The 57,083-nt window shown below is 62.4% G+C and carries 52 protein-coding genes and 1 tRNA gene (1 of these 53 running past the window's edge); 24 read left to right on the forward strand and 29 right to left on the reverse strand.

Going from position 1 to position 57,083, the window contains the following annotated elements; genetic code table 11:
- Nucleotides 1-32 precede the first annotated feature (32 nt).
- On the forward strand, nt 33-1,586 hold the full coding sequence (locus tag SSA02_RS11920; protein ID WP_147094317.1) for a Hint domain-containing protein: 1,554 nt from the start codon (nt 33-35) through the stop codon (nt 1,584-1,586).
- A 258-nt stretch (nt 1,587-1,844) separates the two neighbouring features.
- Here SSA02_RS11920 and htpG read toward each other — a convergent pair whose 3' ends face one another.
- From htpG to SSA02_RS11950, 6 genes are all read right to left on the reverse strand, one after another.
- Nucleotides 1,845-3,713: a molecular chaperone HtpG gene (gene htpG, locus SSA02_RS11925; RefSeq protein WP_147094318.1), complete on the reverse strand. Its 1,869-nt coding sequence runs from the start codon at nt 3,711-3,713 to the stop codon at nt 1,845-1,847.
- A gap of 93 nt (nt 3,714-3,806) precedes the next feature.
- A complete protein-coding gene (locus SSA02_RS11930) occupies nt 3,807-4,205 on the reverse strand; it encodes an NUDIX hydrolase (protein ID WP_147094319.1) in 399 nt (132 codons plus the stop codon).
- Nucleotides 4,206-4,225: 20 nt separating this feature from the next.
- Complete coding sequence (locus SSA02_RS11935; RefSeq protein ID WP_222591084.1) at nt 4,226-4,903, reverse strand: HAD family hydrolase; 678 nt, start codon at nt 4,901-4,903, stop codon at nt 4,226-4,228.
- An 82-nt stretch (nt 4,904-4,985) separates the two neighbouring features.
- The gene (locus tag SSA02_RS11940; protein WP_147094320.1) at nt 4,986-6,101 is read right to left on the reverse strand and encodes a glycerophosphodiester phosphodiesterase family protein; all 1,116 of its coding nucleotides are present in this window, start codon (nt 6,099-6,101) and stop codon (nt 4,986-4,988) included.
- A gap of 100 nt (nt 6,102-6,201) precedes the next feature.
- On the reverse strand, nt 6,202-8,607 hold the full coding sequence (locus SSA02_RS11945) for a TonB-dependent receptor (RefSeq protein ID WP_147094321.1): 2,406 nt from the start codon (nt 8,605-8,607) through the stop codon (nt 6,202-6,204).
- A 176-nt stretch (nt 8,608-8,783) separates the two neighbouring features.
- Nucleotides 8,784-9,599, reverse strand: a complete 816-nt coding sequence (locus tag SSA02_RS11950; RefSeq protein ID WP_147094322.1) for an OmpW/AlkL family protein — start codon at nt 9,597-9,599, stop codon at nt 8,784-8,786.
- Nucleotides 9,600-9,773: 174 nt separating this feature from the next.
- On the opposite strand from SSA02_RS11950, the gene SSA02_RS11955 reads away from it, so the two are divergent.
- Both SSA02_RS11955 and murA read left to right on the forward strand, forming a co-directional pair.
- On the forward strand, nt 9,774-10,520 hold the full coding sequence (locus tag SSA02_RS11955; RefSeq protein ID WP_147094323.1) for a Crp/Fnr family transcriptional regulator: 747 nt from the start codon (nt 9,774-9,776) through the stop codon (nt 10,518-10,520).
- A 126-nt stretch (nt 10,521-10,646) separates the two neighbouring features.
- Nucleotides 10,647-11,915: a UDP-N-acetylglucosamine 1-carboxyvinyltransferase gene (murA, locus tag SSA02_RS11960; RefSeq protein ID WP_147094324.1), complete on the forward strand. Its 1,269-nt coding sequence runs from the start codon at nt 10,647-10,649 to the stop codon at nt 11,913-11,915.
- A 75-nt stretch (nt 11,916-11,990) separates the two neighbouring features.
- On the opposite strand, the gene SSA02_RS11965 is transcribed toward murA, so the two are convergent.
- The 10 genes from SSA02_RS11965 to SSA02_RS12790 all read right to left on the reverse strand — a co-directional run bounded on the left by SSA02_RS11965 (nt 11,991) and on the right by SSA02_RS12790 (nt 22,201).
- The gene (locus tag SSA02_RS11965) at nt 11,991-13,514 is read right to left on the reverse strand and encodes a GMC family oxidoreductase (protein ID WP_246103898.1); all 1,524 of its coding nucleotides are present in this window, start codon (nt 13,512-13,514) and stop codon (nt 11,991-11,993) included.
- Complete coding sequence (locus SSA02_RS11970) at nt 13,511-14,149, reverse strand: gluconate 2-dehydrogenase subunit 3 family protein (protein WP_147094325.1); 639 nt, start codon at nt 14,147-14,149, stop codon at nt 13,511-13,513. The genes SSA02_RS11965 and SSA02_RS11970 overlap by 4 nt, the downstream gene beginning before the upstream one ends.
- Before the next feature lie 287 nt (nt 14,150-14,436).
- Complete coding sequence (dcd, locus tag SSA02_RS11975; protein ID WP_147094326.1) at nt 14,437-14,988, reverse strand: dCTP deaminase; 552 nt, start codon at nt 14,986-14,988, stop codon at nt 14,437-14,439.
- A gap of 120 nt (nt 14,989-15,108) precedes the next feature.
- Nucleotides 15,109-15,402 carry a putative quinol monooxygenase gene (locus tag SSA02_RS11980; RefSeq protein WP_147094327.1) on the reverse strand — a complete coding sequence of 98 codons (294 nt, stop codon included), beginning with the start codon at nt 15,400-15,402 and terminating at the stop codon, nt 15,109-15,111.
- Between the two features lie 34 nt (nt 15,403-15,436).
- The gene (locus SSA02_RS11985) at nt 15,437-15,631 is read right to left on the reverse strand and encodes a hypothetical protein (protein ID WP_147094328.1); all 195 of its coding nucleotides are present in this window, start codon (nt 15,629-15,631) and stop codon (nt 15,437-15,439) included.
- A complete protein-coding gene (locus SSA02_RS11990; protein WP_147094329.1) occupies nt 15,628-16,809 on the reverse strand; it encodes a glycosyltransferase family 4 protein in 1,182 nt (393 codons plus the stop codon). Before SSA02_RS11990 ends, SSA02_RS11985 begins: the two co-directional genes overlap by 4 nt.
- Before the next feature lie 343 nt (nt 16,810-17,152).
- Nucleotides 17,153-19,348: a pyrroloquinoline quinone-dependent dehydrogenase gene (locus SSA02_RS11995; protein ID WP_147094330.1), complete on the reverse strand. Its 2,196-nt coding sequence runs from the start codon at nt 19,346-19,348 to the stop codon at nt 17,153-17,155.
- The gene (locus SSA02_RS12000) at nt 19,348-19,731 is read right to left on the reverse strand and encodes a glycerol dehydrogenase (RefSeq protein ID WP_147094331.1); all 384 of its coding nucleotides are present in this window, start codon (nt 19,729-19,731) and stop codon (nt 19,348-19,350) included. Before SSA02_RS12000 ends, SSA02_RS11995 begins: the two co-directional genes overlap by 1 nt.
- Before the next feature lie 317 nt (nt 19,732-20,048).
- Entirely contained in the window at nt 20,049-21,185 is a 1,137-nt protein-coding gene (locus tag SSA02_RS12005; protein ID WP_246103899.1) for a hypothetical protein, read from the reverse strand.
- Between the two features lie 83 nt (nt 21,186-21,268).
- Nucleotides 21,269-22,201 carry a Rossmann-fold NAD(P)-binding domain-containing protein gene (locus tag SSA02_RS12790; protein ID WP_186807788.1) on the reverse strand — a complete coding sequence of 311 codons (933 nt, stop codon included), beginning with the start codon at nt 22,199-22,201 and terminating at the stop codon, nt 21,269-21,271.
- 105 nt (nt 22,202-22,306) lie between these two features.
- Here SSA02_RS12790 and SSA02_RS12795 point away from each other — a divergent pair, with 105 nt between their 5' ends.
- The gene (locus tag SSA02_RS12795) at nt 22,307-23,179 is read left to right on the forward strand and encodes a tetratricopeptide repeat protein (protein ID WP_186807789.1); all 873 of its coding nucleotides are present in this window, start codon (nt 22,307-22,309) and stop codon (nt 23,177-23,179) included.
- A 57-nt stretch (nt 23,180-23,236) separates the two neighbouring features.
- Here SSA02_RS12795 and SSA02_RS12020 read toward each other — a convergent pair whose 3' ends face one another.
- On the reverse strand, nt 23,237-24,196 hold the full coding sequence (locus SSA02_RS12020) for a ribokinase (RefSeq protein ID WP_147094334.1): 960 nt from the start codon (nt 24,194-24,196) through the stop codon (nt 23,237-23,239).
- A 69-nt stretch (nt 24,197-24,265) separates the two neighbouring features.
- Here SSA02_RS12020 and SSA02_RS12025 point away from each other — a divergent pair, with 69 nt between their 5' ends.
- The 4 genes from SSA02_RS12025 to SSA02_RS12040 all read left to right on the forward strand — a co-directional run bounded on the left by SSA02_RS12025 (nt 24,266) and on the right by SSA02_RS12040 (nt 30,936).
- Complete coding sequence (locus tag SSA02_RS12025; RefSeq protein WP_147094335.1) at nt 24,266-25,177, forward strand: glycosyltransferase family 9 protein; 912 nt, start codon at nt 24,266-24,268, stop codon at nt 25,175-25,177.
- Between the two features lie 39 nt (nt 25,178-25,216).
- Nucleotides 25,217-27,151 carry a threonine--tRNA ligase gene (gene thrS / locus SSA02_RS12030; RefSeq protein ID WP_147094390.1) on the forward strand — a complete coding sequence of 645 codons (1,935 nt, stop codon included), beginning with the start codon at nt 25,217-25,219 and terminating at the stop codon, nt 27,149-27,151.
- 192 nt (nt 27,152-27,343) lie between these two features.
- The gene (gene infC, locus SSA02_RS12035) at nt 27,344-27,865 is read left to right on the forward strand and encodes a translation initiation factor IF-3 (protein WP_147094336.1); all 522 of its coding nucleotides are present in this window, start codon (nt 27,344-27,346) and stop codon (nt 27,863-27,865) included.
- Nucleotides 27,866-28,539: 674 nt separating this feature from the next.
- On the forward strand, nt 28,540-30,936 hold the full coding sequence (locus tag SSA02_RS12040; protein ID WP_147094337.1) for a beta strand repeat-containing protein: 2,397 nt from the start codon (nt 28,540-28,542) through the stop codon (nt 30,934-30,936).
- A 559-nt stretch (nt 30,937-31,495) separates the two neighbouring features.
- On the opposite strand, the gene SSA02_RS12045 is transcribed toward SSA02_RS12040, so the two are convergent.
- The 7 genes from SSA02_RS12045 to SSA02_RS12075 all read right to left on the reverse strand — a co-directional run bounded on the left by SSA02_RS12045 (nt 31,496) and on the right by SSA02_RS12075 (nt 35,559).
- Nucleotides 31,496-32,113 (reverse strand): HEPN domain-containing protein, encoded by a 618-nt coding sequence (locus SSA02_RS12045; protein ID WP_147094338.1) that lies wholly within the window; start codon nt 32,111-32,113, stop codon nt 31,496-31,498.
- On the reverse strand, nt 32,088-33,155 hold the full coding sequence (locus SSA02_RS12050) for a ParA family protein (RefSeq protein WP_147094339.1): 1,068 nt from the start codon (nt 33,153-33,155) through the stop codon (nt 32,088-32,090). The genes SSA02_RS12045 and SSA02_RS12050 overlap by 26 nt, the downstream gene beginning before the upstream one ends.
- A 142-nt stretch (nt 33,156-33,297) precedes the next feature.
- Entirely contained in the window at nt 33,298-33,612 is a 315-nt protein-coding gene (locus tag SSA02_RS12055; protein WP_222591085.1) for a recombinase family protein, read from the reverse strand.
- A gap of 83 nt (nt 33,613-33,695) precedes the next feature.
- A tRNA-Ser gene (locus SSA02_RS12060) sits at nt 33,696-33,786 on the reverse strand.
- An 18-nt stretch (nt 33,787-33,804) separates the two neighbouring features.
- The gene (locus tag SSA02_RS12065; RefSeq protein ID WP_147094340.1) at nt 33,805-34,449 is read right to left on the reverse strand and encodes a phosphoribosylanthranilate isomerase; all 645 of its coding nucleotides are present in this window, start codon (nt 34,447-34,449) and stop codon (nt 33,805-33,807) included.
- Nucleotides 34,446-35,150, reverse strand: coding sequence for an orotidine-5'-phosphate decarboxylase (gene pyrF / locus SSA02_RS12070; RefSeq protein WP_147094341.1), 705 nt, complete (start codon nt 35,148-35,150; stop codon nt 34,446-34,448). The genes SSA02_RS12065 and pyrF overlap by 4 nt, the downstream gene beginning before the upstream one ends.
- Nucleotides 35,151-35,214: 64 nt before the next feature.
- Entirely contained in the window at nt 35,215-35,559 is a 345-nt protein-coding gene (locus tag SSA02_RS12075) for a lipopolysaccharide assembly protein LapA domain-containing protein (protein WP_147094342.1), read from the reverse strand.
- A gap of 177 nt (nt 35,560-35,736) precedes the next feature.
- On the opposite strand from SSA02_RS12075, the gene SSA02_RS12080 reads away from it, so the two are divergent.
- From SSA02_RS12080 to SSA02_RS12105, 6 genes are all read left to right on the forward strand, one after another.
- Complete coding sequence (locus SSA02_RS12080) at nt 35,737-36,027, forward strand: hypothetical protein (RefSeq protein WP_147094343.1); 291 nt, start codon at nt 35,737-35,739, stop codon at nt 36,025-36,027.
- Between the two features lie 85 nt (nt 36,028-36,112).
- Nucleotides 36,113-36,670 (forward strand): protein-export chaperone SecB, encoded by a 558-nt coding sequence (locus tag SSA02_RS12085; protein WP_147094344.1) that lies wholly within the window; start codon nt 36,113-36,115, stop codon nt 36,668-36,670.
- A gap of 18 nt (nt 36,671-36,688) precedes the next feature.
- Complete coding sequence (locus tag SSA02_RS12090) at nt 36,689-39,784, forward strand: glycosyltransferase family 2 protein (RefSeq protein ID WP_147094345.1); 3,096 nt, start codon at nt 36,689-36,691, stop codon at nt 39,782-39,784.
- A complete protein-coding gene (locus SSA02_RS12095) occupies nt 39,777-41,171 on the forward strand; it encodes a M20/M25/M40 family metallo-hydrolase (protein ID WP_147094346.1) in 1,395 nt (464 codons plus the stop codon). Before SSA02_RS12090 ends, SSA02_RS12095 begins: the two co-directional genes overlap by 8 nt.
- 34 nt (nt 41,172-41,205) lie before the next feature.
- Nucleotides 41,206-42,174 carry a 4-hydroxythreonine-4-phosphate dehydrogenase PdxA gene (gene pdxA, locus SSA02_RS12100; protein WP_246103905.1) on the forward strand — a complete coding sequence of 323 codons (969 nt, stop codon included), beginning with the start codon at nt 41,206-41,208 and terminating at the stop codon, nt 42,172-42,174.
- Nucleotides 42,171-42,902 (forward strand): pyridoxine 5'-phosphate synthase, encoded by a 732-nt coding sequence (locus SSA02_RS12105; RefSeq protein ID WP_147094348.1) that lies wholly within the window; start codon nt 42,171-42,173, stop codon nt 42,900-42,902. Before pdxA ends, SSA02_RS12105 begins: the two co-directional genes overlap by 4 nt.
- Here SSA02_RS12105 and SSA02_RS12110 read toward each other — a convergent pair.
- Nucleotides 42,883-43,440, reverse strand: coding sequence for a hypothetical protein (locus SSA02_RS12110; RefSeq protein WP_147094391.1), 558 nt, complete (start codon nt 43,438-43,440; stop codon nt 42,883-42,885). The two genes, SSA02_RS12105 and SSA02_RS12110, sit on opposite strands and share 20 nt — an antisense overlap.
- A 140-nt stretch (nt 43,441-43,580) precedes the next feature.
- Nucleotides 43,581-44,090, reverse strand: coding sequence for a hypothetical protein (locus SSA02_RS12115; RefSeq protein WP_147094349.1), 510 nt, complete (start codon nt 44,088-44,090; stop codon nt 43,581-43,583).
- A 245-nt stretch (nt 44,091-44,335) separates the two neighbouring features.
- Between SSA02_RS12115 and SSA02_RS12120 the strand changes: the two genes are divergently transcribed.
- Entirely contained in the window at nt 44,336-44,560 is a 225-nt protein-coding gene (locus SSA02_RS12120) for a DUF3126 family protein (protein ID WP_147094350.1), read from the forward strand.
- A 205-nt stretch (nt 44,561-44,765) separates the two neighbouring features.
- Nucleotides 44,766-45,821 carry a glycosyltransferase family 2 protein gene (locus SSA02_RS12125; RefSeq protein WP_147094351.1) on the forward strand — a complete coding sequence of 352 codons (1,056 nt, stop codon included), beginning with the start codon at nt 44,766-44,768 and terminating at the stop codon, nt 45,819-45,821.
- 130 nt (nt 45,822-45,951) lie between these two features.
- Here SSA02_RS12125 and SSA02_RS12130 read toward each other — a convergent pair whose 3' ends face one another.
- Nucleotides 45,952-46,527 carry a DUF2939 domain-containing protein gene (locus SSA02_RS12130; protein ID WP_186807790.1) on the reverse strand — a complete coding sequence of 192 codons (576 nt, stop codon included), beginning with the start codon at nt 46,525-46,527 and terminating at the stop codon, nt 45,952-45,954.
- A 207-nt stretch (nt 46,528-46,734) separates the two neighbouring features.
- On the opposite strand from SSA02_RS12130, the gene SSA02_RS12135 reads away from it, so the two are divergent.
- From SSA02_RS12135 to pyk, 4 genes are all read left to right on the forward strand, one after another.
- A complete protein-coding gene (locus tag SSA02_RS12135) occupies nt 46,735-47,511 on the forward strand; it encodes a HesA/MoeB/ThiF family protein (RefSeq protein WP_147094353.1) in 777 nt (258 codons plus the stop codon).
- The gene (locus SSA02_RS12140) at nt 47,508-47,954 is read left to right on the forward strand and encodes a DsrE family protein (protein WP_147094354.1); all 447 of its coding nucleotides are present in this window, start codon (nt 47,508-47,510) and stop codon (nt 47,952-47,954) included. Before SSA02_RS12135 ends, SSA02_RS12140 begins: the two co-directional genes overlap by 4 nt.
- A gap of 50 nt (nt 47,955-48,004) precedes the next feature.
- Complete coding sequence (locus SSA02_RS12145) at nt 48,005-49,009, forward strand: SH3 domain-containing protein (protein WP_147094355.1); 1,005 nt, start codon at nt 48,005-48,007, stop codon at nt 49,007-49,009.
- A gap of 84 nt (nt 49,010-49,093) precedes the next feature.
- A complete protein-coding gene (gene pyk / locus SSA02_RS12150; RefSeq protein WP_246103900.1) occupies nt 49,094-50,524 on the forward strand; it encodes a pyruvate kinase in 1,431 nt (476 codons plus the stop codon).
- A 102-nt stretch (nt 50,525-50,626) separates the two neighbouring features.
- Here pyk and SSA02_RS12155 read toward each other — a convergent pair whose 3' ends face one another.
- Entirely contained in the window at nt 50,627-51,514 is an 888-nt protein-coding gene (locus SSA02_RS12155) for a prephenate dehydrogenase/arogenate dehydrogenase family protein (protein ID WP_147094357.1), read from the reverse strand.
- Complete coding sequence (locus tag SSA02_RS12160; protein WP_246103901.1) at nt 51,511-52,566, reverse strand: lysylphosphatidylglycerol synthase domain-containing protein; 1,056 nt, start codon at nt 52,564-52,566, stop codon at nt 51,511-51,513. The genes SSA02_RS12155 and SSA02_RS12160 overlap by 4 nt, the downstream gene beginning before the upstream one ends.
- Before the next feature lie 271 nt (nt 52,567-52,837).
- On the opposite strand from SSA02_RS12160, the gene hpnA reads away from it, so the two are divergent.
- The 4 genes from hpnA to SSA02_RS12180 form a co-directional block, all read left to right on the forward strand.
- A complete protein-coding gene (hpnA, locus tag SSA02_RS12165) occupies nt 52,838-53,839 on the forward strand; it encodes a hopanoid-associated sugar epimerase (protein ID WP_147094358.1) in 1,002 nt (333 codons plus the stop codon).
- Nucleotides 53,836-54,990, forward strand: a complete 1,155-nt coding sequence (locus SSA02_RS12170; protein WP_147094359.1) for a glycosyltransferase — start codon at nt 53,836-53,838, stop codon at nt 54,988-54,990. The genes hpnA and SSA02_RS12170 overlap by 4 nt, the downstream gene beginning before the upstream one ends.
- On the forward strand, nt 54,987-55,880 hold the full coding sequence (locus tag SSA02_RS12175; RefSeq protein ID WP_147094360.1) for a squalene/phytoene synthase family protein: 894 nt from the start codon (nt 54,987-54,989) through the stop codon (nt 55,878-55,880). Before SSA02_RS12170 ends, SSA02_RS12175 begins: the two co-directional genes overlap by 4 nt.
- Nucleotides 55,881-56,033: 153 nt before the next feature.
- On the forward strand, nt 56,034-57,083 hold the 5' portion of the coding sequence (locus SSA02_RS12180) for a hypothetical protein (protein WP_147094361.1). 171 nt of this gene lie beyond the right edge of the window; 1,050 of the gene's 1,221 nt are visible here — the first part of the coding sequence; it begins with the start codon at nt 56,034-56,036; its stop codon lies beyond the right edge, outside the window.

The raw sequence follows: 57,083 nt of genomic DNA on the forward strand, positions 1-57,083 counted from the left end.
CGCAAATCACGAATTATGGTAAGGAGACAGTCATGCCCACATGGGATGGATCATCTGCCAAGTATAGTCTTGACGGGGACACTCTTTACATCGATCCGAAAAACGGCCCCATCGCGCTCGGGCCGATAGGGTCCTCGCAGAAAAACCATCACTACGACGTCGTCATGGGCAGGAATGGCGGGACGATAAGCCTGACCTTTCCCGTCTCCGATTATCGTGGGAACCGGTATATCTTTACGATCCATACCGAAAACGGACGTTCGATCCGCCTCGACTTCGCCAATCGCAGCGCTGCGAACAAGACGGTCGTCCAGCGTTACGACAGGCAGACGAACCGGACCACGATCTCCGTCAGGATGGGAATCCTCGATTACGGGGCGGTCGAATACGTCATTCCGGGTAATCCGTTCGATCTTCCCCCGGCGGGGCGGACCCATCTCATGCGGATCCATGACACCTGGTCGCTGGGCGGGATCGTCTGTTTTCTTCCCGGGGCGCTCATACGCACCCCTTCGGGCGCCCGGAAGGTCGAGACCCTGAGGCGAGGCGACGAAATATGCGTCTGGGACCGGGAAGCGCAGTGCGCGCGGGTGACAGCGGTGGTCTGGGCGGGGTCGGGCCATGTCCGCGTCAATGCCGGAGCCGAGGACGATCTGGCCGGATGGCCGGTGCGGATCTGCAAGCACGCTTTCGCCGATCATGTGCCGTCCGGGGATCTGCTCGTGACGAACGAGCATTGCATCTTTCATGACGGCGCGTTCGTTCCTGTCCGGATGCTCGTGAACGGCATGTCGATCCGCTACGACCGCAGCGTTCCGACCTATCGTTTCCATCATATCGAGACGAAGGGCCATAGCATCATCTGGGCCAACGATCTGACCACAGAGAGCTATCTCGATACGGGAAATCGCTGCCGTTTCACGGAGAGCGAAAACGTCGTGCCTCTGCGAGGCGGCACGAAAGTCTGGGGAAGCGATTCGGCGGCACCGTTATGCACCGAGCGTTTCCATGTCGAGCGTCTCCACGCCTGTCTGAGCGTCCGCGCGCAGGAAACCGGTTTTTGCGCACGGAGCGAAGACGACGCAGAATGGACAACGGATCCCGATCTCTGCCTCGTCACGGATCAGGGGCAGATCATCCGTATGGCGCGTCGCTCCGGGGAAAACCGGATTTTCATGATTCCCGGCCATGTAGACCGGGTCCGGATCGTTTCGCGCACGGCCCGTCCCTGCGATGCCATCGGTCCTTATGTCGACGATCGGCGATGGCTGGGGGTGCTGGTGGGCAAGGTGACGCTTTTCTCCTCGCGCAGGAGCCAGGATCTTGTGACGCATCTGCAGGTGGAGGAACTCGGAGGGTGGGAGCGGCGGGAGGCTGCGGATGCCCGCTGGACGCAGGGCGCCGCTCTCCTGCCGATTCCGTCGGGGGAGAAACAGGATCTGCGACTGCTCACGATCGAAATCAGGGAGGGGGGGCCATACCGTGTCGGAACGCGGGCATCGGCCGATATGTCCGCTCCGGTGACCGGCCCCGTGACTGGCCCCGTGACTGGCCCGGTAGCTGCCCGGATATCTTCACGACTCTGAACGCGCGGGCGGCGGTAGGGAAAAACCGCCGCCCGCGTGCCCGACTGACGCGCGGATGCGGCACAGGGACGGTCACCTGCCGGTGCGGTCCGGAGTTTCATCCGGCCCGCAAACGATATCCGGCATGTGCATCCGGGTGGCAGCAGCCCGGAGACGGCACCCGGGAGACGGCACCCCGGGAGACCGCACTCCGGGGACCGCACTCCGGGGACCGTACCCCGGGGATTGCGGCCGATCCGGGAGAGCCGATCGGGTGGTTCAGTGCGTGGCGGCGACGGTCAGCATCGAGGTCAGGCGTTGGGCGAAGCCGGCGGCGTCGGGCAGGGTTTCGCCGTCCTGGATGCGTGCCACGTCCAGCAGTACACGGGCGAAATCGGCCACGCTTTCACCCTTTTCCACGCGCATCGCGAGATCGCGGATCAGCGGGTGGTGCGGATTGATCTCCATGATCGGGGCTGCGGGCGGCATGCCCTGACCCGAGCGGCGCATCAGGCGCTGCATCATCTGATCCGGCCCGCCTTCGCTCGTGATCACGACGGCGCTGCCAACCAGACGGACCGTGCCGCGCACATCCTTGACGTCATCGCCCAGCGCTTCCTTCAGCGCAGGGATCAGCTTGTCGAGATCGGCAGCCTCGCCCTCAGGCGTCGGGGCTTCGAATTTCTCCAGATCGCCATGGGCCTGATTGATGGATTTCAGCACCTTGTCCTCGTAGGAGGACAGACGATCGGGCCAGAAACCGTCCACCTGATCGGACAGCAACAGCACCTCGATGCCGCGGGCACGGAAGCCCTCGAGCTGCGGCGAGGCAGCCAGCGCCTCGGCGTTCTCGCCCGTCAGATAATAGATGGTGTCCTGACCCGGCTTCATGCGTGACAGATAGCCATCGAGCGTCGTCGGATCGTCCGAGGCGGTCGAGCGGAAACGCGACAGGGACGCGAGTTCCTGACGATGCTCGGAATCCTCCCAGATGCCTTCCTTGATGATCGGGCCGAAATTCTCCCAGAACGTGCCGAAGGCGTCCGCATTTTCCGTGTCTTTGGCGCGGTTCCTGATTTCGGTCATCACGCGCTTGGTCACGGCCTTGCGGATGCGATGCAGCACGGGGGTCGATTGCAGCATCTCGCGCGAGACGTTCAGCGGCAGGTCTTCCGTATCGACCACGCCCTGAACGAAGCGCAGCCAGGCCGGCAGAAGCTCGGCCTCGTCGGTGATGAACATGCGGCGCACATGCAGATGCACCTTGCTCTCGCGCGACTGCTCCATGAAATCGAAGGGGCGTGCACCGGGGATGAACAGCAGCGCCGTGAACTCGGTCGTGCCTTCTGCGCTCCAGTGCAGGGTCGCATAGGGCTCGTCGAACTGATGGGCGACGTGACGATAGAACTCGGTGTACTGCTCGGGCGTGATGTCGGATTTCGACTTGCGCCACAGCGCCGTGCCCTCATTGGCCGATTTGTCTTCCTCACCCTCGCGCAGGGTGATCGGCCAGGAAATGTGGTCGGCCCATTTGCGAATGATGGAGCGCAGACGCCAGGCATCGAGAAACTCGTCCGCATCGGCTTTGACATGCAGGATGATGTCCGTGCCGGGCTGCTCGCGTTTGGCCGGGGCAATGGTATAGGCGCCCTTGCCGTCGGACGACCACTGCCAGGCTTGGTCGGAGCCGGGCTGGCGCGAAATCACATCCACCTTGTCGGCCACCATGAAGGCGGCGTAGAAGCCGACGCCGAACTGGCCGATCAGGCTGGGGCGGTCTTCGGGCTTTGCGCTGTTCAGCTTCTCGCCGAAGGCGCGCGTACCCGAGCGCGCAATGGTGCCGAGATTGCTGGCCAGATCCTCACGGCTCATGCCTGCGCCATTATCGCTGATGGTCAGCAGCCGGGCATCCTTGTCCGGCGTGATGCGAATGGCAGCATCCGCGGGCAGGGCCTTGGCGGCATCGGTCAGGGCCTCGAAACGGCGCTTGTCGGAAGCATCGGCGGCATTGGCCACCAGCTCGCGCAGAAAGATCTCACGTTCGGAATAAAGGGCATGAACCACGAGGTCGAGCAGACGCCCGACTTCAGCGCTGAATTCGTGCTTTTCGGCGCCCTGGACCTGATCTTTTTCGGTATTTTCGGTCATGGAGATCCCTCAAGACTGTGTTGGTGTCACAAGGACACTGATTCGCATGGAAAAATGGAAATCCGCCCGGGCTTTTTCAAGAGCGGCAGATGCTCAGGCAATGAGGGAGAATAGCGGCAGAACGCAGTCGCGCGTCAGCGGGGCGAGGGGCAGATATTGCGCCTCTTCGGGCGTCACCCAGAGCGCCTCTTCGATCTCGGCGGCGATGGCGACGGGGCCGGACCAGCGGAGGACGAACAGATCGGCCCTGACGATATGGCCCGGCTCGTTGGCAGCCGGTGCCTCGATGCGTTCGAGAAAGGTGCAGGAGGAAGCCTCCGGCTCGATGCCCAGCTCCTCTGCGATTTCGCGCAGGAGCGCGGCTTGCGGGGTCTCGCCCGGCTCGATCTTGCCGCCGGGCTGCATGAAAGCCTGCGTGTTGCGCTTGCGTACCAGAAGGAGTCTGCCCGCCTCGTCGTGCAACAGGGCGGCAGCGATGGTGATGACAGACATGATCGGAGACGTCATCCATGTCAGGCGGTGTCCCGGCCGAGAAGGGAAAGACGGCCATCGGCCATGCGCCGCGCCTCGAGCGCCTCGTATCCCGGCACGGTCGGATGGGGGACATCCACCGCATGGGTATGGGTGGTCGTGATCACCACCACGCTCGCGCCCGCGGCCTCTCCCGCCCGGATCCCGGCAGGGGCATCCTCGAACACGACGCAGTTCTTCGCCTCGAATCCCAGACGCTGCGCGCCGAGCAGGAAGCAGTCCGGCGCGGGTTTGCCGTTGGGGGCATCCTCGGCCGTGATGAGGAGTCCGGGCAGGGGCAGACCGGCAGTCCGGATGCGCCTGAGCGCGAGGTCGCGCGAGGCCGAGGTGACGATGGCCCAGCGATCGGCAGGCAGGCTGTTCAGAAAGGCGATGGCACCGGGAATGGGGTCGATACCCTGCGTGTCCTCCATTTCCCGGCTGGTGACCCAGCGTGCTTCCTCGACCGGGTCGACTCCCGGGAGATTCTGGCGACGGATGGTCTCGATGGTCTGTACGCCGTGGATCGTGGCGAGAAATTTCCCGACGTCGAGACCGTGTTTCTGCGCCCACAGGGTCCAGACGCGCTCGGCCGCGATGATGGAGGTGAGGATCGTGCCATCCATGTCGAACAGGAAGGCATCGAAGGCTTTACCGGGAAACAGATCGTGCTCGGTCAAGGGAGGTCTCCGTCAGCTATGCGGGTCGTGCGCGGGGCGAAACCCTGCATGACCTGTGCGACACAGGCAAGCTCGGGCCGGATCAACCCGGCGTGTCGACTGCCCTGCGTCCAAGGGCGGGGTCGTCGGTGAAGAAGCCGTCGAGGCCCATATCGAGATAGCGTTTCACCTCGGCGATCATGCCGGCAGGGTTCCGGGCGTTGAGTGCCCCGCCGTCGCGCAGCTCTTTCGGCAGGCAATAGTTTTCGGGGCGCGCCGTGTAGGAATGAACCAGAAGCCCGGCCTCATGCGCATCGGTGATCAGCGTCGTGGGCGTGCCCCATGAGCCATCGGGCTTGCGCGGGATGAGATCGGTATTGGATGGGCCGATCACATCGGCAAAGCGTCGTATGTCGCGCAGTCCTGCGGGTTTCATGAAGTCGCCGAAACGTCTGGCGTCGCGTTTGCCCAGAAGGTCGGGCGGGGTCTGGTCGGGCTCGCCCATCAGGAACATGATCCGTGCCTGCGGGTTGATCGCGCGGGTCTTTTCGCCGATCGCCTTCAGATTGGCCGTCTCGAAGGACTGGAGTTCCAGCGGGGCCTGACGGGTGTAGTCATGTGCCGCGATGGTGCGCAGGAAGGCGGCTTCCGGGTCCAGGCCGAGGCTGTGGAAATGGGTGGAATTCTTGATTTCGGGGATGAGCCCGAACACCTTGCCCCGGGCAGCGGATTCACCGGCCACGAAATCGATCACCTCCTCGAAGGTCGGTACGTCGAAATGGCCGTCATAACGCGTGTTGTGAGGGCGAAGCTGCGGCAGGCGTTCCCTTGCCCTCAGGGTCTTGAGTTCGGCCAGGGTAAAGTCGGTGGTGAACCATCCCGTCTCCTTGCGACCGTCGATGGTCAGGCTGCGCTTGCGCGCGGCAAATTCCGGGCGGGAGGCGATGTCGGTCGTGTCGGCGATGTTGCTTTCGTGACGCACGATCAGCACGCCGTCTTTCGTCATCACCAGATCGGGCTCGATGTAATCGGCGCCGTCCTCCATCGCCTTGGCATAGGAGGCAAGCGTGTGCTCGGGCCTCAGGGCCGATGCGCCGCGATGGGCGAAAACGAGCGGTCGGGGTGCGAGGGACGGCGCCGCCCTGACGGCTGCGCCCGGGATCATCGATGCGCAGAATCCGGCAAGACCGAAAGAGAAGGTATGACGGCGTGTCAGCATGACGGCAGGTCCTTGGTCGTTGCGATGATCGTTCCGGTGTGTCCCTCCCCCGGGGAGGGAGGGTGTCTTCGCTGGCTGTCGGTCTTCCAACCGGTGCGGGTTACCAGTGTGCGCTCAATGTCAGGAAGAACATGCGCGGCGCGATCGGAAAAGCGGTGAATTGCCCGGCGGTCTGCGTGGTGCTGACCGTGGACCAGCCGCGCGTGTTCGTCAGGTTGGTGATGTTGCCCTGGACCCGCAAGGCAGGAATATGCGGAATTCCATGGATGGTGTAGCCCGCATTCATGCTGAATTGCGCCGTCGGCGACGCCCACAGGTCGTTGGTATAGGTCGTATAGCGCTTGCCCATGATATCGCCGATGAACTGGCCGTAGAAATTGCCCCAATTGGTGGTCGCGACGAATTTTTCCGTCCAGTCCGGCTGACCGGCCACGTTGCGTCCGGCAATGCGGATGGTGGCGTTGCCCGAGGCGTAATTGTCGTTATAGACGGATTTGTTGTAGCTCAGCCCGTTATAAAGAGAAAAATGCGGCCCGAACTGCGCGGTAAAAGAGAAATCCATACCGTCGGTGGAAACGGAGCCGACATTGGCGAGCGTCGTTGCTGACCCGATGATCGAGGAGAGGGTCTGGGTGGTCGCGATGGCAACGAGCCGGTTCGAGAAATGCACGTGATAATATTCGGCCTGGGCCGAGATATCGGTCAGCGGGCCGAGATGCACGCGATGATGGGTGCGCAATCCCGTCTCGTAGGTCCATGAGGTCTCGACTTTTCCGTGCTCCTTGAAGTCCTCGAATGCGGCTTGGCTGGTGGCGCCCCAGGGAGTGGCATTGCCGTATCCCGTGCTCTGATAGGCGCGCATGTTTTCCTGGATATTCGCGAACCACTGTTCGTGCGGCGTAATGTTCCACAAGGCGCCGAACGAGGGAAGGAAAGGCTTGACCGCTGCGATCGTGCCGCCCGGAACGGTGACGGCCGTTTTCGGCGAGAGCGAACCCGGCTTTCCGGCCACGGGCAGGGTGCCATTGGTATAGACCAGCTCGGATTTGAAACCCGCCGAGAGGGTGAAGTTTTTCGAGACCTTCCAGCTGTCCTGCAAATGCGTGACGAATGTATTGGTATAGAAATAATTGGTGTATTGCTTGATCAGCGCATCCTGCTGACGCTCATAGGGCGTGGTCGGGTTGTTGGCGTCGAGCGGATACCAGCGCCGCGCCTGGGTGTTGTTGTTGCGCTCGTACCAGCCCCCGACCTCTATGTCGTGATGGCCGAGATGATAGCGCAGGGTCGAGAGAAGACCGCCGCGATTGTCCCAGTACTCGGTCGTGCGCGTCGCATAACCCGAACCGCCGAACACGGTATTGAGCTGGTCTGCGCTCTGATCGGGAAAATAGGCGCTGAATAAGGTCGGCAGGCCTGCCGCCGTGATCGGCCCTGCGACGACACCCTCGCCGAGATCGTGGTGGTAATAGAACTTGTTGTCCCAGTGCAGATTGGCGCTGAAATCATGCTGCCAGCTCAGATAGGTGAGAAAATCACGACGCTGCGCGGCTGAATAATAATTGCGGTAGTTCAGACCCGCAGCACGGTAGGCCGGGGAATTGATATAGGATTTCGCATAGGTGAAATCGGGAAAGGTAAAGGGGCGCACATAGGTGCCGTAGCCATTCGGCAGAACGATTCCATCCTCGTTCGGCTCGACCTTGTCGGACCAGTCGAAGAAATAGGTGATCTTGTCCTTGCTGTCCTTGTGTACGAATTTGGCATTGACCTGATTGCCACCCTGATGACCTGCGAAATCCCAGGCGCGGGCATCCTGACGGGCCCAGGAAATATAGGCCGAATTGCCGTTGCCGAAATTGCCGGTATCGAAGCGGGCAAAAGTGCGGAAGGTCGAGAAACTGCCGAAGGTCTGGTCGAGCTGACCGCCCATCTTCTGCTTGGGATCGAGCGAGGAGAACAGCAGTGTGCCGCCCAGATTCGAGGTCGAGGCCGTGCCGAGCGCGCCCGATCCGGTCGCGACGGTGGCGTTGCCCACGTTTTCGCTGATCACGGCGCGCTGAGGCGAAAGGCCGTTGTAATTGCCATAAGCCTGATCGCCCAGAGGAATGCCATCGAGCGTATAGCCGAGCTGGTTCTGGTTGAAGCCATGAATGAAGAGCGACGAGTTCTGCTCGTTATTGCCCCAGGGATCGGCGTTGTTGAACACGACGCCCGGCAGGATCTGCAAGGCCTTGAGCGGATTGACGCCGGGAAGGATGCGCTGAAGCTGCGTATGGCCCACGCTCTGTTCCGAGCGGCTGCGGCGTGCGGTAGCGATGATCTGTTCGGCAGGCGCTCTGGAAATAATCGACCTGGTTTTTCCTGTCTTCACCGGGTGAAGCTTGTGAGGGTCGATCTGTACGGGGTCTTTCCCGTTTTGTGTATTTGCAAATGCCTGAGAGAGCGCCAGAGGCGAGCAGAATAGAGAAAGAACCAGACCGAGGCGCTGCTTGCGAAGCTTCATCTTTGATTGTTCCGCGAGGAGAGGGAGACTTGCGGCGCACCCTATGCGGAGAGTTCCTGGCGGTGTGTGAAGCTTAGGTGATTACGAAGTGACAGAATGATGAACGAAAAAAAGGCCGCTCGAACCGGACGGCCTTTCCTGATATGGTCGGAGCCACGGATATGGCCCCGGTGAAATCAGAAGCGGTACTCGATACCTGCTGCGACCGTCGTCGGGTCGAGCGAGTCATGAGCCTTGATGAAGGCGCCCGACCCACGGTCGTTGGCCCATGCATGCATACGCATGAACATCTGCTTGGCATCCATGTTGAAGAACCAGTTGCCCACGAGCTGATAGTCGAAACCGACATTGACCGAGGGGCCGCCCGTGACGCCGACATTGAGCTTCTGCACCAGACCGCCCGCAGGGGAGACGTTGTGGAACCAGGCCAGGGTGGCGCCGACGCCGACATACGGATTGAAGCGCTTGTGCGGGCGGAAATGCCAGGCGAAGGTCAGGGTCGGGGGCAGGACCCAGGCGCTGCCGACATCGATCTTGCCGAAAGGCGTGCCTTCTGCGGCCACTTCGTGACGGGTGCTGGCCGCGATGAGATCGACCGAGACATTATCGGTCAGGAAGTATTCGAACGTCAGCTCGGGCATGACCTGATTGGTCGCCTTGACGCGGCCGGGAATGGCGGCCCCGTTCAGCCAGACCTTGCTGTCACGATCCTGCGGGATCACGCCGAGGGCGGAAAGACGGACGATAAAATCCCCTTTACCCAGGCCGATCTTGGTGCTGGAACAGGTCTTGAACAGGCCGCATTCGTCGTCCGAGCTCCGATGGGGGGCGGCGACAGCCTGAGCCTGGGGGGCGAGAACCATGTTCGTGGAGACAGGCGCGTTCACGACAGGTGCCGACTGGGCGGTCTGGGCCGTGGCGGCCGGAATCGCGACGGCAGCCGCCACGATGCCGGACAGGAGCGCACTGGAGAGTTTGTAGGTGGTCTTCATCGACGTCATCCGTGATTAAACAGTGACGTTTTCAGACCACGCGCTATCATGGCGTGCCTTGATCCATATCAAGACCATTGCAACGATGCGACCGGGCGTGGAGAATTGGCAACAGTATATGACGCTTTATTAATCAATCGAAAATGCGTCGAAGAAAACAAGGATCGCCGTCTTATGCATGTCCAAGTTCCTGACAGCGTCAGTACGCTGGGACCCTGTGGCGGCTGCGCGCATTGTCTGACATGCGAGGCGCGATCGCGCAGTATCTGCTCGGTCATCAGCCCGGAGCATTCCGCGCGTCTGGCCCGGTATTCCCATCGTCTCTCCGTGCCGCAGGGCCGGTCGTTCATCGAAGAGGGGCAGCCGGCAGAGGATTTCTTCATCGTGACCTCCGGTCATGCGAAGCTGTTTTCCCTGATGCCTGATGGCCGTCGGCAAATCACCGGCTTTGCCAATACGGGGCAGTTTCTCGGTCTTGCCAGCGGAAAGACCTATGCGTTCAGCGCCGAGGCCCTGGATGCTCTGACGCTGTGCAGGTTCTCCCGGTCCGGACTTTCGACCTTGCGGCGCGATTTTCCCGCACTCGAGAACCGTCTCATGGAGGAGGCTTCGCGCGAGCTGGTCCAGGCGCAGAGCCGGATGCTCCTGCTTGGCCGCAAGACGGCCCGGGAGCGTCTGGCCAGTTTTCTCGTGGAGCAGCATCATCTCCAGTCCGGGCTCGACCATCGTCCTCCGTCCGACCGGACCCTGACCCTGCCCATGAGCCGGACCGATATCGCCGATTATCTCGGTCTGACGATCGAGACCGTGAGCCGGACGCTGAATGCCCTGCAGCGGGAACATCTGATCGTCATCCGGTTCGTTACCCTGATCACCCTGCTCGATCTTGCCGCTCTGGAAGCGATGGCGCGCGGCGACTGATGCGCGGATCCTTCGCGCATGGTCCATTCGCTCGGGGCAATTGATGCCTTGACGGGAGGAGGGGGACGCGGGAGAGAGGTCACTCTTCCTTTTTCCATGGCTTTCACCCCTCAGGAGCTTCATATCATGGACCGATTCATCATACGTGGTGGCAGGCGCCTTGAAGGGGAGATCGTCATCGGCGGCGCCAAGAATGCCGGGCTGAAGCTCATGGTCGCCGGGTTGCTCACGGCCGATCGTCTGATCCTGTCGAACGTACCGAAGATTGCCGATATCGAGACGATGCAGACCCTGCTGCGTCAGCACGGCATTGCGGTCGATCCTGTCGATGCCGAGGGGCGCACCCTGTCGATCGGCGGCCCGATCACATCGGTCGAGGCGCCGTACGACATCGTTTCGAAAATGCGCGCCTCGATCCTCGTTCTCGGCCCGCTTCTCGCGCGGGCGCGGGAGGCGCGCGTGTCGCTGCCCGGGGGCTGCGCCATCGGCACCCGGCCGGTCGATCTGCATCTCAAGGGGCTCGAGACCCTCGGCGCGACCATCCGGCTCGAAAACGGCTATATCAATGCCAGCGCTCCCAACGGTCTGGTAGGCGACCGGATTCTCCTGCCTTTCGCATCGGTCGGCGCGACCGAGAACCTGCTGATGGCGGCGACTCTCGCGAAGGGGCGTACCGAGATCGTCAATGCAGCGCGTGAACCCGAGATCGGCGATCTCGTCGAGTGCCTCAATCGCATGGGCGCCCGTATCGCCGGAGCAGGGACCGGCACGCTGGTCATCGATGGCGTGGAGGCGCTGACCGGCGCCGAACACGCCATCATGGCGGATCGGATCGAATGCGGCACCTATGCCTGCGCGGCAGGCATTACCGGGGGCGATCTGCGTCTGATCGGCGGGCGCGTACGGGATCTGGGCGCTGTGGTGCGGACCCTCGAGGAGGCCGGTGTCGAGGTGCTCGAGGAGGAAAACGCCATCCGCGTGCGTCGTACCGGTGCGTTGCGAGGGGTCGATATCATGACCGAGCCCTATCCGGGCTTTCCCACCGACATGCAGGCCCAGTTCATGGCCATGCTTGCCGTGGCGGACGGCGCCTCGATGGTGACCGAGACGATCTTCGAAAACCGCTTCATGCACGTTCCCGAACTGAATCGCATGGGAGCGCGGATCAACGTTCACGGATCGTCCGCGATCATTCGCGGGGTCGGTCATCTCTCCGGAGCGCCTGTCATGGCGACCGATCTGCGGGCTTCCTTCTCGCTGATCCTGGCCGGTCTCGGGGCGCAGGGCGAGACCTCTCTGAGCCGGATCTATCATCTCGACCGGGGTTACGAGGCGGTGGATCGCAAGCTTTCCGCAGTGGGCGCCGATATCGAGCGTCTCAGCGACGACCGCTGAACGGACCGGCACGGACCGGGTTGCGGGTGCGACCCTGTCCGTCCGGACGTGCCGGCGATACCGGAACCGGGGGGCTTATCGCCCCCCGATCGCTTCGGCAGTACGCAGGCTCAGGGCCATGATGGCCAGTGCCGGATTGGCAGCGGTGGCACTCGGAAAGACGGAGTGGTCGCAGATCCAGAGATTGTCGATGTCGTGACTCCGACCGTAGGGATCGACCACGGAGTCGTCGGGATCCGTACCCATACGGCAGGTTCCGATCATATGGGCCGCCCGATCCATCGACCAGATATCTGTTGCGCCCGCGGCTTGCCAGATCCTGCGCATCGTCCGCTCTGCATGGGCGTGCATCGCCTTCTCGTTCGGGCCATAGCTGAACGCGATCAGAGGCTTCGGCATCCCCGCCCGTCCAGGTTCGTCTGACAGGGTGACGCGATTGTCCTCATGCGGGAGACAATCCCCATGGGCACCGAGACCGGCCATGTAGTTGTAGTCGCGCAGATGACGCGTGAGTGTCTCGCCCCACAGACCCCGGCCACGCGCGACACCTGTTGCCCAGGTGGAAGGCATCATGCCCAGAGACTGGATCAGATAGCCCCCGGCGAAATCGGCATCGTCGGGACGCATCATGTCCTCGGTGATGGTCAGGGAGGGATAACCCTTGTTCGGTCGCGTGATCCGGTCGAAACGCCCCCAGACCTGCGTGGAGATATGGGCCATGTAGTTGCGACCGACCTGGCCGCTGCGGTTGGCCAGCCCCGTATGCAACAGAAGACGCGCTGTCTCGACCGCGCCGCCTGCCAGAATGAGGCGCGCGCAGCGCTGGCGACGGTCTTCCCCGTTCTCCCGATAGATCACCCCGGTGATGCGACCGCTGTGGTCCCGCTCTATGCCATGCACGAAGCAGTTGGGACGGATCTCGGCGCCATGAGCAACGGCCTGCGGAAGATAGGTCACGTCGGTGCTCGATTTCGCCCCGTTGCGACAGCCCTGATGGCAGGCGCCGCAGCCGACGCAGGCCTTGCGCGCGCCCCAGTCGCGCGTGATGAGCGCCGTCGGACCGTCTGCGTTGCGTATGCCGAGCGCATCGCAGCCGCGCGCCATGGCCTGAGCCGCCGCGTTGCGCTGCGGAGGCGGATAGGCATAGCGCCTGTCCGGATCCCATGGGTAGGAATCCGGCCCTGAAACGCCGATCTCACGCTCGACGCGTTCGATCCAGGGCAGGAGACTGTCATAGGAAAACGGCCAGTCCCGTCCCTTGCCTGTTTCGGTATGCAAGCTCATGTCGCGCGGGTCGATCCGCGGCATGAAGGCGCCGAAATGCAGCATCGAACCGCCCACGCCTGTGCCGCTGTTATTGCCGCCGAAGGCCATCGGGTTCTCACCACCCGAGAGTCGTTCCTCCAGCCAGTAGATCTCCGAGGCGGTGGCCTCGTCGGGCGTGTGCATCCTGGGGTCGAAGCGGGGGCCGGCTTCCAGAGCGACGACGCTCATGCCTCGCGCAGCCAGTTCGGCCAGAAGAGGGGCGCCCCCGGCTCCGGTGCCGACGATGACGGCATCGACCGTCTCCTGATCGGAAAAACGCCTCGACTGCATCATGGTGCGACCTCCGGTTCAGGTTCCCAGGCTTCGCTCACGCCCTCGCCCATTGCGGAGAACCCCTGGAAGATAGCGTCACCACCATTGAAGACGGCATCGATACCGAGCCGGGCCTGCACGGCCGGATGGGACATGAAGCTCTGCACGCAATCCGCCCGCAGATCCGCGAACCAGGCGCGCATCTGGTCGCCATCGAGGGTTTCCGTCCCGAGCGCGCCTTCTGCGAGGGCCTGGACCAGGGTCTCGCGATCGGTCGGGTCGAGCCTGCAAAAAGCGGTTCCGTAACGGGCATCCGACACCCCATCGAGCCCGGTGAGCGCACGCTCATAGGCCTCCCTGTCCGGGGGGAGTGCGGCAAACCGCCACCCATCGCCCGCAGTGCCGAGACGGGTATCGATCCGGGCGGGAAGATTGATGGCCTCGTCACCCAGAATCGCCTCCTGCGGAAGGACGCATTCCGTCAGGGCCACGAGCACGTCATAGGCGGATCGCGTCAGATGTTGCGGATGATAGGGCGCATCGTTCGTCTGCGCCCGTTCTTCCATGATCTGGCGCGTACGGCCCGAGATGCGGTCCGAGTCGAGAAGGGCCAGATAATCCGGCGCGATGCGTGGGGGCAGAGAGGTCTGGCTCATGAGCGTGTCCCGATAGCGTGATGACGTGTCTAACTGATACGGGTTCGGTAAGTTGCCGGACGCATCTGCGTGAGAGCGAAGCGCAAGATGTTGAGAATGCTTATCAAAAACATCGAGAGGCCGGTTACGCCCCGGGCCGTCGTTCCGCGAGATTGCGTTCCCACCGCGCGGTCGGCACTGCGCGGTGGGAACGCAAGGCTCTCGCTGCGCGCTTCTTGTGTCGCGCCCTCGCCGAACTGCCTTTGCCGGGTTGCGTCCACCGGACGGCGTCTCGGGGGAGAGGGGCGTCAGAGACGCGGCGTGGTGACTCCGCGCTGCATCATGTATTTGCCCGCGCGGTCCGCATAGCTGGTTTCGCAGGGGGAGGCGCCCTGGAAGAAGAGGAACTGGCAGATGCCCTCATTCGCGTAGATCCGCGCCGGGAGCTTCGTCGTGTTGCTGATCTCGATCGTGACCTGTCCCTCCCATTCCGGCTCGAGCGGCGTCACGTTCACGATGATCCCGCAGCGGGCATAGGTGGATTTTCCCAGGCAGACCACGAGGACATCGCGCGGGATACGGAAATACTCCACGGTATGGGCCAGGGCGAAACTGTTGGGGGGGATGGTGATGTCGCCCGTTCGCGTCACAAAACTGTTCGCCGCAAAATGTTTCGGATCGACGACCGCGTTATCGACGTCCGTGAAGATCTTGAAATCCTCGCCGACCCGCGCGTCGTAGCCATAGGAGGACAGGCCGTAGGAAATGACGCCCTCGCGTTTCTGCGCCTCGACGAAGGGCTCGATCATGCCCTTTTCCTGGGCCATCTGGCGAATCCAGCTATCCGGCATGATGGGCATGACGCAGTTTCCAGTTCTGTTGAAAGCGAGAGGGCATGCAGATGTAGCGCCAGCATGGCCCCTCTGCAAACCGCCGCATGCGCATTTCCCGCATGCGGCGCGCCGCTTCGATGCGCGGTTTCAGGCGACGTGGTTCAGGAAGATCACCTCGGAGGCGCCGCCTTCCACCAGAGAGCGGATGGCCTCGTTGAAGACCCGGCCATGCTCCATGCCCATATGGGCCTTGAAGGCGGCCTCATCCCGATAGGTTTCTTCCACATGGAAGAAGTCGGGATCGGATTCGAGCGTATAGACGACGAAACGCTCGTTTCCCGGTTCGCTGCGCACGTCTTTCGCAAGGGAAGTCAGAAGACGGGCAAGCTCGTCGCGCTTGCCGGGAAGAGCGCGCATGGTGGCGTAAAGGGTTCTGGACATCGTGAAGGTTCCTTCCGGAAAGAAAACCGCTGGGTCAGTCGGGAGAGGACGATGACGCCGGAGGATCCAGATCCTCCGGTGCCTTGATCGCACGGTTGCGCACCTGTGCCTTGCGACGAAGCAGATTGGCCCGCAACGCGGCGGCCTCCCTTTTCTGTCGCATCTCGAGATCGGCCTGGGCCTTTTCCGTCAGAACGGGTGACGGTCTGGATGGGGGGGAGGTGGTCATGTAAGCTGATCCCGAAAGCGGTCCGAAAGATGACTGCCCAACAGCTCATCATATACGGCCAGCGTCGATGATTGCATCTGTCGGGTGGTGTAGTTTTCCGCAATGTGATGGCGGGCCGTTTCCGCGAGGAAATCCCGCGCCTCGTCATCGAGCGTCAGGACACGCAGCAGGGCATTTGCGAGAGCTTCTGCATCGCCCGCAGGAACGAGAAGCCCTGTGCGGTCCGGCAGGACGGTTTCCATGGCGCCGCCCTGTGCGGAAACGACCACGGGTCTGCCCATGGCCTGGGCCTCGATGACGACGCGGCCGAACGGCTCGGGGCGCAAAGACGGGACGACGACCACATCCGACAGGGCATAGGCCGCAGGCATGTCCTGACACAACCCGGCGAAGCGCAGGCGCTCGGTGAGGCCGAGTCTCGCCGCGCTGCTGGCCACCTCGCGCACATAACCGTCTCTGGGGTCGGCAGGGCCGACGAGAACGGCCATCCAGGCAGACGGAACCATGCGCTCCAGTATGGCCAACGCGTCGAGAAGAAGACGCTGGCCTTTCCAGCGGGTCAGACGCCCCGCAAGCATGATGACGGGTATGCCCGGAGGAATCTGCCAGGCCTCTGCCAGGGCCTGGATCCGCGCACCCGTGACGCGCGCCGGATCGAAACGGGCCATGTCTGCCCCCCGGGGAATGAGACGGAGACGGTCTTCGCCCACGCGATAGCCGTCCCTGAGGCGCGCGGCGATATAGGCGCTGATGGCAATGACGCGTGTTCCGCGGGCCAGGACCGCATTATAGTGTTTCTTGCCGGGGAAGCGCGCGTCGTGCACGCCATGCCATGTGGTGACCAGCGGAATCCCGGTGCGCCTCGTGGCAAGCCAGGCCGCCCAGGCCGGCGCACGGGAGCGTGCATGGACGAGATCGATATGCTCGTCTCTGATAAGCCGGATCAGTGCCCGGGCATTGCGCCAGATGGCGAGTGGCGATTTCCGTCCGAGCGGAAGCGTCCGGTGGCGTGCCCCGACAGAGAGAAGACGCGGTACCAGCACACCGCTCTCGCTTGCGACGATCGCGCGCCCGCCTGCGATTTCGATCGCCTCGGCCATCTCGATCGTTCCCTGTTCGATGCCGCCCGTGCCGAGGGCAGGCAGAACCTGAAGAATGTGAGGCGTGGCGCGGGACATGAAAGAGCCGGTAGCATGAACCCCGCAGCTCCGGGAGAGGAAACGGATCGCGCCGGTCAAAAAACCGGCGGAGAAGGAGCGGGGCCCGGGGAGACTCCAGCCAGGAGACTCCAGCCCAGGGAGGATCCAGCACCGGGAGAACCGGGTACAGGGAGAACCGGAAACGGAAGACGCAGGTCATGAAAAAACGGCCGGGAGCGCGTGCCCCCGACCGTTTCGCCCGACATCGTCCTGCGATGGGGTTCTGCAGGGCCGTTCGGCCCTGCGGTGTCACCGGGATCGTCTGCCTTCCGATGGCGAAGTGCCGGGTGACAGGCGATCGTCGATCGGCGCGTGCTGCGGCTTACTGCGCCTTGTCCGGCAGGGCATAGACCACAAGCTGATCGGTGACGGGAGTCATCATGAAGTGATGCCCGCCCGCCATGATCGCGACGTATTGCTTGCCGTTGACCTCATAGGTCATGGGATTGGCCTGACCGCCCCCGGGGAGAACATCGGACCAGACATCCTTGCCGGTCTTGAGATCGATGGCGCGGATCTGGTTGTCGGTCGCTGCCGCGACGAAAACCAGGCCACCCTTCGTCACCACGGAGCCGCCGTTATTGGGTGTGCCGATATTGAGCGGCAGACCGGTCGGCATGTTCCACGGTCCGTTGGCGCGTGCGGTTCCCAGCGGACGCGACCAGAGCACCTTCTTCGTTTTCACGTCGATGGCCTCGATCATGCCGTAGGGCGGCTTGTTGCACATCATGCCCGTGTACTGGTTCCAGAACGGGCTCACGACGATGCCATAAGGCGTATCCGCCTGTGCGCCATTGCCCTCAGCACCACCTCCGGAGGGGTCGTAATGGGGATTGTCGATCGGACGCAGTCCCAGCTTGTCGGCTTTCCTGCGCGTGATCAGCTGGTCGTACATCGGCGTGGAGTTCCAGTTGGCGATGACGATGCCCGCATTCGGGTCGTAAGCCATGCTGCCCCAGTCGCTTCCGCCGTTATAGCCGGGATATTCGATATTCGGCTTGTCGACGGCCGGAGGCGTGAACTCCCCGAGATAGCGCGCCTTGCGGAACTTGATCCGGCAATAGAGCTGATCGATCGGCGACATGCCCCACATGTCGCTTTCCTTCAGATCCGGGAAGGAGAGACGCGGGAAAGCGACGGAATAAGGCTGGGTCGGTGCGCGCGGATCGTCAGACATGGGGCCGGGCGACGGAGCCGGCTTCTCGACTACGGGAAATTCCGGAAGGGGCTTGCCCGTGGTGCGATCAAGGACGAAGGTCTGCCCGCGCTTGGTCGGGACCAGAAGCGCCGGCGTGACCGATCCGTCGGCATGACGGTAGTCGAATTTCGTGACCTGCGAGCCGAGATCGTAGTCCCACACGTCCTTGTGGACGGTCTGGAATACCCAGCGCGGCTCGCCTGTCCGGACGTCGAGTGCCACGACGGAAGACGAAACGGCGTTCTCCTTGTCGCTGCGCATGGCGCTGTAGTAGTCGGCGGCAGAATTGCCCGTGGGAACGTAGACGAGGCCGAGCGCGTCGTCGCCCGTCATCGCAGCCCAGGAATTCGGCGTGCCGCGGCTGTAATGCTTGCCCGGTTCGGGCTGGTGGTGATCGTCCGGGTTGTTCACGTCCCAGGCCCAGACGAATTTTCCGCTTTCGGCGTCGTAGCCGCGGATGACGCCCGAAGGCGCCCAGCGGCGCTGGCCGTCGAGTACTTCGTGGTTCACGATCGCGATGCCGTTCACGACCGGCGGCGGCGTGGTCATCGAGACGAAGCCGGGCACCGACTCGCCCATGCCCTGCATCAGATTGACCTGACCGCCATGACCGAAGCCCTCGCAGAGCTTGCCCGTTTCGGCATCGACCTGGATGAGGCGCATGTCGAGTGTGGCTTCCATGATGCGCTCATGGCAGGGCTGTCCCTCGGGGACGGTCGAGGAGGTGTAGTAGGTGACGCCCTTGCACGCGGCCGTATAGGGGATCGAGTGATATTTGACCCCTGCCTTGTGACGCCAGATCTCCTTGCCGTTGGTGGCATCGATCCGCATCATGTCGTTCATTGCAGAACACATGTAGAGCGAATCGCCGACCTTGATCGGTGTGGTTTCGGCAGCCCATTTGTTCTGCTGGCCGGGGCCGGGTTTGCTGCCCGTGTGATAGATGAAGGCCCGCTTGAGCTGGCCGACATTCTGCGGCGTGAGCTGGTCGAGCGGCGAATAACGCGACTGGTTCGAATCGCGCCCGTAGGCGGGCCAGTCTTCCCGGGCCGGGTTGGCGTCGCGTTGCGGAACGGCGGTCGGGATCTCGTCGATTCCGATCTCGGCGATATCGGGAAGATTGGCCGCATTCACACCCGGTGCCTGCGGGGCATAGGGGGAGGGGGCGCCGAACTTGCCCGGGCCTTCCTGATGGGCGGCCGAGGGAGGGGTATCGTCTTCGCCGGGGCTCGAATTCGAGGGCGGCACCTGCGCCAGAGCGAGGGATGTCGAGATCATGCCGCCCAGAATGGTAGCGGCGAACAAGGCTGGCTTGCGCATCAGGCAGCTCCGCGTGAAACGGGACGGATGGTGTCCTGCCGACGCAGAACCGGAAGACTGAGGACCACCAGAATGGCGATGAGGGTCGGGCCGAACAGGCGCGGCAGCCATCCCCACCAGTCGAATCCCACCTCGTAGATCGTCCAGACGATCGTGCCTGCCCAGGCGAGCAGGAACAGCCAACCGCCGAGCAGGCGTCCCATGGCCATGAGACCGCCCGAGGCGATCAGCACGATGCCGCAGATGAGGTAATAGAGGGAGCCGCCGAGGCTGGCGAGATATCCACCGCCGCCGACGAAGATAAGACCGAACAGGCCGATCAGAAGCGCCAGGGCAAGAGTTGCCCAGTCGCCCAGGCGTCTGGGTCTGGATCGAGATGTCATGAAACCTCCTTGAGACGAACGGGAAACCTATCCCGATATGAAAGGGATCACGGCAACACATATCGGTGAAATTCCTGATACGTTTGATGCCGCAGACTGGGATATTCAGAGTGTGTGACGTCAGGCGCAGGAATGGCGCAGGAATATTGCATCATTTCCACTTTATGAGCAGGAAATGAACAAAAAGAAGGATATCCGGCTCACTTTCGGGTGTTCCGGCCGGGTCGTTTCCGTTGGAGGAAAAATGCCCGCCCGGAGAAAATGCCTGTCCGGACCCACCCGTCAGGCGCGGGCGGAAGGACCGGCGAATCCGTTCCCTATCCCGCCGGAATCGTGATGACGGCGCCCGGCGAATGGCTCGTCGCGGCGAGGGCGGCCAGGATCTGCATCATGGTAAAGCTCAGCTTGCTCCGGAAATCGTCATCGTTGATCCAGTACCACTGCCCGCGATACCGGACCGAATCGTAGACATGGTCCGGAAGGGAACGACCGGAATGGATGACCACGTCGGGCCGGGTCTCGATCCCGACCGGGCTGATCGTGGGGAGCGTGCGACCGGCCTTGATGTCGTCTTCCGGCACTTCCATTTCGTATGCGATCTGGGACAGCATCGCGAACATCGAGCGTGTGAGAATGGCGATCTGGCCCGGTACCTTCGGATAGGGGCCATAGACGATCTCGGCTTCTTCCGCGTGCGGATCGAGATGGAGCAGGCGTCTGACTTCACCCTGTATGGTTGTCAGGGCAGGATCGGATGTGGCGGTGAGGACGAGATAGGCATGTTCGGGCTGCGTGCCCGAGGGTTTGTTGGCCGAACCCGAAGGCGGCTGATCGCCCGAGGGTTTCGGCGCATCGGTCGAGATGCGGATGGTCATGGCGCCAGCCACCTGAAGCTGGCGCAGATCGTGCAGGAGGAGATAGAACCGGACCGATCCTCCGCCGGTCGGACCCGCACCGAGCGCACGCACATTCGACAATCCGTCGATCGACTGTGCAGTGAGACGCAGGAGGGTATCGATCGGCAGGCCGCCGAGACTGAGCGGCATGATGACCACAGGCGAGATCGGCCGGATGACGTTCTCCGCATATTGTTGCCCGGTTTCCGGCTGATAGGTGAAGGTCGGGCTTTCCTGCAGTGTCGCCGTGCTGCTTCCGAAAAGATAGCTGCCCACGCCGGACGGGAAGGCGTTGAAGCCTCCGTTGACCGAGCGGTTGAGCTGATAGCCTGCGATCACCTGCGTCGTATCGAGAAAGGTCGGCGGATCGGCGTACCGGATGCGGATGATATTGAGCAGCATCGCATGTTTTTCGGCCTCGCCCAGAGCACGCGAATAATCGAGCTGGTCGTGCGACAGCCGGCTCGGACCTATGGTGATGCAACCGCCGAGAAGACAGGCAGGCAACAAGCCGACCAGACTACGCAAGGCCGCCGGGAGGGAACGGAACGGATTCATCGGGTGGTCGCGCTCAACGGGATTGAGGCACTGTCCGCCAGTGCCTGTCGGTTTCGAGTCCGGTACGGTGGTTCAGCCATGCCTTACCCCAGTTCGTGCCCGGCGAAAATGGCGGCGAGTCCCTCGCGATATCCCGGATAGCGCCAGACACGACCGATGCGCTTCTGGGTGAGGCGGCTATCGACCACGCGCCGTTCCGACCAGAAGCTGCGTGCCATGGGGCTGAGCGTTTCCCATGCCCGGTCGAGGGTCAGCCGAGGCGGCAGCGGGAGGCCTGCAAGACGGGCGGCCTCCTCGAGCACGGCCGATTGGGGGCTCGGCGTATCGTCGACGAAATTGAGGATACGCGCACCCGACTCATCCGATCCCGCCTCCGGCACGCCCTCCCGTGAGTGTTCTCTCTCACCGTGTTCTTCTTTGGATTGCGCGCTCAGGGGCGAGGCGCTGTCGATCGCGGCGAGGGTCGCAGCGGCGATATCGTCGCGATGGATACGGCTGAAGAGATGATCGGGAGCGTCGATGATCCGGGCCTTTCCGGAGCGCAATGTGTCGAAAGCCGAGCGGCCCGGCCCGTAGATCCCGCCCAGGCGCATGATATCGCAATGTGCATCGCAGGACATGGCGATATCGCGCCAGTCCGATTCGGCCCTGACGCGGGCCAGGCTTCGTTCCTGTCCCGGAGAAACGGGTGTGGTCTCGTCGACGCGCGCGCCCTGCCGGTCTCCATAGACGCCGGTGGTGGAATAATAGCCGATCCAGCGCAGCGCATGCGTCTGGCGCAGAAGCCCGGCATAGAGCCTCAAGGAGGGGTCTCCCTCCTCGCCGGGAGGGATGCTCACGAGAAGATGGGTCGCCTCGCGCAGGAGCGGTCCGACACGGGAGAAAGCGATCAGCGCGGGGTCGTCGGCGGGGGGCGTCCGGCTTGTACCCGTGACGCGCCATCCACGCTTGCGGGCCAGGAATGCGGTGGCCGAGGCGGAATAGCCCTGACCGAGAATGACGAGATGTGGCGGCATGAGTGTTCCCGTTCCGGCTTGACCGCACAGCCGGGGCCGCGCCAATCATGCTGTATGAAACACGGTTTCGAAGCCTTGGCGATAGGGGGCAGCCTCTGGATCGGGATGAGCCATGCCCATGCCCATGCCCAGACGCAGATACAGACCCAGACGCAGATACAGACACGGAGCCACGTGCAGGCAGCGCCGTCGCGTCTGGACGCCTGTCTGGCCCTTTCTGCCGCATCTCCGGATCGGGCCTTGCAGGAGGCGCAGGACTGGGGGCGTCATGACGGTGGTGACGATGCCCGTCTCTGCGCTGCGCGTGCCTTGCGCGAGGCGGGGCGGTATCGGGAGGCTGCAGAGGCATTCGACGCCCTCGGTCGCGGTTCGGCGCCGCCTCTGGACCACAGGCCCGACCGGACCGGCGGCCGCATGACGCATCCCGGCGGCAGCGCTGCCGAAGCGCCGGGAGACGGAAAGGCTTCCGGATCGTCTGCCGGGCGCGGGGATGACGACCGGGCCGCCATCGTTGCGGCACAGGCTGCGGAATGCTGGCTTCTCGCCGGGGATGGCGACGCTGCGGAGGCGTCCGCCCGGCGCGGTCTGGCCGGAGCGCCGGGCGCGGTCGCTCTTCATGTGCTTCTGGCGCGCAGTCTTGCCATGCGCGGCGCCTGGAAGGATGTCGTTGCGACATTGCAGGGACTCGAGCCTCTCCCGGACGTGGCCCGTAGCCGGGCACTGGTGCTCAGGGCGATAGCGTGGCGTCATCTGGATCACTCCGACAAGGCGCTCGCAGATGTCGAGACAGCCCTCTCCCTGTCGCCCGATACCGTGGAGGCATTGCTCGAGCGTGGCATCGACCATGTGCGTCTGGGGCATCTGGCCGCGGCCCGGGCGGACTGGGATCGGGTTATCGTCCTCTCACCCGATGGCAGGGAGGCGGATCTGGCGCGTCAGGACGAGGCTGTACTGGATGCGGATCCCGATCAGCCGTGAGATGAACGGCCCGCCGCAGAGACAGCTGCAGAGACAGCCGCAAAGTCAGTTGCAGACTCACGCGGGCAAAGAGGCAAGTCCCGTCAGTCCGGCAACGTCGTTCCAGAAAGGGGCAGCGCTTGCGGCACCCCGACGGGTAGTCGCGAGAGCGCCGCATCCCGCCGCGAAACGGACGCAATCCGACAGGCCGAGGCCGAGGGTGAGTGCGACGGCCAGACCTGCATTGAAACAATCCCCTGCGGCTACGCTGTCGATCGCCTCGACGCGAAACGGTGCCACAAAGCCCTCCTCCTCGCCGCGGCGATAGAATACGCCGCGTGCGCCCATCTTCACCACGGCTCCCGCTGCGCCCATTGCCTGAAGCTGTCGCGCGGCGCGCGCGGCATCGGCTTCGGTTTCCGGATAGATCCCGGTGAGGAGCCGGGTTTCGCTTTCATTCGGCGTGATGAAATCGGCCTGACGCAAAAGGCGCTCGGGCAGAGCTTCCGCAGGGGCAGGTGCCGGATCGAGAATGACGGATGTTCCCGCTTCGCGGGCTGCCTCGGCTGCGGCAAGCGTGACGGCGAGGGGGATCTCGAGCTGCAGCAGAAGCGTGGAGGCTGCACGGATCAGGCTGGCGTCCCGGGCGACGTCTTTCTCGTCGAGTGCCATATTGGCGCCGCCTGCGACCGTGATCGTGTTTTCGGCTGCGGCATCGACGGTGATCAGCGCGATGCCCGTCGGATGTCCGGGCGTTTCGCGCAGGGCGGTCGTATCGACGCCGAACGGAGTCAGGAGACGGCGCGCATCTGCGCCGAAGCTGTCCGTTCCGATGCGTCCGGCGAGCCCTACGGCAAGACCGCATCCCTGTCCGAGCCGGGACGCGGCGGCGGCCTGGTTGGCGCCCTTGCCGCCAAGGCCCGTCTCGTAGCCATCGGCGTGGACGGTTTCGCCCGGGCGGGGCAATCGGTGCGCCCGGGCCGTGACGTCGATATTGATGCTTCCATAGGACAGGATGCGCGGCGTGGTGGCGGACATGTCGGCCCCTTCGATCTGGCTCTTTGCTCAGGCGTATCATCCCGGATGCGGCTGGGCTAGTGTCGGCCCATGACCCGCATTCTCGTGATCAAGCACGGTGCGCTGGGCGATTTCGTTCAGGCTTTCGCACCGTTCCATTCCATCAGGCAGCATTGGCCCGAGGCCCGGATTACCCTGCTGACGACCGCGCCGTTCTGTGAAATGGCACGACGGAGTCCCTGGTTCGACAGGATCGAGAGCGATTCACGGCCGCGATGGTGGGATCTCCCCGGGTTGTTTTCGCTGCGTGCCCGGTTGCGCGGATACGATCTCGTGATCGATCTCCAGACCTCGCGCCGGAGCACGCGCTATTATCGTCTGGCATCGACAACCGCCTGGAGCGGCCTTGCGAGGCGCAGTGCGTTCCGTCACGACAATCCGTGGCGAAACGCAATGCACAGCGTGGCGCGCCAGCGCGATCAGCTCGCCCGTCTGGGCGTGCCGGAGGCAGGCGCTCCCGATCTGCGCTGGCTGAGCGCGGGCGCCCCGGTCGGAGACAGGCCTTATGCGGTGCTCGTTCCCGGCGCCGCACCGCATCGGCCTGCCAAGCGCTGGCCCGCCGGACAGTATGGCGCACTGGCTGCGATCCTGCACGAATACGGTCTGGATGTGCTGATCGTCGGTTCCGCAGCCGAGCGGAGCCTTGCGGAGACGATCCGCAGCATCTGTCCGCAGGCGCAGGATCTGACCGGCCGGACCGATCTGATGGAGCTCGGAAGCGTCTTTGCCGGGGCGCGTCTTGCGATCGGAAACGACACGGGTCCGATGCATCTGGCAGCGTCGCTCGGCTGTCGCGCGATCGTCCTGTTTTCTGCCGAGAGCGACCCGCGTCTGACGGCACCGGTCGGTCTCGGGCCGGGGCAGGTGAGCGTTCTCGTTCAGGAGGATCTGCGGGATCTCGACGTTTCCAGGGTTGCGGCGCTGGTGAACCGGGGGCATTAGAGCAGATCGTTTTTCCTTTTACGTCAGGAGCGCATGTCCATGCCTGCCATAACCCTGCCCGATGGTTCCGTTCGCCAGTTCGACGGTGCCACGACCGGCACGGCAGTCGCGGCTGCGATCGGACCCGGTCTGGCCCGTGCTGCCGTTGCGATGAGCCTGAATGGCAAGCTGGTCGATCTCTCGACGGTCATTGACGAGGATGCCGCGCTCCGTTTCATCACGCGCAAGGACGATATCGTTCTCGAGATGATCCGCCACGACACCGCCCATGTTCTGGCCGAGGCCGTGCAGGCGTTGTGGCCCGGCACGCAGGTGACCATCGGCCCCTCCATCAAGGACGGGTTCTATTACGACTTCTTCCGCAATCAGCCTTTCACGCCCGAGGATTTCGAGGCGATCGAGGCCAAGATGCGCGAGATCATCGCCGCCAATGCGCCGTTCGAGCGTGAGGAATGGGATCGCGATGCGGCGATTGCGTTCTTCGAGGAGAAGGGCGAGCGCTTCAAGGCCGAGCTGATCCGCGATCTGCCCGAGAGCGAGACCATCTCGATCTATCGTCAGGGGGCGTGGCTGGATCTGTGCCGCGGGCCGCATATGCGCGGCACCGGCGATATCGGTACGGCCTTCAAGCTCATGAAGGTGGCGGGCGCCTATTGGCGCGGCGATCATCGCAACCCCATGCTGACGCGCATCTATGGCACGGCCTGGCGCGACCAGAAGGAACTCGACGCCTATCTGCATCAGCTCGAGGAAGCCGAGAAGCGCGACCATCGCCGGATCGGCCGCGAGATGGATCTTTTCCATATCCAGGAAGAGGCGGTCGGTCAGATCTTCTGGCATGCCAAGGGCTGGCGCCTTTATACGGTGCTTCAGGATTACATGCGCCGTCTTCAGACCCGTCACGGCTATCAGGAGGTGCGTACGCCCCAGCTCGTGGACCGTGCGCTCTGGGAAGCCTCGGGGCACTGGGACAAATATCGCGAGCACATGTTCATCGCGACGGTCGAGGATGAGGAAAAGACCCTCGCGCTCAAGCCGATGAACTGCCCGTGCCATGTGCAGATTTTCCGCCACGGGCTGCGCTCCTATCGCGAATTGCCGCTGCGTATGGCCGAGTTCGGCGCGTGTCATCGCTACGAGCCTTCGGGCGCGCTGCATGGCATCATGCGTGTGCGCGGCTTCACGCAGGATGACGCGCATATCTTCTGCACCGAAGAGCAGATCGCGAGTGAGACCGCCTCTTTCGTCGCCATGCTCGATGAGGTCTATCGCGATCTGGGCTTCGAGAATTTCCGCGTGAAGTTCTCCGACCGCCCCGAAGCGCGCGCCGGCGATGACGAGACCTGGGACAAGTCGGAGAAGGCTCTCAAGGAAGCCTGTGCCCTGGCAGGGGTCTCATTCGAGACCAATCCGGGCGAAGGGGCGTTTTATGGCCCGAAACTCGAATTCGTTCTGACGGATGCGATCGGTCGCGACTGGCAATGCGGCACGTTGCAGGTCGATTTCATCCTGCCGGAGCGTCTGGATGCGTCCTATATCGGCGAGGACAGCGCGCGTCATCGTCCGGTCATGCTGCATCGTGCCATTCTGGGCAGCTTCGAGCGATTCATCGGTATCCTGATCGAGCAGTTTGCAGGCAGGTTCCCGCTCTGGCTCGCCCCGACCCAGGTGGTGGTCGCCAGCATCGTGACCGATGCCGAGCCCTATGCGCAGGACGTCGCCGAAAAACTGCGTCGCGCCGGGCTTCAGGTCGAGGTGGACGGGCGTAACGAAAAGATCAACGCCAAGATCCGCGAGCATTCCCTGGCGCGGGTTCCGGTCATTCTCGTGGTCGGCCGGCGGGAGGCAGAGGAAGGCAAGGTCGCGATGCGCAGGCTCGGCGGGTCGGCGCAGGAGATTCTGGGTCTCGAGGACGCCGTGCGCCTGCTCGGCGACGAGGCGCGCGCACCGGACATGCGCCGGTTGCAGGGCTGATCCTGCGGCTCTGACGGCAGAAATCTTGCTTTCGCGCCTGATAATGCCTATGTCGAGGCACCGGGTTTTCGTGAAGGCGTCGTGTTTCGTCACAGCAAGGTGATGAAATCCTCCGGCGCCTTCATGCGTATTGTCGACCCGCAAGCAGGATTTTGAGAACGTCGACAGGAGACGACCATAGCTAGACCACCGATGCAGAGCGCGCCGACCCGTGAGGGTCCCCGAGTGAACGAGGAAATCCGCGTTCCCCAGGTGCGTTTGATTGACGCCGACGGCGAAATGGCCGGCGTGATGACCACCCGTGATGCGCTCGCCCGTGCCTATTCGGTCGGGCTCGATCTTCTCGAGATCAGCCCTACGGCGGAACCGCCCGTGGTCAAGATTCTCGATTATGGCAAGTTCAAATACGAACAGCAGAAGAAGAAGAACGAGGCACGCAAGAAGCAGAAGGTCATCGAGATCAAGGAAGTCAAGGTGCGCCCCAGCACCAACGAAAATGACTACCAGGTCAAGCTGCGCGCGATGAATTCGTTCCTGGCCGAAGGCGACAAGGTCAAGGTGTCGCTTCGCTTCAAGGGGCGCGAGATGGCGCATCAGGAACTCGGTATCAAGATGCTCGAACGCATCCGGACCGAGATGGAGGAAAAGGCGAAGGTCGAGCAGATGCCCAAGCTCGAGAATCGCCAGATGATCATGGTGCTCGCCCCGCGCTGAGCATCGATTCTCTCGTTTGCAGGAAAAACCAGCCCGGATGGGCTGGTTTTTTTTTGCCCGGCGAACGGGTTTTTTTCCGGGTCGATAGCGGGGAACGACCGAAGAAGGTCGTCTCGAAGCCGTCGATGCGCGCTGTCGGCACGAAGAAGGGGAATGAGGCCCGTCAGGGTTTGACGCGTAGAGAGGGATTTCCGGGCGGTATCCGTTCGAGCGATCGCCCTCATGCGGTCGCACGGGGAGGTCGCGGGAAGAAAAACACCGGGATATTTAATACAAGACCGGGGCGGTCTTCGAAAAGTTCCTTATTGAATTCAAATTTACAATGAGTCCGCAGGCGTTTTTCTCTCGATTAGGAATCTGTAGGACACAATTCGCAATCGTTTCGGGGATTGAATTTAACGGTTTTTGACAGAAGGGTTTCCCGATTAGAAACAAGAACATGAAGTTTACCAATTTCTACCTTGCGTCAGAGAGCGATCGACATTCTATTCGTGGGAATGCAACCCCAATAGAAGAAAAATCGTTCAAACATTCGGGAAGTGTAGCAAAAATTATGATCACTTTTCAGTGATCTTTTTGCAAATGAATTAAGTGAATTTAAAGGCAGCAAGCGCAAACTCAGTCGAGTAGAAGGCGTAAGTATCCCATTAACGGCTAGAGAGTCGGGATTAACGATGAATACGAATAATTATCAGGCGCTGGAAGACATCTATACTGACCCGAGTGTGGATGGGCCCAATCTTCCGATGAACACGCAGAAGATCGTTGACGGTCAGATCCAGTACAATGACGTTTCGTCAGACCTTCCGGGCGGCAGCACGAGTGACTGGGGGGTGATCCAGTGGAGTGCCGCGAACGCATTCGACCCGTTGGCTGGCACGGATTCCCGGGTCTGGGACGACCAGTTCGGCTATTCGGTCGGGCACTGGACGCAGGGTTCCTCGACGTCGTCTCTGGGCAAGACCAGCTATAACGTTTTTCGCGATCCGGATAACGGTCACTATGTTTACCAGCTTGCCGCCCAGGGCGGGCAACTGCTGGATGTGCAGCTCTCGGCAATCAAGCAGGTGGACGGGGAATATTCGTTCAACCACCAGATCACCGCGTCATTCAATCAGGGAATCAGCGATTACAGGGGCACGACCGGCACGTATCAGGCCGGTATCGCCTTCACGATCAATTTTCACAGCGCCGATATGAGTTTCGGCATTTTCCTGCAGTTCGAGACAGTCGATTATACCGGCGCGCCCAAGGGCTATTTCTACATGCCCCCCACTTATGGAGGGTCGATTTTCAACGTCACCGGCTCGCAGGTCGATTATATCAACCCGCTCGATTCGTCGAATGACGGGGTGATGTACAACACCACCGTCGACGTCAATCAGGGGTTGATGTCCGCCATCAGCTCGCTGGTTGCCATGTATCCGCAACTGAGCGGGAAGATCGAGGATCTCAGCAACTGGTATCTCAGCGGGACCTATATCCAGGTCGAAACCAACGGGACAGGCAAGGCGAGCGACGTCACGGGAAACTACAATGTGGAGAACCCGGTCGTCTCGTACGATTCCTCGAAAACCGTGGATTATTCGGATCACTCCTACAGCGCTCCCATCCTGACCATGAAGCCGGAAAGCGAGACGAGCGCCAGCACCCAAACAGCAGAGGCCGCCATGAGCAATATCGTCGTTCAGGGTGTGAACAACACCGTCATCATCCCCAATGTCTCGACCGATACGGCCGGGACCATGGTGAACTCCTATGTGTCCAGCCTCCAGAGCCTGATCGAGGCCGGGAGCGTCGATAATTCGATCCTTTCCCAGGGCTCGAACGCTCTCATTTCCTCCAAGAAGGCGTCACAGGCCATTATCGATACCGCCGGCACCTATGGAGTGTCGGGCAATTACTCGAATGTCGTCATCGCTTCGACCGATACCGCCAGCCTTACCGGCTCCACGACGCTCGATGCGACCCAGAATACGGCGAATTACCTCAATATCGTATCCGGCAACGAGTACGGCGCGAATGTCACGGTCGCCAACGGATCGGGCAGCTTTGCGGCAACGCAGGGCAACAACAATTTCAACGCGTCCAAATCTGACGGAAACTGGAATATCGCGACCGGCAGCGGGAACGACACGATCTATGGCGGGAGCGGCACCAACACCATCACCGGAGGGACCGGGGACAACACGCTCTATCTCGGTGGCTCGAACAACTACGTCAACTCCGTAGGCAAGGACACCATTTACGGGGCTGCGGGTGCGATCGATACCGTGACGCTGCAGGGCGGAAACTCGACCGCGCTCATGAAGACGAATGCCGCGATCATGGACTTCTCTGCCAATAACAGGATCACGGTGGGGGATAACAGCACGGTCTATGGTGGCACGTCCTCCGTCATCTCGGTCAGCAGCGGAAGCGCTACGGTAACGGGCACGCAGGGCGATACGATCTCCGCTGCGGGCGACCTTCAGGTCGTGCATGGCAGCGACCAGAACATCAGCGTGTCCGGGGCCCTGCAATTCATCTCCGGCACGGGTCAGACCTCGATTTCGGCAGGAACCGGCACTGTCTGGGGGGCGAACGATCTCGTCGCAACCATGAGCTCGACGGGGCATCTGCTTTTCACGGCGAACCAGCCCTATACGACCGGCGATCAGTATATCGACGCGCGCAACGTCGCAGGCGGCGTTTCAGCCTGGACGGGCGCGGGCCAGCAGACCGTGATCGGCGGCGCAGCGTCGGACCAGTTCTATTTCGGAACCTCGTTCCCCGGTTCGGCCGGAACGAACTCCTCGGCCACGGTCACCGGCGGCACGGGCGCGGGCAATCTTTTCGGGATGCTCTCCAACCATACGGCGGGCGACTTCACGATCACGGATTTCCGGGCCGCAGACAACAAGTTCTTCCTTTACGACTACAAGCCCGAGAATGCGGCCGCTTCCGCTCAATCCATCCTGAATACGGCGACGGTCTCGGGCGGTAACACGTCGATCATGGTCGACGGTGACGCCAAGGTTACTTTCCTCGGCGTGACGGATCTCAAGACCTCGGACTTCGCAATCAGCTGAGGTCGACGGACCTACGTGGAGCGGGATACGGAACCTCCATCGTAACACGGACGCACCCGCCAGAGGTAGCGTCCGGCAGGCAGCGCCGGTCCCGCCCGGATATGCAGTTTCACAGACTTCCCTGTCGTTTCGCGGCAGGGTTGCGCCGTTTCAGCCCGACCGCTCGCCGGTTTCTCTTGCTGGCCCCGCGAGGGCCGTGCTCCCGTCCCGAAGATCCGGCGAGGCAGACGGTCGCGCGCGCCAACAACGATCCGATTTCCCGGATCGATGCGTGTTCCGGAACTCCGGCATTCCGTTCCGGCGATGCTCAACAATGCGCGCCCATGACGACCCAGCCGATCCGGGGCGCCAAGGCGGAGGGCGACGGTTCCAGACCCACCGGCGTCATCCGGATGGCTCAGCGCCCCTGCTCGCGGAGCGCATGATGCGTTTGTAAGGAGAGCTTGGCCGCCGCGTTGGCGAGTATCGTTTGAAGGTGCTTCTTGTCAGCGTTTCGAATGCTATAGAGTCGGCCTTATTCATCGATATGTGGCGGTATTGCAACGATGTTTTCTGCATGTCAATCTAGATTACATGCTGCGTGAACCGCGTGACCAATAGCTTCGATATCGTTTATCATACGGTCGACTACTGAAGAACTTACTGGCCACAGCTGGTCTGGGAATGATGGGTCGACATCCGCCTCGTGCGCTATTTTATTTCTTCTGTCAATTATCAGGCCTAAACTAGCTTTCACGTCTTGGGGCGACTTTCCCAAATGTCGACCTACATCGTCCCAAAGGGAAATAGAGGAAAACAGACGTACCGCATCGGCAATTTTGTCTGGTTTTTGGAATGATGCGTACCCGTGTTTAGCCCGTATTTCGTTGTCGAGAATAGTGGCTGCTGAGGCATCGTGTGCGAGGCTCTGCGCCGCTGCTAGCGTCAAAGGAAAACGTTTGAAGGCATCTGTAATAGCGCGCTTCCCTGCCCAACACTCAAGCATTCCAATGCGAGCAATCTCATGTATATAGTAATCCAAAGCGCTGACTGCCATGACAATCTCAGCGCGCAGAATGTCGCTCAAATCGACAGCTGATGTCAAAGTGACAGTCAAGGTATTGTGGAGCCCATGCATGTGGCGCACGCGAGTTAGGCTATTATCGAATGCCTCAAGAGCTGATTGCATTGATTGCATCGATTGCTCCGATTACTCGATTTGCTGCCGTTGAAAACAATTCGAAGAATGCTTTCTGAGAGGCCTGCGTGTTCTCCAATACGCTTCCTGCCTGTTCGAGCTGAGCAGGGGTTAATTCAAAAATGGGTACCCGATGTTCTTGAGAACGTGCAATTAATGAATTGAAGTCAGGCATTTGGAGAATAGGTTCCCGAGGGCTGTAACCAGATGCTTCGTAGATAGATTCGCTTAGCATCAAATTGCAGTTAGACATTGCCGGAATAAAAGTCGTGTCGATTGCCGTCTCTAGCTGATCAATCCACTCTTGAAAGGCGCGAGAGGGGTACCCGCCACGAGGTCTGTATTTTTGAATGATATATCCCAAATATTTAGGATCGATTTTTGGAAACGGATATTCAGCTTCTTGTAACACAGTAAGCTGCGACGCCGCTGTCCCCCATGCTTTCCACTTTGGTAAAACGCTAGATAGTGATTTCACTGCCATATTTGAGAAATAATCCGGGTGCATTGGCACTAAAAATAGATCGCTTGTAACTAATAAGTTTTGATTAACGGCTCCAAGGCTTGGGCTCATATCGATAATTACGACATCAATCCCGTAGTGATCGGAAGTTTTATCAATGAGATATCTAAGCGACCCAGGAAGATTGCGCAGGGTCATAAGTGTTCCAGATAGTTCTTGCGCGATTCCAAGGGTAACCTCGTATTCTGCGAGACCAATATGGCCAGGCAGTAATCGAAGACGGTCATTTCCTGGGACTTGCGGACACTCGACAGCTTCAATCAAAGATGGTCGAGATTCGAATGCTGGGGAAAGACCTTCATAAATATTTTTGGCTCGACCCCGAAAATTTCCTTGAATAGAATCGGTATTGTACTCATTTTCTAGGCCCAATACCATGCCAGTCAAATTGCATTGTGGGTCACAATCGACTAGAAGTACATTTTTTTCCTTTTTAGCTATCATCCAGCCAAGATTGAAAGCTGTTGTTGTTTTGCTGACGCCGCCTTTGTGGTTAAATAGACTGATTATAGTCGTCATCTCGCACCCCTTTTTGATTTCTGATATGATAAAGATCTTTCGCAATAAATCCAATGTTTTGACCCGGAAGATGCTCGATCATAGGCGCTCGGCTATCTTTAAAATTATGCTCGCCCGGAAACACCCTATCTAGGAATGGTCCTTAATTGCATGGCTCCAAGCTTCGTCGTGCAATCATGAGACGGGGTTTGTGATGCGATTTCCGGGAATTCATGGCTCGCCATGCTGTCATCTTTGAGGCATGCACGAGCTTCGACATCGTGCGTGCCGACAGCGCACGCTCGCGAATGATGTTGCGCTCGAACTCCGCAAAGCCTGCAAGGAGCAGCAGGAACAGCTTGCCGCCGGCGCCTGATGTGTCGATGTCGGGATCGGGGATACGTACCGCGCTTGCGTGGCGTGCGTGAGAGGCCGACATGGGGCGAGGCAGGGTCAGCCGCACGAGGACAGTTGTCATGCGGCCCGGCACCCCGTGTTTCAGGACAGCGCGGCGCGGCTGCTTTTTCCGGTCGGGAGAGCGTATTCGAAAAGGAAGGGGGGTGGCGGAGAGAGTGGGATTCGAACCCACGGTACGCTATTAACGTACACACGCTTTCCAAGCGTGCGCCTTAAGCCGCTCGGCCATCTCTCCAGCGCGGGGCGGACCATATCATTTTTTATTCGCCGCGCAAGGGTCGTTCGCGCTTTTGATGAAGTTTCGAATCAGGGCGGGCGACTTCCTGCCCGGAGCCTCTTCGACCCCCGAGGAGACGTCGACGGCGCAGGCGCCCGTGCGGGAGATGGCCAGCGCCACATTCTCCGGCGTCAGGCCGCCTGCGAGCATCCAGGGCAGGGCAGGGCGCCAGTCCTGCAACAAGGCCCAGTTCATCGTCTCGCCATTGCCGCCCGGAAGCGCGGCATCGGCGGGCGCGCGCGGTTCGATCACATGGCCGTCCAGTCCGGTCGCACCCGGGAGGTCTCCCGGGGTCGAAACCGGACAGGAACGCCAGACCGGCAGGCCGAACCGGGTGCGGATCGCGCGCGCGCGGTCAAGCGAGTCGTAGATCTGAAGGATATCGAGAGGGACATCACGCAGCGTGGCCGCGATCTCGTCATCCCCCGCGCCCACGAACAGCCCTACCGCAAGCGGCATGGCGCCCTGCTGGCGCGCGAGAATCCCGGCGGCGATCCCGGGCGTGACATGGCGCGGGGAGCGTTCGAAAAACACGAAACCGGCCCATTTCGTGCCCGCCTCATGCGCGGCGGCCAGAGCGACGGGATCCGTAATCCCGCAGATCTTGACGTCGACCGTCATATCCCGGCGAGTTCTGCCTGGATCGCGGCGGCCGCAGCAGCCGGATCGGCGGCCTGCGTGATGGGGCGCCCCACCACGATCCAGTCGGCGCCCGCCCGGGCGGCCTGATGCGGTGTCATGATGCGCTTCTGGTCGTCTGCCGCACTGCCCGCCGGGCGGATACCGGGAACGACCAGAACGGGGGACTCGCCCAGGGCGTCGCGCAGGGGGGCGATTTCCTCGGCGGAGCAGACGAGCCCGTCCGCACCGGAGGTCATCGCCAGCTTGCCGAGCCGCAGAACCTGATCGCGCGGGGTCGCGTCGATGCCGGTTTCGCGCAGCGCGGCCGCGTCGAGACTGGTGAGAACGGTCACGGCGAGAAGGATCGGGCGGTGAAGGGGCGGATAGGCCGCGTCGATCGCCTGTCTCGCGGCCCGGATCATGGCCGCGCCACCGCTTGCATGAATCGTCAGAAGGGCCGGTCCGATCGGGGCGAGGCTCGTCAGCCCCTTGGCGACGGTATTGGGAATGTCGTGCAGTTTGAGGTCGAGAAACAGCGTACGCTCGGCGGCAACGTCGCGCACCGCAGCCAGCCCCTGTGCGTAGGTGAATTCGAGCCCCAGCTTGATCGCATCGACATGGCCGTCCAGACGCGCGGCCCATGACCGGGCCTGATCGAGATCCTGTGTGTCGAGTGCGGCAATGAGGCGGGTGCGTTTCATGAAATCTGCTCGGGTCGAAATTCTGCTCGGATCGGGGAGATGCATCGCGGACCGGAAAACCCGGTCAGGGCGCGGTATGGGCGGTGCCGGTCGCGGGATCGGCCGTCTGGCGTGCGGGCTCTGCCGCGAGCGTCATACGGTCGAGACGCTGATGCAGCTCGAGCACCTGGGATTCGAGGCTGCGGACCTGCTGCTCGGCCTTGCGCGCACGCGAGCGCTGCTTGACCTCGCCGACGAACATCACCAGCCCGCCGAGCAGGAAGCTCCCGGCGCCGACCCCGAGAACGAGCATGCCGACGGAGAACTGCCAGCCATAGGAAACGATCCAGAGGGATTGAGGGTCCGGGTTGCTGAGAGCGAAGGTGATGAGAATCACGAGGAAAACGACGAGAACGAGTAAGCGCAACATTTACGGACCTCACCTGAACAGGGTATCGGCGCAAGAACTTCGTGCCGGTAACTGAGCGTATCGCTCTACAGTGGGTTCCGGGAGGCAGCAAGGTTTGTTGCTTTTTCTTGACGGTGCAGGCGGGGGCGTGATCCGCTCCTTCGAGGACCGCCCTGCGATGGAGGATGCCGCGCTCCAATGGCCCAGCTTCTGCCTTTTCGCCCCCCTGCGATGAAGAGCGATCGTCTCTGGGCCGTGATGGCCTGGCAGGGACGACGCAGCCGGATTGCCGATATCCATGCCAGTCGCGAGGCGGCACAGGCCGATTGCGACTGGCGGAGCCGGCAGGTGCGCGAATATCGCCAGTTTCTCGCCACGGAGGAGAAAGCGCCCTTGCGCTACGAGATATGCCCGATCCGGCGGGCGGATCTCCCGAGGCAATGGCGGCCGCTGCCGGCGCTCGGATTTCTGCGCGGCCGGATGTTCTGAAGCAGGGTTGCGACCGTCTGGCGTTCTTTCGCAAGTCATGACACAAGCTTGATGAACTCAAGAGGACAAGGAAGAAGAAACGCCGATGTCTGAACCGATGTCTGAACAGCAGAACATGACGGGAAACGATGGAGCCGGACAGGGTGGAGGCGGACAGGGTGGAGCCGGGCGGGATGGCGCCGCACCGGGTGGCGCGGCACCCTCGCTCATCACGGGTACGCAATATCTGAAATCGTCCAGCATCGCCTCTGTCGGGGCGCCCGAGGCTTTCTACAATCTGCCTCCGCGCCCGCATATCGGTTTGCGGCTGGACGTCAACGCCCGTCAGCTGAGCGAAGACCAGCCGAATTTCGAAGTCAGCATCGCCCTGCAGGGGATCGGATATCGACAGGCGCCCACGCCCGACCAGCCCGAGCCCGAAATGCTGTACAAGGTGGAGATGATCTATGCGGGTCTCTTCGCCCTGCAGAATGTCCGGCAGGACATGATCGAGGCGCTGCTGCTGATCGAGGCCCCGAGACAGCTTTTCCCCTCGGCCCGACACGTCCTGCTCAGCCTGATCCGGGAGGCGGGTTTCCCCGTTGCCAATATCCAGCCCGTCGATTTCCACGCCCTGCTCCAGAACCGGCGCGGGCAGTCCTGACCGTCCGGATATGGCGCCATGACCCAGATATCCGAAACGATTACCGCCGTCGCCCCGTGGGAGGAGCGGCAAGGCCACGTTCCCGACTGGGCCGTATTCGATGCGGCCTGGTATCGTGTGCGTTATCACGATTCGATTCTGGCCATGAACGGTCATGTTCCATCCGACGATGAGGCCCTGTTCGCCTTCTGGCAGCGCGACGGCGCCCGTCATGCCCAGTCGCCGAACCGCCTGTTCGACGAGATCTGGTACAGGCGCGTTCATGCCGATGTCGAGAACGGCATACGCATGGGGGTGTTCGAGTCCGGGTTCCAGCATTACTGCGAAACGGGCCATCGGGGGCGATCCTGTCACTGGCTGTTTTCGGAAAGCGAATATTTCCGGCTCAATCCCGATCTGACCCCGGCTCTGGTGCGCGAACGCGGCTTCAGCAACGGATACGATCATTATCTGACGATCGGCCAGCGGGAGCGTCGTGTCAGTTCGCGGTTTCTGGTGCCCGATCTGTTGCGCAGTGCCCTGCTCGAGCACCGGCTGCCTTTCGACCCGGATCAGGGCGAGTTTTCCCGCCTCGTCTATGCGGACGATACCGCCGGGCTGCGGGTGACCTGGTATTTCGATACCGCGTGGTATCTCGAGCGCTATCCCGAAATAACCGAGGCGATAGCCCGTCGGGAGTTCGTTTCTCCCTTGCATCATTATCTCTCGAACGATGCACCGACGGGATATTCTCCCGGACCGTTCTTCGACGAAACCTGGTATCTCGACCATAATCCCGATGTGAACGATCTCGTGCGTGCCCGTGGCGTCCGGAACGGCTATGAGCATTTCATACGTTTCGGGCTGTTCGAGGGGCGCAGCCCGGCCGAGGGCATCGTCCTTGCGCCGACACCCTGTCAGGACAGCGCGCCGTCATGGGCGCAGATGCAGAACAATCCCTTCGTCGCGCTCGTCCGGGATGCGGCGAAGCGGGGTTCTGCTCCCGATTCCGGGCCCGAACAGGCCTCACCCGAGCACGCTGCATCCGAACAGGCCTCACCCGAACAGGCCTCACCCGGACAGATCGCCCAGCTCGTCGCCTTGCGTGCCGAGACGCTGCTGCCTCTTCTGGCCCGCACGCCTCTCGATTTCCGGTATGTCGGCGCACCGGCCCTGAGCGTGATCGTTGTGGCTCACGGCGGCTTCCTCAAAGTGTTGCACACGCTCGCCGGGCTGCATGAGGGGAATGACGGCACGACGCAGATCCTGCTGATCGATACGGGGATGCAGGACGAAACCGCGGAACTCGCGCGTTATGCGAGCGGGATGGACATCCTCCGTGCTCCCGGCGCCTCGCTGCAATCCTGCTGGCAGCAGGCGGGCGGGCAGATTCGTGGCGAGACGGTCCTGCTCATCGATGCCGGATGTCGTCCTTTCCTCGGTGCGGTATCCGCGGCTCGCGCACGGCTCGAGGCGGACAGGGCGCTGGCTGTCGTGCCGCAGATCGTCTCCGGGGATCTCTCCGTGCTGTCGGCGGGCGCCACGCTTGCGCGCGACGGGAGCATCTTTCCCTATGCCGCCGGGCGGGAGGCCTTCTCTCCCGATGTCGATTTCGTCCGTACCTGCGATACGGCAGGGCCCGGCGCCCTGCTATGCCGTCGGGAGTCCCTGCAATCCGTGCCGGGGCAGCTCGATCGTTTCGAGATGCTGGGAGATCGCGGGCAGGTCTGGGCCGTTCTGGGGCTGCTGCTGCGCCAGGGTGCGCCGGAGGCCGGCCTCATTTACGATCCCGCATTTCTCGTCGCCGGGGAGAGCGACGGAGAGAACCCCGGAGAGAGGGAGATCGAGGACGCGCGTGCGGCAATCGTCCGGGCGGAGGGGCGCGAGGCGATACGACGGCATTTCGGCGATATCCTGCGTGGCTATCCGCCCGTGATTTCCGGCTCTCCCGAATCCCTCTATCGTTCTCCGCGGTTCGGTCGCCGTGTCCTGATTCTCGCCCGATCGTCGCAATGGAGCTCGTTTCGTCATCGCGTACGGATGCAGTCCCTGTGTGACGCGCTCGTGGGGCTGGGGTGCCAGATCACGGTCTTCGATCTGGACGGGCCCGGCGAAGGGCGTGAAGAGAGCTGCGGAGTTCGGGAGAGGCGCGACGAAGCGGGAGGTCTTCCCGAAGAGGTGGAACGTCGAGCCGGCTCGCTTTCCGGTCTGGACGAGATGCTCAGGACGAGGGCGCGCGGGTTCGACCGGATCTGGATCTGCGGCGGTCGGACTCTTTCCGAGGCGTTCGAGGTGCTGTCCGGGCAGGCGGCCCTTTTGCCGGAAGACGGTCTGACCCTCGATCTGCGCGAGCTGCAGAGCCATGCAGAGCATGCGGCGCTGCGCGAGATCGACGTGTCTACCGGGGCGTTTCAGGCGCATGAGCTCCTGTTCCGGAGCGGGATCGCGGAGGAATTGCGTCAGCTCTGGTTCTGTCAGGATATCGTGGTCACGAATGAGGACCAGGCCGGGCTCCTCGAGGCATTCCAGGGTAACAGGCCTGTACTGCTCGGAGAAAACCCGCCTTCCGTCGGTGGTGCGGCCTTTGAGGCGCGCCACCATCTTCTTTTCTGCGTTTCCGAAGCGACCGGTCAGGACTACGAGATCCGCTTTCTCAAATGGTTCGTGAGGGAGGTTCTCCCGCGTCTCGAAGGCCGTCTGCCGGACAGCGTGAAGCTGATCCTGGCCTGTGAGGGGCCGCTTCCGTCCGAATTGTCGCTGATGACCTATTATCAGCGCATTGCGCCGCCGATCGAGGGGCGAGGGTCCTTCATCGCGCTCGCGAAAGCCTGCCGCCTCCTCATCGTGCCCGATGATGTGCCCGGTCGTCCCTCCCTGGCGCGGCTCATCGCCGGGGGATGCGGCCTGCCCGGCATCGACAGCGATCTGGAGGAGAGCACCAGCCCGACCACGACGCGCCGCCTCGATCCCGGAAGGTTTGCAGAGGCGGTACTCAGGCTCTATCAGGACAGGGATGAATGGACACGCCATTCCGGCGAGGTGCGGAGGCAGGCCGATGCGATGCGAACGCGCTATCGCGAGGTGCTCGGCGGGCTCGTCGGATCGGGTGAGATGAGGGAGAGAGCCAGTGGCTGAGGTTTCGGACGCCGTTCTGACGCGGGTCGATCAGGATCTGAACGAGAGCCTCGAACGGCTTTTCGCGTTTCTGCGTATTCCCAGTATTTCGGCCCAGCCGGATCATGCGCAAGCGTGTCGTCTGGCGGCACAATGGCTGTGCACCGAGCTTTCGGCGCTCGGCTTCGACGCGACGATCCGCGAGACGCCCGGCCATCCCATGGTCGTGGGGCATGACAGGCCGGAAGAGGCGCAAGGGCTGCACGTTCTGTTCTACGGGCATTATGACGTCCAGCCGACCGATCCGCTTTCGCTCTGGAAGAGCGATCCTTTCGCGCCTTCCCTCGTCACGGGACCGGATGGACGTCAGGTCATCGTCGCGCGCGGTGCTTCGGACGACAAGGGGCAGCTCATGACGTTTATCGAGGCCTGTCGGGCCTGGCGCGCCGTGCACGGAACGCTGCCCGTCAGGGTCTCTGTCCTGATCGAGGGAGAGGAGGAGAGCGGCGGCGCCAATCTGATGCCTTTCCTGAAGGCCAATGCGGATGAACTCGAAGCCGATGTCGCGCTGATCTGCGATACGGGTATGCCCGACCGCAGGACGCCCGCAATCACGACCAGCCTGCGCGGACTGGTCGGTGAGGAGGTCACGATCGAATGCGCGACCCACGATCTGCATTCGGGCATGTTCGGCAATGCGGCGCGCAATCCGATCGAGTTGCTGTGTCAGGCGCTCGGCTCGGTGCGCGACAGCGAGGGACGCGTGACGCTGCCGGGCTTCTATGACGGGGTCATCGTCCCGTCCGATTCGGTTCGGGACCAGTGGCGGGCGATCTTCCCCGACGACTCGCTCACGCTCGGGCCGGTCGGCTTGTCCCGGGCTGCCGGGGAGGCAGGATTTACGGCCGTCGAGCAGATATGGGCGCGTCCGAGCTACGAGATCAATGGCATCTCCGGCGGATATGAGGGAGACGGATTCAAGACTGTGCTCCCCGCGAAGGCCATGGCGAAGGTGTCGTTCCGTCTCGTGCCGGGCCAGGATCCGGAGGCCGTGCGTGCGGCTTTCCGTGCCCATGTGAGAAATGCGATGCCTGACGATGCGCGGGTGACGTTCAGCGAGCATGGTGCATCGAGCGGTTTTGCCGTGCCTGAGAATGGCCCGCTTCTGAAGACCGCGCTGGATGCGCTCGGCAAGGAATGGGGCGTGCCTGCGGTTTCGATCGGCTGCGGCGGGTCGATCCCGGTCGTGGCCGAGGTGAAGGAGGCGCTCGACATGGACTCGCTCCTGATCGGATTCGCTCAGGATGACGACCGTATCCACTCACCCAACGAGCAGTATGGCGTCGAGTCGTTTCACAAGGGAATCCGTTCCTGGGTGCGTATCCTCTCCGCTTTTTCGCAGCTCTGACCAAAGAGGGGGCGACGTGCTGCCTGCCCTGACCATGGGCGATCCCGCCGGGATCGGTCCGGAACTCACGATCGCGGCCTGGCGGATGCTTCGCGAGAGCGGTGAGGCGTTTTTCTGGATCGGCGATCCTTCCCTCGTCGCCGACGAGATCCCGGTCAGGATCATCGGGAATGCGGGCGAGGCTGCCGCGGTTTTCGAAAACGCTCTTCCGGTGATGCCGCTGTCTCTTCCCGGCCCGGTCCGTGCGGGGCACCCCGAATCCCGCTTTGCCGATGCCATTATCGCCTCGATTGGCAAGGCGACGGCGCTTGCGCTTTCGGGAGAGGCCAGCGCAGTGGTGACGAACCCGATCAGCAAGATCGTGCTCAGGGAAGCCGGTTTCGGATTTCCCGGACATACGGAATTTCTCGCCGCCCTCTGCGACGTTCCGGGAGAGGAGATCATGATGCTCGCCTCACCCCGGCTGCGCGTCGTGCCGGTGACCGTTCATGTCGGGCTTCGGGCAGCGATGGACATGCTGAACGTGTCTCGGATCGTGCATGTCGGGGCGACGCTGCATCGCGCCTTGCAGCGCGATTTCGGGATCGCGGCGCCGCGTATTGCCGTTGCCGGACTCAATCCCCATGCCGGAGAAGGCGGCGTCATGGGATCGGAGGAGCAGGAGACGATCGCTCCTGCCATCGCCCGGATGCGCGCGATGGGAATCGATGCGACCGGGCCGTGGCCGCCGGACACGCTTTTCACGGATCTGGCGCGGCCCGGTTACGATGCCGCCTTGTGCATGTATCACGATCAGGCGCTGATTCCGCTCAAGACGCTCGACATGGCGACGGGGGTCAATGTGACGCTGGGCCTGCCGATCGTCCGGACATCGCCCGATCACGGGACGGCTTTCGGAATTGCTGGCAAGGGCGAGGCCGATGTCACGAGCCTCCTCTCGGCCCTGCGCCTGGCAGGAGAACTGGGCCACGCACGCGCGCATGCAAAGGAAAAGAACGGATGATCCGGCTCGGTGTGAACATCGATCACGTTGCGACACTACGCAATGCCAGGGGCGGGTCTCACCCCGATCCTGTTGCGGCGGCGCTTCTCGCGCAAAAGAGCGGTGCGGATGGCATCACCGCACATCTGCGCGAGGACCGGCGCCATATCCGCGACGAGGACATGAACCGTCTGAGGCGCGAATTATCCGTCCCGCTCAATTTCGAAATGGCCGCGACAGAGGAGATGGTCGCGCTGGCCTGTGCGCTCGGGCCTCATGCCTGTTGCCTCGTTCCCGAGAAGCGGGAGGAGGTCACGACCGAGGGGGGGCTCGACGTACTGGGCCAGGCAGGGGATCTCGCACTGAAGATCGAAAGGCTGAAAGCGGCCGGGATTCGTGTCTCTCTCTTCGTCGATCCGGAGGCGACCCAGATAGAGACGGCAGCGCGTATCGGTGCCGATGTGGTGGAGCTGCATACCGGTGCCTATGCCCATCATCCCGGGGATGTGGAATTCGGGCGGCTATGCGATGGGGCCGCCGTGGCGGTGTCCTGCGGTCTCGAGCTGCATGCGGGTCACGGGCTGACTTACGACAATGTCGGGCCCGTGGCCGGTCTTGCCGGGCTGAAAGAGCTCAATATCGGCCATTTCCTGATCGGAGAGGCGGTGTTTTCCGGATTGCCCGCGGCGATCGCCCGCATGAGACAGGCGATCGCCGCCGGGGCGCTTTTCAGGGCCGGGGCACGATAACCGGTCGGTTCGGATCCGTGTAATTCGGGACCGTCTCCCCCGATTGCTTGTTATAGGTCGCCGATGTGCTCTGGTTCGGCGCCGCAGGCGAGTGGAAGGCCGAGACGGGACCGAAGGGACCGCCATTGACCTTGCGCATGCTGGCTTCGGGCTGGCGGGCGCAGCCGCGGGTGATGATCGAGCAGATACCGTCCGATCCGATGATTTCGTCGTCGTCGCCCGCATAGTGCACTTCGGAAACGCGATCATGATCGAGGCGGATGATCGCCTTGCAGGTCGTGCCGGCACCGCCCAGCGTCACCTGGGTCATGTTCAGGAGCTGCTGGACCGGAATGATTGTGGAGTCGCTGGCGCTCGGCAGGTTCATCGTACCGACATACTGATAGATCTGTGTCGTATCGTTGAGAGTCTTCGTCGAGTTCGGAATGCCCGCACAGGCCTGCAGGTCGTTGGAGGTCATGCCGATCATCGCGATCTGGGCCCGATGGGCCTCCCGGGAGTCGAAATAGCCGCAGCCGCCAAGGCTCAGAAGCGACATGGCGCCCAGAGCGAAACGCAGGGTGGAAGTCAAAAACAGGATCCTCGATGCGATAGGGGGGCGAATCACCCGCGGGTGAGGCACCACGATAACAGAGACTTGATCAGGAAGTCCCTATCTGCCCGTTTATCGCAATCGTTTCAATTTCGGGAATGTAACCTCAGGGCACGAATGCAATCGTCCCGTTGCAGGGCGTAGGTGATATCGTGCGCGGCGAGCAGGGAAGACCGGACCTGGTGTTTCCATCGCGCGTCGCCTGCACCGCACACGGCACGGCCGGAATAGGGGCTTCGGGCGACGGGAGAAAGCGCGGAGAGACCCGATTGCGCGTCTTTTCCAAGGCGCGACCGAAGCGCCCTCTGCATTGCGGAAATTTCATGACGGGGTGCGTAATCGATCAGCGCGCGCAGGGTTGCAGAGCTGAGTGCAGGGTCGCTCCGGGCAATGTCGCGTTCGACCCGGGACCAGTCATGACGCAACGTCAGGTGCCAGGCGACGGAACGCGGGCCATCGCTCGAAATCCGTCCGGAGAGGGAATGCGAGAAATGCGGCGCCGAATAGGCTCTTGCCGTGGCCCCTCCGCATGTGGCGACCAGCAGGACGACAATAGCGGCAACGGACAGGAAGGTGGACAGAACGGCGTGACGCATGGCGCTCCCGGATGACAGATCGTGACCGTGAGACTCCCTGCGAATCGTGGCAGCAGAAAGGCCGCAGCGTAAGACGTTGTTGCAAGACCCTGTCGCAAGGGGCGGCTCCTCTCCTCCCCGGTGCGACAAGCGGGTGCGAGAGGCGGGGATGAGAGGCGTTGGGAAAGGCGGTTCCCCCCCGAAGCATGATGTTCTACAGATCGCACGACTTATCCAACCGCGTTTCCATCCCTCAAGGAGTGATCATGGCCGCTATTTCCTCTTCGGAGATTACCCGTCTGCAGACAACGTTGCGTCGCCTGCTCGGGTCACCGCAGCTGACCGTCAATGCGCCGCCTCGTGCCGGGCTCTCCGTAGAGCTGGCCGTCAATGGCGAAGTGATCGGCACGATCCACCGCGACGAGGATGAGGGCGAGGTTTCCTACGCCGTTCATGTGACCGTTCTCGAGGAAGATCTGCCCCCCGCCTGACGAGGGCTTCTCCAGGCTTCCTCTGCCCGTACGCAGGGCAGGACGGTTTCCGTGCCGCCGCGCGCCCCGATCATGATTTCGGACCCGTCTTCCGGAGTCCGGGGTGGGTATCGCGGCAGGAATGACGATTTTTCTCCTCCCGTTCAGGCCCTGCATGGCCCTTCGCGGGGCGCGCCGCTCTGGCGCCGGATTACAGGATTGCCAGATGGACAATGTCGCCCCCCCCAGCAAGGCGCCCGGGACGGTTGCTGTCATCATCCCGTTCTATAACGGATCCCGTTATATCGAGCGGGCGATCGTCAGCGTTCTCTCCCAGACGGTGCCCGCCGACGATTTCCTCATCGTCGATGACGGATCGGAGGCGGCGGAAAGCGCGCGTCTGCATGAAATCGCGACCCGCCACGGCGTGCGTGTCGTTCGTCAGGAAAATGGCGGGCAGGGCGCCGCCCGCAATTTCGGTGTCTCGCAGACCGTATCGACCTATCTCTGTTTCCTCGATCAGGACGATTTCTTTCTCAGGACCCATATCGAGACCCTTCTGGACCATGTGCCGAGGAACGATCCGCATTTCGGCTGGGTTTACGGGGATCTCATGGAGGCCGATGCCGAAGGTCATATCCTCGAGACCTCGATTGCCATCCGGTACAGCGACCATCCCAAGACATCGGTCCGTGAGATGATTGCAGGAGACATGCATGTCCTGCCCTCTGCATCTCTCATAGCGCGGGAGGCCTTCGACCATGTTGGCGGTTTCGACCCGCAATTCATGGGCTATGAGGATGACGACCTGTTTCTGAGGCTCTTCCGCGCGGGATATTCGAACAGTTTTTTGCCCGAGCCGGTTACCGTCTGGTGCATCAACAAGGACAGCACGTCTCACAGCATCCGGATGAGTCGCAGCCGTCTGCTCTTCATCCGGAAACTCTGTTCGCTGTTCGGATCCGATCCCGAGCGTCTGAAACTCTATATGCGCGAATTGATATTTCCGCGTTTCTGCAACCTGATCGTCTGGGAAGCCGTGAAGTCGATCTATTTCGCGCGCGATGCGCACGAGATCCGGATGGCACGTCATCGCGACGAATTCGTCGCGATGCTCGATGAGTTCGCGACCCTGATGAAGACGCATACGCGACTGAAAATCGAGGACAGGTTCCGGCTAAGACTTTATCAGGCATGTGTCCGTCCGAAATCGCGGGCGGTCCTGTTTCTGCCCTATACGGTCATGCGGGTCGTGAAACGGTTCGGAAAGGGAAAACGCTGAAGCGACGCCCGGAGAGACAGCCCCGGGATCTCTGCGGAGCCATACCGTTTCCGGGCTTTTCTCTCGTGTTCAGCCTGTCGTGTTGCGGCGGGACTTGCCGGATGGACCCGATTCGCCCGCACAGGTGAGGTCAGGCGGCCTTGGGAATATCGAAGCGCGTGATCTTCCAGCGCCATTGTTCGAATTTGAGATGGACGATCGTCGGTTTTCCGCCGGGGCCCGTGATCAGCCCGGCCTCGAAGCGCAGCGGGGACACGAAATGCGCCGAGATGCGGGCATAGAGGGCCATCAATCCCGGAGCAGGGGCGGATGCGGGCGCATGAATCATCTGGGATGCCATCGTCATCAGCGTCTCCGGAGTGAGATGCGTGTCGATGGCGTGAGAGACGGCGCCCGACGCGAAGGAGGTGCCGAAATCGGGAAGATCGTCCTCGGCCGGGGGCGGTCCCAGCAGCGTCTCGAGCGTATCGCTCTTCAGGCTGGCGCTCAGGGCGCTCCAGTCGATATGCTGGGCGAGCGTGTCCGTATCGTGGCTTCTCAGCGCCGAGGAGAGAGACCAAAGGGCGAGATAGGGAGAGAGCGCATAGATGCAGGCGAGGGCCACGAACAGGGCACCCGCGATATGCGGTGTGCGTCTGAGCGAGGGCAGCGCCAGTCTGAAAGGCGCGGGCGCAAATTCGGCGGGCAATCCTGCTGGGTCTCTCATGGATTTCTCTGCAACTGGCAAAAGGGACATGAACGCGCCATGAGGCGCGCCTTAATCGATCAAGCCGGTAACAAACGGCGTTCCGGGTAGGCGCAGCATTCTGTTTGTCGAGTCTGAGTGACTTTATGGTAACGGACTGCCATAGCTCTTGTCATCTAAATCCCGAGCGCCGAGATGGTTTTTTTTGAGCGGAAACAAGACACCCAGATGACGGTTTCTTCCTTCGACCTCACGTTCCCCGACGAGGCGCTACAGCGTTATTCCCGTCATATCCTGCTCCCGGAGGTCGGCGCGACCGGTCAGGCCAGATTGCGTGCGGCGTCGGTTCTGATCGTCGGGGCCGGAGGGCTGGGGAGTCCTCTCGCCCTCTACCTCGCCGCCGCCGGTGTGGGGCGGATCGGTCTCGCCGATGACGATCGTGTCGAGCTGAGCAATCTCCAGCGGCAGATCCTCTTCGATAGCGGCGATATCGGGCAGGGAAAGGCCCGGCGCGGGCAGGCGCGTCTCTCTGCGCTCAATCCTGACATCCGGGTCGAGATCCATGAGACCAGGGTCGATGCCCGGACCCTGCCTGCCATCATGGCCGGTTACGATCTCGTCTGTGACGGGAGCGATAATTTCACGACGCGTTATGCCGTGGCAGATTGCTGCCAGAGTCTGGGCAAGACGCTCATATCCGGTGCCGTACAGCGTTTCGAGGGGACGGTCTCGACCTTCTCGCCGCAGACGGGGGGGCCGTGTTATCGCTGCCTCCATCCGGATGCGGACGAGGCAGAGGCGCCGGGTTGCGGGCAGGCCGGTATTTTCGGCGCCGTGACCGGCGTGATCGGCACGCTCATGGCGACCGAGGCACTCAAGGAACTGCTTGCGATCGGCAGGGGGATGAGCGGTCGGGTCCTGGTCTGGAATGCGCTCGACGGGGTGTTCCGTACCCTGTCCCTGTCTCCCGATCCTGCCTGCGCAGGGTGCGGAGCCGGAAGATGACCGCGGGGATAGCCTCGCAGACGGGCGGGGGGCAGACGGACGGGGGGCAGACGGGCGAGGTGCAGACGGGGCGCAGCCTTGCCATTCTGATCGCCGGTCCGGAGTACGAACGGGCTCATCACGCTTTTGTGCTCGCGGCCGGAGCGCTCGCGCTCGGGCGCAGGGTCATTCTTTTCGGCGGGGGTGCGGGTGTGCTGGCCCTGTGCCGGGACTGGTCCGGTCTCGTCGGCGCATCGCATGACGAAACCTTTCGCGCACGCGGTGTGGCCGGGCTCGAGACCCTGCGTCTGGCCGTTTTCGAGCTCGGTGGCGAGGTGCTCGCCTGCGAGGCCGGCCTCCGTGCCGCAGGGCTGGACGAGGAGGCGCTATGCCCGGAAGCGACATTGTGCGGTGTCACGCGCTTTCTCGAACGCAGCGCCGATGCCCAGATTCTGAGTTTGTAGTCGGTCTGCCCCTCTTGCCCGGAGCGCGACAAGTTGGCACCCATGCAGCCATGAAGACATTCCGCACGGTTTATGGCATCGGGCTGGCGATTCTGCTGCCGTTCGGCGCGGCGGCACAGGCTGCGCCGCCTTCGAAGCGGCACGCCACGCATCATCACAAACATCCGGCGAAAGCCGCGGCCTCTCACGCGAAGAAGGCGGGCTCGGGGCATGCGGGCAAGGCGCATACCGCGCATCGCACGCGGCATTCCGGAACCGTCGCGAAACATGGCACGAAACACGGCACGAAACACGGATCGAGCCATTCCCCGTCTCATGGTGCCGCTCCGGCCAGAAGCCATACGGCATCGAAGCATCATGCCCGGAAGGTCGCTGCCGCAGCGGGAGGTGTCGCCGCGGCCGGTGCTGCCGCCGCAGTGACAGCCGATGCGGCGTCAGCCGCGGGAAGCAGCGCTGCGACGCCTCAGACCGCCGTGCCTCAGGTGCAGGACAAGGGAACCAATACAGGTCTGCCCTTGCCGCGCTTTGCCGCCATGCGGGCGGACAAGGTCTATATGCGCAAGGGGCCGGGCCAGCGTTATCCGATCGAATGGGTCTATCATCGTCGCGGTCTGCCGGTCGAAATCGAGCGTGAGTTCGATGTCTGGCGTCTCGTCGAGGATTCCGACGGCATGAAGGGCTGGGTTCATCAGGCGACGCTCGTCGGACAGCGTACCTTCGTCATTCCCGGCCAGCCCCCCGAGGGTCACGCCGCAGCTCTCGGAGAGGCTTCCGCGAAATCGGGCGATGTGATCGGGAAAGCCGATGCCCGCGTTCTCGGTTATGTGCCCAATCAGGCGGAGGCGAGGGCGCGTCAGGGCGATGTTCTGCTATACAGTCAGGCGGACGAAAGCAGTGCGGTCGTCGCCATTCTCCAGCCGGGAACCGTCGGGACCCTGAAACTCTGTCCCGAAGGGTCAACATGGTGCCGGGTGGTGGTCAAGGGATATACGGGATGGCTCCCCAGGCGGGTGTTCTGGGGACTGTTGCCAGGAGAGACGCTTCAGCCTAGCTGAGGCTATGATATGCAACGTGCAGCAATTGGATCGGAGACCAGTATGACATCCTCACCGCAATCAGCTCCGGCTCAGGATTCGGGAGTGAAGAAAGAGGCCGAGCAGCGCCGCACGAAGATCGTCGCCACCCTCGGTCCGGCATCCTCGTCCCACGAGATGATCCGCACCCTGGCTCTGGCCGGTGCCGATGTGTTCCGGCTGAACTTCTCTCATGGTTCGCATGAGGATCATGCGAAGCGTCACGCGACCATTCGCGATGTCGAGGCCGAGCTGGGCCGCCCGCTGGCCATCCTGGCCGATATGCAAGGCCCCAAGCTGCGCGTGGGAACCTTTGCCGATGGCAAGGTCGAATTGCAGGAAGGTGCCCGCTTCCGCCTCGATCTGGACCGTACACCCGGTGATTCCCGCCGCGCCTGTCTGCCTCATCCCGAGATCATGCGCGCTGCCGAGCCGGGAAGCCGCCTGCTGCTCGATGACGGCAAGATGCGTCTGCGCGTCGTTTCCTGCGACGAGACGCATATGGAAACCGAGGTCGAGGTCGGTGGCTGGCTGTCCGAGCGCAAGGGGGTGAATGTCCCCGATGTCGTTCTGCCGATCCCGGCCCTGACGGAGAAGGACCGCGCGGATTTTGCATTCGCGCTCGATCTGGGCGTCGAATACGTGGCGCTCTCTTTCGTTCAGCGCCCCGAGGATGTGCAGGAAGCGAAGGAAATCGCCCAGGGACGTGCCTGGATCATGACCAAGCTCGAGAAGCCCCAGGCCATGGAGCGGCTGAGCGACATCATCGCGCTGTCCGATGCCGTGATGGTGGCGCGTGGCGATCTCGGTGTCGAGCTGCCGGCCGAGGAAGTGCCGATCGAACAGAAGCGCGCGATCCGCGAGGCCCGTTTCCAGGGCAAGCCTGTCATCGTCGCGACCCAGATGCTCGAGAGCATGATCACCTCGCCCACCCCGACGCGTGCCGAGGTGTCCGACGTTTCGAATGCCGTGTTCGACGGGACCGATGCCGTCATGCTCTCGGCCGAGAGCGCAGCGGGAAAATACCCGCGCGAGGCGGTTCAGGTCATGGCGCGCGTGACGCGTCGGGTCGAGAACGACCTCGAATGGCGCATGCAGGAAGAAGCCCTCCGTCCCGACAGCGACGGCACGACGGGTGGTGCGATCGCCGAGGCAGCCTGGCACGTCGCGCAATCCGTCTCTGCGGCGGTTATCGTCGTATATACCCAGAGCGGACGCGGTGCCCTGCAGATCGCACGCGAGCGGGCCGACTGTCCCGTTCTCGCGCTGACGCCGGATGACGAGACGGCCCGGCGTCTGGCGCTGGTCTGGGGCGTGCGCGCCATGTCGGTCGGTCAGGAAACGCCTGTCTATGGCGTCGAAGGCGTGGTCGATCAGGCGGTGGGTCTGGCTGTTTCGGAAGGATATGCCGAGAAGGGGGACAAGCTCGTCCTGCTCGTGGGTCTGCCTTTCGGACAGCAGGGATCGACCAACACGCTGCGTGTCGTGACCATCTGACGGTTCTGCGGCGGGGGCGACCCCGCCGCGCCATGGCCGCTTGCTGTCCCGGGTTTTCTCTGCCCGGGTATCTCTTCTCCCGGGTCCTGCGTGCGGGAGGGGTCAGGCCTGACGGTTTTCCAGCAGGGAGCGACGGATACGTCTCCCGCGTTCGATCGTCTCGACGATCGTCTCCTCGTCTCCGCTGCGAATGGCATCGGCCATCGCAGCCGCATCCTGGCTGAACCGGTCGAGAACGCCGAGCAAGGCGTCCCGGTTGTTCAGGAAGATATCCCGCCACATGGTCGGGTCCGATGCTGCGATACGGGTGAAGTCCCGGAATCCGGAGGCGGCGAAATCCAGAACCTCCGAGCGCATATCCTCGGCAAGCGTATCGGCTGTGCCGCAGATGGTGAATGCGATCAGATGAGGCAGATGGCTGACCATCGCGCAGATCGTGTCGTGGTGATCGGCATCCATGCGTCGTGTCCGGGCGCCCATGGCATGCCAGAAGGCGCCGATTCGCGTGACGGCGTCCTCAGGAGCGTTCCGATCGGGCGTGATCAGGCACCAGCGATCCTCGAACAGGGTAGCGAATCCGGCATCGGGGCCGGAATGCTCGGTGCCCGCCATGGGATGCGCGGGCACATAGGCGATATCGGTCCTGAGATGAGGGGTGAGGGCGTCGACGATGCTGCGACGTGTCGAACCGACATCGGTCAGGATGGCGCCGGATTTCATGATCGGCAGGATCCGGGACGCGATCGGGGCGATGGCGCCCACGGGAACGCAGAGCATCACGCAATCGGCGTCTTTCACTGCGGCGTCCAGATCGTCGGTCACCACATCCCCGAGATCGAGCGCTCGTGCGCGCGCCAGAACGTCCCGATCGCGATCGGTGACGATGAGCGTGCCGACAAGCTCGGGCATGGCGCGAAGCCTGCGCAGGACGGAGGAGCCGATCAGTCCGGGTCCCACCACGCAGAGCGTGTCGAAGAGAGGTTCGGTCACGATACTTCGCCCCCGGAAGAGGTTTTTGCGTAGTCGAGCGGCTCACCTGCCTCTGATTTTCGCGCAAGGCGCAGGCGACGCATCTCGAAGATCTGCCATAGCGCCATGACCGGAATGCCTATGGCGATATCCCGACCGCGGCGCAGCAGCGACAGGCCGAGCGAGACTTCGGCGGCAACGCCGAAGAGATAGCCAAGGGCCACATAGGCGGCTTCCTGCACGCCGAGCGCGGCAGGGACGAGAAAGGAGGCCGACATGATACCGCATACGACGCCCTCGATCGCGACCGCCCCGACATAACCGATATGAGCGCCCAGAAGATCGAGGGAAAGCCAGGTGATTCCCGCTCCGGCCAGCCAGCATCCGAGATGGACCAGGGCACCGAGCGCGATACGCCCCGGCCTCGCCCAGAGCAGGTCGAGCTGGGTCTGGAATGCGCCCATGTTGTTGATGAGCGTATCCCGCCATCCTTCGGCGATATGGCGGCCGAGAAAGCGCGCGATATGATGCACTGCCGCACCGCCGCGCTGCTGCGTCCAGATGAATCCGGCGATCCCCAGGGCGAGAAGGCCCATCCCCCCCAGCACGGGCCATGTGAACTTGTTCGCGCCGCTGTGCTCGACAAGGCAGGCAAGGGCGAGAATGACGAAGACGATCTGGCCGAGGACCTCTGTCGTGATATCGACGATGTTCGTCGCCACGGCGCCCGGCCAGTGCAGGACGGGAAGGCTGCGGGAAAAGGCAGGGACGCTGCTGGTCGCGCGGATGCCGATCACCATGCCGCCGAGCTGGGAGAAAGGCAGGCAATTGCCTGCCGCGTCGCGCACAGCACGGGCGGCGATGGCGCGGAACACGCCCAGCTCCGGACAGGCGCTGACCCAGGCCAGCCCGAGGCCGATATCGACCAGAGCCTGCCCGCCGACGATTCCGGCGAAGCCGCCGATACCGATCCTTTGCATCGCACTGAAGACATGGCCGATGCCGAGCCACGCCATGATGCCCGTCAGAAGGGCCAGGCCCAGAAGCGAAAGAATGAGGGTGAGGGTCTTCAAGGCCAGTATCAATCCGGACGGTGCGAAGCTTGGGCGCAAGGGTTGAATACGCGCGTGGTCGGGTCCCGCAGGGCCAGGCAACGCAGGGGCAGCATTCTCGGGTCTTGCCGGGCTGCTGATCGTGTTGGCGCTGTCTACACCAGCTGGTCCGGTTGCGCCACTCCGCCCCGACAGATGACAAAAAAGCCATCGCCCGGCAGTTGCTTGTGCTTGCGCGGGCGGTATGGTGCGAACTCGGTTTGCACACATAATGAGAGCGGCAAGGCACAGCATGGGCGAATACACGCTGATTACCGGCGCGACCGGTTTTGTTGGCTCGGCGGTTGCACGCGTATTGCAGCAGCGCGGTCACCGGATCAGGCTGATGGTCCGTGCCGGTGCGGATCTCTCGAATCTCGAGGGACTCGATTTCGAACGTGTGACGGGCGATCTGACCGCACCCGATAGTTTTGCCGCAGCGCTAGAGAACTGTCGCTACCTGTTTCATGTGGCGGCGGATTACCGGCTCTGGGTGCCCGATCCGGCGGTGATGATGCGCGCCAATGTCGAGGGCACGCGGCGTCTGATGCTGGCTGCCCAGGCCGCCGGGGTGGAAAAGATCGTCTATTGTTCGTCGGTGGCGGCGCTGGGACTGACGAAAGATGCTTCCCCCGCGAACGAGACGACCCCCATCACCGAACACGACGTGATCGGCGTTTACAAGCGCTCCAAATATCGTGCCGAACAGGAAGTTCTGAAGCTGGTGCGCGAGAACGGATTGCCCGCCGTGATCGTCAATCCCTCTACCCCCGTCGGACCTCGGGACATCAAGCCGACCCCTACGGGCCAGATGATCGTCGATGTCGCCTCAGGGCGAATGCCCGCCTATGTGGATAGCGGCCTCAATATCGTCCATGTCGACGATGTTGCCGAGGGGCACGCTCTGGCACTGGAGCGCGGCACGATCGGGGAGAAGTATATCCTCGGAGGCGAAAACTACATGCTGGGGGATCTGTTCTCGCTCATCGGCGAGGTTGCCTGCGTTCGCCCTCCCCGTATCAAGCTCCGGCAATCCTGGCTCCAGCCCGTGGCGGTCGTTTCGGAATGGATGGCGAGAGGATTCGGCGTCGAACCGCGGGTCACCCGTGAAACACTCGCGATGTCGCGCAAGAAAATGTATTTCACGTCGCTCAAGGCGCAGGAACAGCTCGGCTACGCGCCGCGTCCGGCGCGCGATGCCGTGGCGGACGCCATAACGTGGTTCCGGGAGCATGGCCGGATCCGCACCAGATGATCAGGACGGCTCTCACTGTTTCCTCCCTGGCGGCATGGGGAAAACTGATCTTCGCGCACGGCCGTTTCTGGCAATCCGGACCACGGCTTTTTCCCGAGCGCGTCGCCTCCGGAAGACACTGGCCCGATGTCGCCGTGGTGGTGCCTGCGCGCGACGAGGCGGAGTCCATCCAGGCCTGTGTCGCGACCTTGCTCGACCAGGATTACGAGGGGCGCTTGCATGTGGTGGTTGTCGATGATGGCAGCACCGATGGAACGGGAGAGCTCGCACGCAGCCTCCCCGACCCGCATGGAAGGCTGACCGTTCTCACGGGGGCTGAGAGGCCCGAGGGCTGGAGCGGAAAATTATGGGCGGTGCATCAGGGGGAGAGGCTCGCGCGGGACAGGATCGGCGCCGACGGGTTCGTCCTGCTCACGGATGCCGATATCCTCCATGCTGCGCTCCATGTGCGGACACTGGTCGACAAGGCGCTGCGCGACGGTCTCGACATGGTCTCCGAGATGGTGGTGCTCAACTGCGAGAGCATGGCCGAGCGGTTCCTCGTTCCGGCTTTCGTCTATTTCTTCGCGATGCTCTATCCCTTCGCCAAGGTGAACGATCCGCACTCTCCTGTCGCGGGGGCGGCTGGCGGGACGATTCTGGTTCGTCGGACCATGCTCGAGCGGATCGGCGGTGTGGAGGCCGTGCGTGGCGCGCTGATCGATGACTGCTCCCTGGCCGCGGACATCAAGAAGGCCGGTGGCCGGCTTTATCTGGGTCACAGCACGCTCGCCTGGTCGGTCCGTCCGTATCGCGGCATGGGCGATATCTGGCGTATGATCGCCCGTACGGCCTATGTGCAGCTGCGCTATTCGCCGCTTGTTCTGCTTTGTACCCTGCTTGGAATGACCCTCGTCTGGCTGGTGCCCGTCTTTTTTGCGGTATTCGGGCGAGGACGGAACCGGGCCATCGGCACGGCGGCGCTCTTTCTTGCGATGGCGTCCTTTCTGCCCACGCTTCTCCGCTTCCGGCTTTCTCCCTTGCGGGCGCTTGCATTGCCGGTCGTTGCCGCTTTCTATATGGCCGCGACCCTGGGCTCGGCTCTCGATCATCATCGCGGGCGCGGGGTAAGCTGGAAGAGCCGCTCCTATACCGAAGAGATACACGCGTGAACGATCTTTCAGTCAAACCAGCCGATTCCGTATGGGGCGAGAAGGACGTCACTTCGCGCAAAGGGGCGGAGGACGAGAACTTCCCGGTCGGGTCGCTGCTTTTCGCGCGGCGCAATCGCGCTCACGTCACGGCCTATTACAATTTCGCGCGCGTGATCGACGATATGGTCGACAATGCCGAATTGTCGCCCGAGGCGAAGATCGCCCGGCTGCGCGCGATGGAGGCGGTGTTGCGGGGAGAAAGAGAGGCGCCTCATCGTGCGGATGCCCAGACGGCGGTCGTTCTGCGCCGTCATCTGCTCGAGACCGGTGTTCCTCTGGAAACGGCGGCGGATCTGATCACCGCCTTCTGTCAGGATGCGGTCAAGAATCGCTATGCCAGCTGGGAGGAGCTGCTCGGTTATTGCCGGTATTCGGCCAATCCGGTGGGGCGTTTCCTCCTGCTCCTTCATGGGGAGGACGACTGTACGCTTCCCCTCTCCGATGCGCTGTGCAGTGCGCTTCAGGTGCTCAACCATCTGCAGGATGTGACCGCGGATCTGAAACTGCTCGATCGTTCCTATCTTCCGCAGGACTATCTCGATTCTGCGGGTGCGCAGATTGACGACGTCCTGCTCGCACGAAGCAAACCCGGTCTTCGTCGCGTCTTCGACCGGCTGCTCGACGAGGTGGATATCCTGAACGATCGGGCCTCCGTCTTGCCCGGCCTGGTGCGGGACAGACGGATGCGGGCCTATTGCGCCGTCGTGCTCGGGCTTTCCCGTCGGCTGGCGTCGCGTTTGCGGCGTGACGATCCGGTGGCTTCCCGGGTCAAGCTGCACAAACGCGACGGCGCGCTGGCCCTCGGTCAAGGCATTCGCGCGCTCTTTCCTGTCAGGAAATCGATGTAAAAAGTCCCGGAGACATTCTGCTGCGAAATTATTGTGTAATATGTCTCCGTCACCTGTTGGATTGACAAAAAAAGCGCGTTCCTCGCTAAGAAAGCGGATCTATTGAGGCGCGCCAGGGTAACGGCGCGGAAATCTCATCCGGATTGGAAAGCGATGACGACTCTCTTTGAGAACGATAACTATATCGTTCGCGTGTCCCATGGTGATGATCGTGCGACGAAGATTGTCGTGAGTTTCACCGGGATCGGAGCGCCGGAACGTCACGATACGACTTTTTTCGGCCAGCCGCTTGCGATGAAATTGCAGATTCCCTGGGTAGGGCTGATCGCGAAGCACGACGGGTGGTATCGGGACGGCGATTATCAGCAGGCTTTCGCAGTTGCAGCGTCATGGATTCGTGAGAGACGCAGGGCGCTGGGCGCGACCGGGGTGGAAATCATCGGTTACGGTGTTTCCATGGGCGCATACGCGGCCATCAGATATTCGCGTTTCTTTGCGTTCGATTATGTTTTCGCGATGGCACCGCAATGGAGTCTGGACCGGGAGCAGGTTAGTCACCATTCGCATTTTCAGGCTCTCTTCCAGCCTTTCATGAAGGGGATGGGCATTCGTGCGGACGACGTGCAAGGGACCATCAACGTCTTTTATGACCCGTACGAGAAGCCGGATGCAGAAGAACTCCGGATGATAAGGGAAAATTTCCCTGCGCAAGCGATCCCGGTATGTCGGGCGGGTCACTCCGTGACGGAGCATCTGAAGGGTACGGCTCTTTTCCAGCAGTTCATCGAACATCGTGCGGAGCCCGCGATCCTGAGACGGATCGCCTCACGCGCCCGCCGTATACATAACGACCACGTGACCCGTGTCGTCATGCAGGGGCATCACAGGCACCCGCTTCTGACCTATCGGTTCCTGCGCGGAGTCGAGCGCCAGAAGCCGGATGCGATCCAGCATTTGTTCGAGCATGAAAGAAACGTGCTCGGATCTTTGGGCAGGCTGCTCGTTTGCGCAAAAGGGGGCGCTGATGCGGCACGCTGGATCTTTACGCGTTTGCACGGTCTGCACAGATCGTTCTGCCTGTTGCCCTATCTCATGGCGTGGAACGGAGAACTTCTCTGTTTCGACTCCGGTGTGTACCGGCTTTCGGAAGGACATACGAAGCCCCGCGGTCTACCGGTGATCTTGCTTGAAGACAGTCTGTTT

The sequence above is a fragment of the Swaminathania salitolerans genome (genome assembly GCF_007988945.1).
Taxonomy (GTDB): domain Bacteria; phylum Pseudomonadota; class Alphaproteobacteria; order Acetobacterales; family Acetobacteraceae; genus Swaminathania; species Swaminathania salitolerans.

Coding starts and splice junctions, on each gene's coding strand:
- SSA02_RS11920 (WP_147094317.1), top strand. CDS start 33: ATGCCCACATGGGATGGATCATCTGCCAAGTATAGTCTTGACGGGGAC.
- htpG (WP_147094318.1), bottom strand. CDS start 3,713: ATGACCGAAAATACCGAAAAAGATCAGGTCCAGGGCGCCGAAAAGCAC.
- SSA02_RS11930 (WP_147094319.1), bottom strand. CDS start 4,205: ATGTCTGTCATCACCATCGCTGCCGCCCTGTTGCACGACGAGGCGGGC.
- SSA02_RS11940 (WP_147094320.1), bottom strand. CDS start 6,101: ATGCTGACACGCCGTCATACCTTCTCTTTCGGTCTTGCCGGATTCTGC.
- SSA02_RS11945 (WP_147094321.1), bottom strand. CDS start 8,607: ATGAAGCTTCGCAAGCAGCGCCTCGGTCTGGTTCTTTCTCTATTCTGC.
- SSA02_RS11950 (WP_147094322.1), bottom strand. CDS start 9,599: ATGAAGACCACCTACAAACTCTCCAGTGCGCTCCTGTCCGGCATCGTG.
- SSA02_RS11955 (WP_147094323.1), top strand. CDS start 9,774: ATGCATGTCCAAGTTCCTGACAGCGTCAGTACGCTGGGACCCTGTGGC.
- murA (WP_147094324.1), top strand. CDS start 10,647: ATGGACCGATTCATCATACGTGGTGGCAGGCGCCTTGAAGGGGAGATC.
- SSA02_RS11965 (WP_246103898.1), bottom strand. CDS start 13,514: ATGATGCAGTCGAGGCGTTTTTCCGATCAGGAGACGGTCGATGCCGTC.
- SSA02_RS11970 (WP_147094325.1), bottom strand. CDS start 14,149: ATGAGCCAGACCTCTCTGCCCCCACGCATCGCGCCGGATTATCTGGCC.
- dcd (WP_147094326.1), bottom strand. CDS start 14,988: ATGCCCATCATGCCGGATAGCTGGATTCGCCAGATGGCCCAGGAAAAG.
- SSA02_RS11980 (WP_147094327.1), bottom strand. CDS start 15,402: ATGTCCAGAACCCTTTACGCCACCATGCGCGCTCTTCCCGGCAAGCGC.
- SSA02_RS11985 (WP_147094328.1), bottom strand. CDS start 15,631: ATGACCACCTCCCCCCCATCCAGACCGTCACCCGTTCTGACGGAAAAG.
- SSA02_RS11990 (WP_147094329.1), bottom strand. CDS start 16,809: ATGTCCCGCGCCACGCCTCACATTCTTCAGGTTCTGCCTGCCCTCGGC.
- SSA02_RS11995 (WP_147094330.1), bottom strand. CDS start 19,348: ATGCGCAAGCCAGCCTTGTTCGCCGCTACCATTCTGGGCGGCATGATC.
- SSA02_RS12000 (WP_147094331.1), bottom strand. CDS start 19,731: ATGACATCTCGATCCAGACCCAGACGCCTGGGCGACTGGGCAACTCTT.
- SSA02_RS12005 (WP_246103899.1), bottom strand. CDS start 21,185: ATGAATCCGTTCCGTTCCCTCCCGGCGGCCTTGCGTAGTCTGGTCGGC.
- SSA02_RS12790 (WP_186807788.1), bottom strand. CDS start 22,201: ATGCCGCCACATCTCGTCATTCTCGGTCAGGGCTATTCCGCCTCGGCC.
- SSA02_RS12795 (WP_186807789.1), top strand. CDS start 22,307: ATGAGCCATGCCCATGCCCATGCCCAGACGCAGATACAGACCCAGACG.
- SSA02_RS12020 (WP_147094334.1), bottom strand. CDS start 24,196: ATGTCCGCCACCACGCCGCGCATCCTGTCCTATGGAAGCATCAATATC.
- SSA02_RS12025 (WP_147094335.1), top strand. CDS start 24,266: ATGACCCGCATTCTCGTGATCAAGCACGGTGCGCTGGGCGATTTCGTT.
- thrS (WP_147094390.1), top strand. CDS start 25,217: ATGCCTGCCATAACCCTGCCCGATGGTTCCGTTCGCCAGTTCGACGGT.
- infC (WP_147094336.1), top strand. CDS start 27,344: ATGCAGAGCGCGCCGACCCGTGAGGGTCCCCGAGTGAACGAGGAAATC.
- SSA02_RS12040 (WP_147094337.1), top strand. CDS start 28,540: ATGAATACGAATAATTATCAGGCGCTGGAAGACATCTATACTGACCCG.
- SSA02_RS12045 (WP_147094338.1), bottom strand. CDS start 32,113: ATGCAATCAATGCAATCAGCTCTTGAGGCATTCGATAATAGCCTAACT.
- SSA02_RS12050 (WP_147094339.1), bottom strand. CDS start 33,155: ATGACGACTATAATCAGTCTATTTAACCACAAAGGCGGCGTCAGCAAA.
- SSA02_RS12055 (WP_222591085.1), bottom strand. CDS start 33,612: ATGACAACTGTCCTCGTGCGGCTGACCCTGCCTCGCCCCATGTCGGCC.
- SSA02_RS12065 (WP_147094340.1), bottom strand. CDS start 34,449: ATGACGGTCGACGTCAAGATCTGCGGGATTACGGATCCCGTCGCTCTG.
- pyrF (WP_147094341.1), bottom strand. CDS start 35,150: ATGAAACGCACCCGCCTCATTGCCGCACTCGACACACAGGATCTCGAT.
- SSA02_RS12075 (WP_147094342.1), bottom strand. CDS start 35,559: ATGTTGCGCTTACTCGTTCTCGTCGTTTTCCTCGTGATTCTCATCACC.
- SSA02_RS12080 (WP_147094343.1), top strand. CDS start 35,737: ATGGCCCAGCTTCTGCCTTTTCGCCCCCCTGCGATGAAGAGCGATCGT.
- SSA02_RS12085 (WP_147094344.1), top strand. CDS start 36,113: ATGTCTGAACCGATGTCTGAACAGCAGAACATGACGGGAAACGATGGA.
- SSA02_RS12090 (WP_147094345.1), top strand. CDS start 36,689: ATGACCCAGATATCCGAAACGATTACCGCCGTCGCCCCGTGGGAGGAG.
- pdxA (WP_246103905.1), top strand. CDS start 41,206: ATGGGCGATCCCGCCGGGATCGGTCCGGAACTCACGATCGCGGCCTGG.
- SSA02_RS12105 (WP_147094348.1), top strand. CDS start 42,171: ATGATCCGGCTCGGTGTGAACATCGATCACGTTGCGACACTACGCAAT.
- SSA02_RS12110 (WP_147094391.1), bottom strand. CDS start 43,440: ATGTCGCTTCTGAGCCTTGGCGGCTGCGGCTATTTCGACTCCCGGGAG.
- SSA02_RS12115 (WP_147094349.1), bottom strand. CDS start 44,090: ATGCGTCACGCCGTTCTGTCCACCTTCCTGTCCGTTGCCGCTATTGTC.
- SSA02_RS12120 (WP_147094350.1), top strand. CDS start 44,336: ATGGCCGCTATTTCCTCTTCGGAGATTACCCGTCTGCAGACAACGTTG.
- SSA02_RS12125 (WP_147094351.1), top strand. CDS start 44,766: ATGGACAATGTCGCCCCCCCCAGCAAGGCGCCCGGGACGGTTGCTGTC.
- SSA02_RS12130 (WP_186807790.1), bottom strand. CDS start 46,527: ATGAGAGACCCAGCAGGATTGCCCGCCGAATTTGCGCCCGCGCCTTTC.
- SSA02_RS12135 (WP_147094353.1), top strand. CDS start 46,735: ATGACGGTTTCTTCCTTCGACCTCACGTTCCCCGACGAGGCGCTACAG.
- SSA02_RS12140 (WP_147094354.1), top strand. CDS start 47,508: ATGACCGCGGGGATAGCCTCGCAGACGGGCGGGGGGCAGACGGACGGG.
- SSA02_RS12145 (WP_147094355.1), top strand. CDS start 48,005: ATGAAGACATTCCGCACGGTTTATGGCATCGGGCTGGCGATTCTGCTG.
- hpnA (WP_147094358.1), top strand. CDS start 52,838: ATGGGCGAATACACGCTGATTACCGGCGCGACCGGTTTTGTTGGCTCG.
- SSA02_RS12170 (WP_147094359.1), top strand. CDS start 53,836: ATGATCAGGACGGCTCTCACTGTTTCCTCCCTGGCGGCATGGGGAAAA.